This is a genomic window from Rhodopseudomonas sp. NSM (assembly GCF_052445935.1).
Lineage (GTDB): Bacteria > Pseudomonadota > Alphaproteobacteria > Rhizobiales > Xanthobacteraceae > Rhodopseudomonas.
The window spans coordinates 399,545-456,342 of record NZ_JBQTCH010000001.1 but is presented as its reverse complement, the minus strand read 5'-3'; the positions used below and the strand labels follow the sequence as shown (position 1 = coordinate 456,342).

Here is a 56,798-nt window from a genome sequence, read left to right as displayed (position 1 = left end):
TGGCCCCGCGACGATTCTCGATGCGATCGGGATCGCGCAATCGGCTCGCGGGCACGGCGGTGCCCATGGGTTGATGCGGACCCTTCAGGAAAAGGCACGTCGGCGGAATGCGCAGGCGGTGAGGACACAGGTGCTGTGGTCGGATGAGGCGATGACCCAGTTCTTTGCGGGTCTGGGATTCAAGCTCGGGACGCGGCTGGTATTGGACTGCGACTGCGCCAAATGGGCGCGCGAAGGCGAGCCGCAAACCGAACCCTGCGGGGACGGCGACCGGGATCATTCGCCGGATCGGATCGTGGTGCGCTCCATGGTGGCGGAAGACCTTCCCGCCGTGATCAGCCTTGACCGCGGCATTACGGGGCGCGACCGTTCGGCCTACTATCAACGCAGGATGGACGAGGCGCTGCGCAAGAACGGCATCCGGCTGTCGATGCTCGCAGAGATCGACCGGACTCCCGCCGGTTTCGTCATGGCGCGGGTCGACTATGGAGAATTTGGCCAGACCGAAATGGCGGCCGTGCTGGACACGATTGGGGTCCACGCCGAGTTTCGGGCGCAGGGGGTAGGTTCGATCCTGCTGGCCCAATTGATGGCGCATCTGGCGAGCCTGCGTGTCGAACGCGTCCGGACCGTGGTGGAGTGGAATGACGTCACCCTGATCGGCTTTTTCGATCGGCTGGGGTTCAAGCCGACGCAGAGCGTGGTGCTTGCGCTCGCGTTATAGAAGCAGGAACCATGGGTGGCGCGGGAACTGGGAGAATGCGATGAGTGGCACGAACAAGGTCTGCTTGGGTGAGGTGGCTCGCGAAGTGCACATTCGCCCCGCCGCAGCCCGGGACGTGGCATGGATCGTCAAGATCGACGAGGCCGCGACCGGACAAGCCAAGCCGCGCTATTGGCGGGATCTGTATGACAGCTTTTCCAAGAATCGGGCCGGGTGTCGTGCGTTCTTGGTGGCCGAGATCAACGGAGAGGTCGTCGGGTTCATCTCCGGGGAGGTCCGGGATTTCGAGTTCGGCGCGGAAAGTTGCGGATGGGTATTTGCGCTGACCGTCGATCCTGCGATAAGGGTGAACAACATCGGCACCCAACTGTTTGATGAGATTTGCAATATCTTCACGGAGGCGCGCGTGAAGAAGGTTCGGACCATGATCGAGCACGACAATCAACTGGTGATCGCCTTCTTTCGCAGTCAGGGTCTGATGGTCGGCCGATTCATCGGGATGGAGAAGAATCTCGACTAGGCGGTTCGGACCAGCGCTATTGGGGCCCATGCTGTTCGGAACGCCGTCGAGACAAAAAGATTGACGCCGATGAAACTGCAGAAATCGACGATGTGTGGATTGTATGCCGTGCTCGAACTCGCATCGCATGCCGATCAGCAGATTTCCGCCGGCGACATCGCCGAAAAGTACGATATCTCGCTCAATCATTTGGCCAAAGTGCTGCGGACCCTGGTGCGCGCGCGCCTGATTGAATCGGTGCGGGGCCCTGGAGGTGGCTATACTTTCATCGGCAATCCGAAGCGTCTCACCCTGCTCGACATCATCGCGTTGTTCGAGGATACCAACCCCAATCCCGAGCAGGCTGCTGTCGACAATCACGAAGAGAGCCGGGCGCTGCACAAGGTGTTGCGCGACATCGACGATATCGCGATGACGACGCTGCGATCGGTCTCGTTCACGTCGCTCTTGAAGTTGATCGACATTGAGCGCCGCAACAACGAGCAGAACTCACCTCGACAGTCGGTGCGTGTGTCGGCCAGCGGGGCGTAGCCGCAGGTTTTCGAATGCGAGAGCGGCAGCCGCGGGCGAGGTCCGGTGCGGGATCAGCCTCGCCTCCTAGATGTGCAGTTGATCGTACTTCGCCTGCAGATCGTTCGGCGATTCCGGCCACTCGGGATTTGCGACGACGCAATCGGCGGGGCATACGAGACAGCACTGCGGCTCGTCTTCAGCTCCCACGCACTCCGTACAACGCAGGGGATCGATCACGAACACGGGATCGCCCGCCGATATCGCCTCGTTCGGGCACACCGGTCTGCAGGCGTCGCAGGCCGTGCAGTCTTCATTGATCATCAGCGCCATGCCGTTCTCCTTCTCGCTGATCCGCACCTGCCTCAGTTCAGAATGCCTTCGCGAAGCTTGAAGCGTTGAATCTTTCCGGTCGCAGTCTTCGGAAGCTCGTCGACGAAAACCGTGCTGCGCGGATATTTGTAGGGCGCCAGCCGATCCTTGATGAAGCTCTTCAGTTCGGCCTCCGATACGGTCACCCCCGGCCGCTGCACCACAAAGGCCTTCGGCTTGGTCAGGCCGTTCTCGTCGGCGATTCCGACGACCGCGGCTTCCAGCACCGAGGGGTGTTGCACTAGGGTCGCCTCGATCTCGAACGGGCTGACATAGATGCCGCTGACCTTGAGCATGTCGTCGGTACGCCCGGCGTAGGTGTAGGAGCCGTCCTCGTTGCGGATGTATTTGTCGCCGCTCTTGGTCCAGCCGCCCTGAAAGGTCTCCTGGGTCTTAGCGCGATTGCCCCAATACATCGTCGCCGACGAGGGGCCGTGGATGTAGAGATCGCCCGGTTCGCCGTCTGGCACCGGTCCACCGCTATCTCCGCGCAGCTCGATCCCGTAGCCCGGCACTGGCCAGCCGGTGGTGCCGTAGCGAACCTTGTCGGGTCGGTTCGACAGAAAAATATGCAGCATCTCGGTGGAGCCGATGCCGTCGACGATGTCGATGCCGAAATGGCGCTGGAAGCGCTGACCGATCTCCGCCGGCAGTGCTTCTCCCGCGGAGGAGGCCAGTCGCAGGGCAAGCTGCTCGCGCGCCGGCAGGTTGGGCACCACCAACATGCCCGCAAAGCCGGTCGGCGCGCCGAAGAAGACCGTCGGCTTCAAGCCGGCCACGCCGCCGAGCCAGCGCCTGAACACCGCGTCTGGCGTCGGCCGCTCGGGCATCAACAGCGTGGTGGCGCCCACGGTCAGCGGAAACGTCAGCGCGTTGCCGAGACCATAGGCGAAGAACAGCTTTGCGGCGGAGAAGCAGACATCATCCTCGCGAAGCTGCAGCGTGTTGCGGCCATAGAGCTCCGAGCTCCAATACGGATTGGCCTGGGTGTGGACGACGCCTTTGGGGCGTCCCGTTGAGCCTGAGGAATACAGCCAGAACGCAGGATCGTCGGCGTGAGTGGCCGCGGGCTTCTCCAATGGCGCCTGCGCGCCGACGAAGGCGTCGAACTCCACCTCGTCGGGTTCGAGCGGCGCGTCGGGGTGAGACACGATCACCTTGTGCACTTCGTGGTCGCTCTTGGTGAGTGCAGCCTTCAACGTTCCGCGCAACGCGCCGCTGACCAGCACGGCCTGGGCGCGGGAGTGTTCCAGCATGTAGGCGTAGTCGTCGGCGGTCAGCAGCGTATTGACCGCGACCGGGACGATGCCGGCGTAGATCGCGCCGAGGAAAGCGACCGGCCAGTCTGTGCCGTCCAGCATCAGCAGGAAAACGCGCTCCTCGCGCTTCACGCCGAGGGAACGAAGACCAGCCGCCAGGCGCCTCGCTTTGTCGTCGAGTTGAGCGAAAGTGAGCGTGCTCGAGTCGTCGACGAAGGCCAGCTTGTCCGGCCGGCCGGCGTTGGCTTGCAACAGATGCGCCGCGATGTTGAATCTCTCCGGCGGCGGCGTCACCACGGCGGCATTCATGGTTTCTCTCCCTGATCGATGCATTGTGTCCGGAGCGATCTGTGCCGCTTCCTGGTTCATCATGCCGTGGCCGTCGGCTCGGGTCACGACACAGTTGATGGCCCCAGCTCAGGCCGCGCTCGCCATGTCGGTGAGCCTGCGGTGCCGGAACGCCCCCCACAACGCAGCGCCGAAGGCGCCAGCGAAGATCGCGTCCGGATGACTTTCGATCGGCACGGCGATCTTGGCCTTGACTAAGGCATCCTGCATCGCCTCGACGAGGCCCTTGTCCAGCGCCAGGCCGCCGGTCATCTGCACCACGCCGTCGAGCGTGCCGAGGGTCTTCAGCAGCTTGGCGAGCCGGTCGGCCATCGATTCATGGATGCCGCGCAAAATGTTCGGCGCGGTGATGCCGCGCGACACCATGTTGATGACGTCGGTCTCGGCCAGCACCGCACAGATGCCCGACACCTTTTCCGGGTTGTCGGCCTGCTTCGACAGCGAGCCGATCTCGTCCTGGGCGATGCCGAGATAGCGCGCGATGTTCTCCAGGAATTGGCCGGAGCCGGAGGCGCACTGGCTGGTCATTTTGTAGGACAGCACCTTGCCGCGCTCGTCCATCCGGATGGCGCGGCCGTGCAGCGCGCCGGTGTCGAGCGCCGCGCGGGCATCCGGCCGCAGATAGATCGCGCCGCGCGCGTGGGTGGTCATCGAATAGAAATGCCCGGTGTGGAAGTCGAGTGCTTCGCCTTCACCGGTGGTGGCGCAATAGGCGATGTCGCCGCGCGCCAACCCCGCGTCCTTCAGCACGCTGTCGTAAATGTCGCCCGCGAGCTTGAGCGGATCGCGCTGCCGGACCCGCTCGACCAGCTTTCCCAGACAAATCTCTTGCCCATTGGCGACCTCGAACACCGCCACCTTGACGGCGCCGGTACCGACATCGATTCCGGATGTGATCGGCATAGACTCCTCCTTACGAAGCGATGGCGCGGCGGGCGAATTCGGACGCGCCGAGCGCGCCGGTGTAGATCGAATCGGGATTGATATTGATCGTGACCTCGCCGTAGTTTTCCTTGATCAGCTTGCGCAATTCGCGCACCGCCGCCTCGTTCTTGGCGACGCCGCCGGTGAAGGTGAACTGGTCGGTGACGCCGCCCGAGCGCGAGATGATCGAGATCGCGCGCAGAATGATCGCGCGATGCAGGCCGGCCAAAATGTCCTCGCGCTTTTCGCCGAGCGACAGCCGGTCGCGTAGCTCGGCCCCGGCGAACACTGTGCAGGTTGAGTTGATCCGGGCAGGGCGGTTCGACTTCATCGCCAGCGGCCCCAGTTCGTGCAGGCCCACATTCATTTCGTCGGCGATATAGCCGAGATAGCGCCCGCAGCCGGCGGCGCAGCGGTCGTTCATCTGAAAGTTCTCGACGATGCCGTGGCCGTCGACCTGAATGCCCTTGGTGTCCTGACCGCCGATGTCGAGCACGGTACGGGTCGCCGGATACATCATGTGCGCGCCGAGGCCGTGGCAGAGGATTTCAGAGCGGATGTGTTCCTTGGAGAACGGCAGAGTCACCCGGCCGTAGCCGGTGCCGACCAGATAGGTCTCTTCCAGTTCGATGCCGAGCGCGTCCTCGATCATCCGGGTGTAGTCGCCCTCGCCGTCGGCGATGTGCGAGTCGGTATCCAGCATGCGCGCGATGCCGCGGCGGAATTTCTCGCTGAGCTCGCCGCCCGGCGGGCGGTTCTCGACCTCGATGATCGACTTGTCGTAGGCGTTCAGCACGATCTCGAGCGCGACGCCCATCTCGCGCGCGACCGCTTCGGCGTGCACATGGAAGCGTGAGCCCGCGATATCGCGGAAGAAGTCGGACTTGCGCTTGGCCTCCGGCGCGTAAAGCGACGGCGCCTCGGCCCGCAGCCGGGTGAACACTTCCTGCAGCGCCTCCTTCAGCGCGTCGGCGACGGACGCGAAGCGATCGCTCCTCAACTGGCCGTGGCAGGTCTCCTCCAGATCGTCGAGTTGTTCGAGGAACTGGACCAGGCGAAAGTTGCGTTCGAGCGCGGCGAGGAACTCGCGGCTGTGTTCGTGGCCGGACTCGTTGGCGTGCAGCGCGCGGCGGAACAGCGTGAACCTCGCGTCGATCCGCGCTTCCTCCGAGGCGACGCGCGCCGCGGTGGCATAGTTCGAGCGCGAATTGGTGATGCCGCGGCCGATCACTTCCTTGTTGTCGTCGAGCAGCACCGCCTTGGTGGTGGTCGAGCCGAGATCGATACCGACAAAGGTGCGCATCATCCCTCCTCAGGCCGCGCCGCGCAGGCCGGCGCGCTTCTGCTCGATCATCTGGAAATAGCTTTCCAGCCGGTTCTTGACGTTGGCCGCGGAGAAATAGCGCGGGTCGACCAGGTCGGTCTCGATGAAGGCCGCGGGCTTGCCGGTGCGCTTCTCGACCTCGCGCATCATCAGCAGCTGTCCGGCCGAGAACGAATTGCAGCTCTTGATTGAATTGATCAGCAGTCCGTCCGCCTCGTACTCGTTCATGTAGTTTTCCAGCATGTCGACACGCATCGGCAGATTGCGGTTGGTGTAGACGTTGAGGCAATATTCGGCGAGCGACTCCAGCGGTCGATCGGGATCGTGGCGGAAGCCGAAATCATAGGTGCCGCCGACCTTGGTGTAGCTCGAGGCGACCACGACCGCACCCTCGTCGGAGAACATCTTCCAGAACTGGCGAAAATTTGTGTAGTTCGGCGGTCCTTCGACCACGAGGCGATAGCGCTCCTTGCCCATGTCGCCGTCCGGCGTCACCGGCCCCTTGCCGTCGGCGATGCGCTGCTCGACCTCTGCGCGCAGGAATTTGTAGTATTCGATCGCGTCGTCGGTGCCACGGAAGGCGCCGAAGATCGGCCCGATATAATAGATGCCGCCGAAATAGGCGTCGATCGGGGAGGGCTTGTTCTTGGCCGATTGCAGCACCCAGACGTGATCGTCCTCCGCTTTGGCGGATTTGCGCAGATAGTCCCGCAGCCGGTCGATGTCGAACTTGACGCCCGAAATGCGCTCCAGCTTGGGGATCACGTCCTGCTTCAGCTGCTTCACCATGTAGCCGATCATGTCCTTGGTGATCTTGCCGTCGGCGAGATACGGCGTCTGGAACATGATGGTTTCGCAGTTGTACTGCCGGCGCAGCAGTTCGAACCACTTCATGAAGGTGAAGCAGCCGGTGTAGGACAGCAGCAGCACGTCGGGGTCCGGAAGCCGGCGGCCGTTCGGGCCGATATTGCCCTTGGCCATCATGCCGATGTCGGATTTCACGTAAGTACAGACGTCCTCGGAATGGCCGAGCTTCTCCGCCTCCATGACGAAGGCGCCGCTCTGCTTGCGCAGGCCGTTCTGGATGGCGTTGACCTCCGGCAGGTTGTTGACCATGTCGAAGCACATCAACAGCTCGTTGAGATTGCCCGGCACAAAGGTCGCGGCCACCTTCTCGCAGCGCTCCTTGGCGTTGGCGAGGCGGTCGTAATGGGCGTTGACCATCTCCTTCTGCCGCGCCATCGAAGCGTCCTTGGCGGCTTCCGGTGGTTTGGTCTTCGGTCCGACGATGATGGTCATGCCCCGCTCCACAGTTTGATCGAATCGGCGAAGGTGCCGGCCTGCTCGCGGATCGGCTGCATCTGGCCGGAATTTTCCGCGTATTTGAACGCGATCTGCGGAATGTTGTGCTGCTTCAATACCGATTGCAGCATCGGGCGCTCCAGTAGGCCGGGATCGCAGAAGCTGGTCATCGCGAAGATCACGCCCTCGGCGCGGTTCTTGCGGACGCTGTCGACCAGATAGAGCCCCTTCCTGGCCTCGTCGGGCTCGTATTTCGGCGGCGTCGATTTGGAATCGTGCAGATAGGCGTTCGCCAAATTCTTCAGCGGATCGCCGTCGAGCGCGACGTCGGAATTCTCCCAGCGGGTGACCAGGATGAAATCGTCATCGACGATGTAGCAGCCGGACAGCTCGATCGACCTGATCAGATTGAGCGGCGGCTGCTCGCAGAACATGCCGCAGATCACCACGCGGGAATTGTCCTTGATCGGCCGCTGCTGCAGCCGCACTGCTGCGAGATACTCTGCGAGCAGATCATTGTGTCGCTCAACCGGGATCACCATGCCTGCGCGGAGCAGCAGGTACAGCTCGGAGGAGGGGACGTTCCAGGGCTCGCTCGCGCGCAGGGCGTAAAGCTCGCGGATGAGCCGACGGTTCTCGTTGAACAGCGCGATCGAGGCCCGCAGCGCCTCGGTTGTGATCGGTTTGCCGGTCATTCCGGACAGCCATTCACAGGTCTCGCGCAACTCGCTGACATAGAACTCGCCGCCGAGCTCGTCCTCGAAATTGTGCGGCAGATCGATGTAGCGCGCGCCCTTGTCGGGAAACATCAGCTTCCACATTCCCGACAGATTGCGGATCACGTCGCAGATCGATGGAAACATCATGCCGTCGACGAAATCGAGCCGGCCGGAGACGCCGAGCTCGATGGTCGAGCGCGGAATGCGGCAGATATAGCTCTGGTAATAGGCGTCGCCGTGGATGACTTCGAGCTGGTCGCCGCCGCCGAAAATGCCGAGCGGCAGCCCACCGGCTGCGTGCACCAGTTCGCGTGGCGCGTAATAGGGCAGGAAGCCGACCACGATGCGGCCCGGCTCGGCCGCTTTCCATTCGCGGGCGGCGGCAAAACTGAGGTCGGAAAACAGCGCCTCGCAGCGGGCGACGATGTCGCCCGTGGTCTGGCGCGCCCTGTCGAGCATGCCCTGATCCTCCCCTGTGCCCCGCGCCATGTCGCCGGAGCGTTGGTCTGTCGGCGATGAGTCTCGCCGTCTGATAATGTAATCTAGTATCGGAATGCGAGAATTAGAATTGACGCGGATCAAATTCGGACGCGGTCGTTGGCGCCTGCGCGAGTAAACAGTCCGGCAGTTGCGCTGACTCGCGGCGGGTGGATGCGCGGCCTTGACGTCACATGCAGGTGTTTGCATTCAACCCGTCATGCCCGCGCTTGTCGCGGGCAACCACGTCTTTAAAGCCACGCTACTGGCAAAGGCGTGGATGGCCGGGACGAGCCCGGCCATGAGGCGCGGAGGGGCTGGCACCGATTTGAAAGACGATTGGTGAGATATCTCAGAAATCGATCGCGATCTTGCCGAACTGCTCGCCGGCTTCGAGATGCGAGAACGCCTCGCGGACCTGGTCGAGCGGGTAGCGCACATCGATTGGCGGGACGATCCGTCCCGCGGCGCACCATTCAATGAGCTGGCCGAATTCGTCGGGATTGCCGAGCGTCGATCCAAAAATCTGCAGTTGGCGGATGAACACCCGGCGCAGGTCGGCGGAGGGGTTGTCGCCGATGGTCGCGCCGCAGGTGGCGATCCGGCCGCCGCGCACCAGGCACTTCAGCGCCGCGCTCCACATCGCGCCGCCGATGTTCTCGATCACCACGTCGACGCCGCGGCCGGCGGTCAGTTCCATCACCGCGGCGGGGATCTTGTCGGCGGGGGCGTCGATCGCAGCATCCGCGCCGAGCGCGCGAGCGCGATTGGCCTTCTCCGCGCTGCGTGAGGTCACGATCACCCGTGCGCCGGCCGCCTTGGCGATCTGCAGCGCCGCGAAGGAGACGCCGCCGCCGATGCCGAACACCAGCACGGTTTCGCCGGGCTGCAGTTTTGCTTTGCTGAACAGCATCCGCCAGGCGGTGAGATAGTTCACACCCAGCGCGGCACCCTGCGCAAAATCGAGAGCGTCGGGGATTTCGAAAGCGTTTTCCGTCGGGACGCAAACATATTCGGCCATGGTGCCGTCGCAATGCTCGCCGAGCAGTCTCATCCTGGCGCACAGCACAGGCTCGCCGCGGGCACAGAATTCGCAGCTGCCGCAGACCAGGCCGGGATAGATCGTCACCCGGCGGCCGATCAGCGCGCTGTCATCGGCTTGCTCGATCACGCCGGCGCCGTCGACGCCCATGATCTGCGGCAGCGCATGGGTGATGCCGGCGCCGCTATCGCGCATATAGAGGTCGACGCGGTTGACGGTCGCGGCCTTCATCCGCACCAGCACCTGGCCCGGCTGACGTTGCGGCGTCGGCCGCTCGCCGACGACGATGACCTCGTTGCCGCCGTGGCCGGTCATAAAGGCTGCCTTCATCGTTCCCCCCTTTTGCTTTTGTCGTGCTCGATCATGCGCGCCGCGGACGACATCGTAATCGACGTCATTCAGTCTTGAAGGTTCTCGTCAGCCTCGCCGTCCGGTGCGCCGTCGTCGATCCGCTTCATGTTCTCGAGGATCTTGAGCAGATAGTGCAGCGCATGCGTGGTGTCGTTGATCGAGAAATCCGCCAGCACCTGATCGTAATAGGCGCGGATCTTGGGCTGGGCGAGAACCTGCCAAACGTGACGGCCGGTAGCGGTCATCGTCACCAGGCGTGAACGACGGTCGCGCGCATCAGGCAGGATCGCGACATGCCCGTCGCGCTCCATGCGGCCGATCAGGCCGGCGAGATTCTGCCGGCTCACCATCAGATAGCGGGCGAGGTCGCCGATGCTCATCCCATCCTTGGCGGCGGGACGCGACAGCGCGCCGAGCACGGCCCATTGCTGGGTGGTAATCCCTTCAGCCTCGACCGCGCGCGTCCCGGTTTTATGCAACATATTGGCGCATTGATAGAGTCGAAAAAACAAGCGGTTAGCCAGTTCGATCTTGGTCGTAGCAAGATCGGCTGCCTTATTGGTCTTTTGTGCCATCGACTCCCTCTTGCGAATTCCGGCTCATCGAGATAGATATAACAATATATTGTCGTAAAGGCCAGGCCATCGGGGGCAACCGTCGGCCAAGAGCCGGGCAAATGTCAAACGCCGGGAGAGGGAGCGAGCGAGGATGGCGCGTCTGCAGGGCAAGACTGTCGTGATCACGGGCGGCGGCGGCGGCATCGGCGGGGCGACCTGTCGAAAATTCGCGCAGGAGGGCGCCAAGGTCGCGGTGCTGGATCTCAATCCCGAAGCGGCCGGGAAAGTCGCCGCCGAGATCCGCGCGGCCGGCGGCACTGCCGAAGCGTTGACGTGCGACATCGCCGACCGGGCCAGTGTGGACGAAGCGGTGTCGGCGACGCAGGCCAAGCTCGGTCCGATCGACGTGCTGGTGAACAACGCCGGCTGGGACGTCTTCAAGCCGTTCGCCAAATCTGATCCCGGCGAATGGGAGAAGCTGATCGCGATCAACCTGACCGGCGCGCTGCATATGCATCACGCCATCCTGCCGGGCATGGTCGAGCGCCGCTACGGCCGCATCGTCAACATAGCCTCCGATGCCGCGCGCGTCGGCTCGTCCGGCGAGGCGGTGTATGCGGCCTGCAAGGGCGGCCTGGTCGCATTCTCGAAAACGCTTGCGCGCGAACATGCCCGCCACGGCATCACCGTGAACGTCGTTTGCCCGGGCCCGACCGATACTGCGCTCTTGGCCGGCGTCACCTCCGGCGCGCCCAACCCGGAAAAGCTGGTTGAAGCCTTCACCAGGGCGATTCCGCTCGGACGGCTCGGCCAGCCCGACGATCTCGCCGGCGCGATCGTCTTTTTCGGCAGCGACGAGGCATCGTTCGTCACCGGGCAGGTGCTGAGCGTCTCCGGCGGCCTGACGATGAACGGCTGAGCAAAAGCAACAACGGGAGGATTCACATGCAGTTCGAGGACCTGATCTACGACATCCGCAATGGCGTGGCCTGGATCATCATCAACCGGCCCGACAAGATGAACGCGTTTCGCGGCACCACCTGCGATGAGTTGATCAAGGCGCTGTACAAGGCGGGCTACGACAAGGATGTCGGCGCCATCGTGCTGGCCGGCGCCGGCGACCGCGCCTTCTGCACCGGCGGCGATCAGTCGACCCATGACGGCAATTACGACGGCCGCGGCACCGTCGGCCTGCCGATGGAGGAATTGCACACCGCGATCCGCGACGTGCCGAAGCCGGTGATCGCGCGCGTGCAGGGCTACGCCATTGGCGGCGGCAACGTGCTGGCGACGATATGCGACCTGACGATCTGCTCCGAAAAGGCGATCTTCGGCCAGGTCGGCCCGAAGATGGGTTCGGTCGATCCGGGCTACGGCACGGCCTTCCTCGCCCGCGTGGTCGGCGAGAAGAAGGCGCGCGAGATCTGGTACATGTGCCGCCGCTATTCCGGCAAGGAAGCGGTCGAGATGGGCCTCGCCAATCTCTGCGTGCCGCATGAGGAGCTCGACGCCGAAGTGCAGAAATGGGGCGAGGAATTGTGCGAACGCAGCCCGACCGCGCTCGCCATCGCCAAGCGCAGCTTCAACATGGACACCGCGCATCAGGCCGGCATCGCCGGCATGGGGATGTACGCGCTGAAGCTCTATTACGACACCGAAGAATCCCGCGAAGGCGTCAAGGCGCTGCAGGAGAAGCGTAAACCGGAATTCCGCAAATACATCAAGTAACACCTGTCCAGATCGTTGAGTGGCGCGCCGGGGTAAACCCGGGCGTCTAACAGGAGGCGGATAGGTGAACCCATACCTCAACGAAGACCTGGTCGCGCTGGGCGATCAGGCCCGGCGGTTTGCGACCGACCGCATCGCGCCCGGATTTCAGGAGCGCGACACAACGCGCGTGCTCGACCGCGGCGTGATGAAGGCGATGGGCGGGATGGGCTTCATTGCGCCGGAACTGCCGGAGGCATTCGGCGGTCTCGGCCTGGGCTGCCTCGCAGCCGGCGTCATCCATGAAGAGGTGGCGCGCGCCGATCTCAGCATCTCCTACATCAATCTGCTGGCGTCGCTGAACGGACAGATTCTGTCGCAGCACGGCCGTCCGGAAGTCGCGAAACCATGGCTGGCCAAGCTCGTGGCCGGCGATGCGCTGGTCGCGATCGCGCTCACCGAGCCGCGCGGCGGATCGGACGCCGCCCATCTGCGGCTGCGCATCGAGCGCGACGGCGACGACTACATCGTCAATGGCGAGAAGACCTCGATCTCGGCGGCGGACCAGGCCGACGCCGCGGTGGTGTTTGGACGCACCGGGTCGGTGGAGTCCGGCGCGCATGGCGTCACCGCGCTGCTGATCCCGATGGACCTGCCCGGAATCACCCGCAGCCGGTTCGATTGCCACGGCCAGCGCGCCATCGGCCGCGGCTCGCTGTTCTTCGAAAACGTCCGCGTCCCCGGCTCGCATCGCCTCGGCGACGAGAACAAGGGCTTTGTCCAGGTGATGCAGGGGTTCGATTTCTCCCGCGCGCTGATCGGCCTGCAGGTGCTCGCGGTGGCGCGGGTGGCGCTGGAGGAGACCTGGGCCCATGTGGCGGAACGGCAGGCGTTCGGACAGCCGCTGTCGGCGTTCCAGGGCGTGTCGCATCCGCTCGCCGATCTCGACACCCAGGTCGAAGCCGCGCGCCTCCTCTGCCTGCAGGCGCTGTGGCTGAAGGACAACGCCGCGCCGCACAGCAGGGAAGCTGCGATGTGCAAATGGTGGGCGCCGAAACTCGCCTACGACGTCGTGCATCAGTGCCTGCTGCTGCACGGCCATGGCGGCTACGATCGCGGCGTGATGGAGCAGCGCCTGCGCGACGTGCTCGGCTTCCAGCTCGGCGACGGCACCGCCCAGATCATGAAGACAATCATCGCGCGCAGCCGCGCCGGCCGCGCCGCCGTTCCGGCGTGAGCAGGCTGCGAAGAGAGATGCGAACAGAAAGACCTTTCCCCGTCATTGCGAGCGAAGCGAAGCAATCCAGCGCCGGGCACCGTGACTCCTGGATTGCTTCGTCGCTTCGCTCCTCGCAACGACGAACTTAAAGCGCCAGGTTTCCAAACGGCGCACCAAAAGAGGGGGACACGATCATGGAATTCGATGCCATCTTGCTGCCGGAACGCCGTGCTGAGTGCATCGCCCGAGGTTATTGGCACGACCGCACCATCAATGACGACCTCGATGCCTGCGTCGCCGCCTGTCCGGACAAGGCTGCGCTCACGGCCGTGCGTCTCGACGGCGACCAGACACGCCGTTTCACCTATCGCGAACTCGCCACGCTAGCCGATCGCGTAGCGGTCGGGCTGGCGCGGCTTGGCGTCACGCGCAACGACGTCGTCGCGATGCAATTGCCGAATAGCTGGCAGTTCACCGTGTTGTACTTGGCCTGTTCGCGGATCGGCGCGGTGCTCAATCCGCTGATGCCGATCTTCCGCGAGCGCGAATTGTCCTTCATGCTGAAGCACGGCGAAGCCAAGGTGCTGGTCGTGCCGAAGACCTTCCGCAGTTTCGATCACGAAGCGATGGCGCGGGGTCTGCAGCCGGCTTTGCCGACGCTGCAAACAATCATTGTGGTCGGAGGCGGCGGCGCGGACGATTTCGATGCGCTGCTGACGATTCCGGAATGGGAGAAGGCGCCTGATGCGCCGGCGATCCTGACCGGCAACCGTCCGGGCCCCGACGACATCACGCAACTGATCTACACCTCCGGCACCACGGGCGAGCCCAAGGGCGTGATGCACAGCGCCAATACGCTGATGGCCAACATCATTCCCTATGCGCGGCGGTTGAAGCTCAGCCAGGACGACGTCATCCTGATGGCGTCGCCGATGGCGCATCAGACTGGCTTCATGTACGGGCTGATGATGCCGATCATGCTGCAGGCGAGTGCCGTGCTGCAGGACGTCTGGGAGCCGGCGAAGGCGGCCGATCTGATCCGCGCTGAGCGCGTCAGCTTCACCATGGCTTCGACGCCGTTCCTCACCGATCTCACGCGTGTCGTGAAGGAGAGTGCTCAGCCGGTGCCGAGCCTCAAGACGTTTCTCTGCGCCGGCGCGCCGATTCCCGGGCCGCTGGTCGAGCAGGCGCAGGCCGGGCTTGGCGCTAAAATCGTCTCCGCCTGGGGCATGACCGAGAACGGCGCGGTCACGCTGATCAAACTCGACGACGATGACAAGCTGGCCTCGACCACCGATGGTTGTCCGCTGCCCGGCGTCGAGGTCAAGGTGATCGACGGCGACGGCGCGACGCTGCCCGCGGGGCAGATCGGCCGCCTCGTGGTGCGGGCGTGCTCGAATTTCGGCGGCTATCTGCGACGTCCGCAATGGAACGCCACCGACAAGGAGGGCTGGTTCGACACCGGCGACCTCGCTTACATGACTGCCGAGGGCTACATCCGCATCAGCGGCCGCAGCAAGGACGTCATCATCCGCGGCGGCGAGAACATCCCGGTCGTCGAAGTCGAAGCGCTGCTCTACAAACACCCTGCCGTCGCGCAGGTTGCCATCGTCGCCTATCCCGACGAACGCCTCGGCGAGCGCGCCTGCGCGGTCGTCGTGCCGCGGGCGGGTGAGACGATCGATTTCCCGGCGATGGTCGAGTTTCTGAAAACGCAAAAACTCGCGGTGCAATACATCCCCGAACGGCTGATCATGCGCGAGGCGATGCCCGCGACGCCCTCCGGCAAAATCCAGAAATTCCGGCTGCGCGAGATGCTGCAGCAGAACGATCTTTAGGACATTCCATCAGACATTTCCGCGCAACCGCCGCGCGAAGGAGCAAGCCTGTGTCGGACAGTGTGATCATCGTCGAACAACAAGGCCGGGTCGGATTGATCACGCTCGACCGCCCGGAGGTACTCAACGCGCTCAACGACGAACTGATGGATGCGCTGGGTGATGCGCTGCTCGCTTTCGATGCCGACGACGGCGTCGGCGCCATCGTGATCGCCGGCAGCACCCGCGCCTTTGCGGCGGGCGCCGATATCGCCGTCATGGCGGAGTGGAGCTACAGCGACGTCTACAGATCGAACTTCGTCACCCGGAACTGGGAAACCATCAGGCAGGTGCGCAAGCCGGTGCTGGCTTCGGTCGCGGGGCTGGCCTATGGCGGCGGATGCGAATTGGCGCTGGCCTGCGACATCATCATCGCCGCGCGTAGCGCGAAGTTTGCATTGCCTGAGATCAAGCTCGGCCTCTTGCCAGGCGCCGGCGGCACGCAGCGGCTGCCGCGCGCCATCGGCAAGGCCAAGGCGATGGACATGTGCCTGTCCGGCCGCCCGCTCGATGCCGACGAGGCCGATCGCTACGGGCTGGTGTCGCGCGTGGTCGATGACGACAAGCTGCGCGAAGAGACCCTCAAGCTTGCGACGACGATCGCCGCGTTCTCGGCTCCGGCGCTGATGGTGCTGAAGGAAACGCTCAATCGCGCGTTCGAGACGTCGCTGAGCGAAGGCATCTTGTTCGAGCGCCGCGAAATGCACGCCCGGTTCGCGGCACCGGATGCCCGCGAAGGCATCAAGGCGTTTCTCGAGAAGCGAAAGCCGAGCTTCACCCATCGCTGATCCAGGCGGATCGCCCGACGCCTCGTTCAACTGATCTGTTCAGGCTGCGTCCTCGCTCATGTGGGCGAGCGCGCCGCGAGAGCCGGATGGCGGATTTCGCCATCGTAAGTCGGACTCATCGTTGAGACGGGCGGGCTTCCGTCCGTCGCCGCGCAGGCGTTCGCGCCCGGCGCTGTTCCCTGCGGCGAAGGAGGAAAGCCCAAACGCCTCGATTCGCGGCTGATACGTCGATTTGTCTGGACGGACCAGAGTGTTTTGCCCTGTCGTGGGGGGTCTGTCATGACGATGTCATCCAATTCGTCGAGAAGAATGGACGCAATTTCGGACGATGGATCACGCTGGCATGGGGCAAGCAACCCGCGAAAAGGACGCCATAGAAGGCTTTGGGTCTTTGGCGCAGCCGACACGGCTTGCTGCAGTCCGGCTGATGCTCTCGGTGTATCCACGGTCGTTGTCCGCCGGGGACATCGCCCGGCGATGCGACGTGCCGCACAACACGATGTCGACCCATCTGGGCATCCTGCAGCGTGCCGGGTTGATCTGCGTCGAAAAGATTGGTCGCTCGATGAACTATCGAGCCGACCCCGCCGGCTTCCATAGCCTGCTCGATTTTCTGGTCCGCGACTGCTGCAACGGTCGTCCGGACTTCTGCGCCGACATCTTCGACATTACCGTTCCCGCATCCCCGAAGCCGACGGAGACATTCATGACGCCTGCCTTTAACGTGCTGTTTCTTTGCACCCAGAATTCCGCCCGCTCGATCATCGCCGAAGCCCTGCTGGAGAAAATCGGCCAAGGCCGTTTTCGCGGCTACTCAGCAGGCTCCGCGCCGGCGAAGCAGCCGCTGCCGCAAGTGATCGAGCGCCTGCAAGCGCTGGGTCATGATGTGACGCGGCTCCATTCGAAATCCTGGGACGAGTTCAAACGGCCTGATGCGCCGCGGATGGATTTCATCATCGCACTTTGCGATACGCCGAGCGGTCAGATTTGCCCGGATTTCGGCGGACAATACGTCACCGCCGCGTGGCCGCTGCCCGATCCGGCGCAATTTTCCGGATCGGAAGTCGAACGTACAACGCTGCTCAACGAGCTTTATGCCATGATCCGCAGGCGTCTGGAGATCTTCACGAGTCTGCCGTTCGAATCACTCGACCGGATGGCGGTGAAAGCCCGTCTCGACGAGATCGGCGATACCAACCGCGTCACGGCTTGACGGAGAGTGCTATGAAGGTCGGCATCAATGGAATGGGACGGATCGGGAGATTGGTGCTGCGCGCGGCACTCGGCGGGATTCGGCGATCCGAGGACGATCCGCGCGGAGACAACCGACTCGACGTCGTTCATGTCAACGAACTCAAGGGAGGCATTGTCGCCACCGCGCATCTGCTCGAATTCGACAGCGTGCACGGGCGCTGGCATCAGCCGATCGCGGTCGAATCCGATCGGGTGATCGCGCTCGGCAACCAGCAGATCGGCTTCAGCGAGTATGCCGCTCCCGGTGACGTCGCATGGGGTGACCTCGGTTGCGACGTGGTGCTGGAATGCACCGGCAAATTCCTGACGCCGGACCAGCTGCAGGGCTACTTCGACCGCGGCGTGAAGCGGGTGATCGTCGCCGCTCCGGTCAAGGACGAGTCCGCACTCAACATCGTGGTGGGCGTCAACGACGCGCTTTACGACCCGCAGCGGTACCGGCTGCTGACCGCGGCCTCCTGCACAACCAATTGTCTCGCGCCGGTGGTGAAGGTCATCCACGAGTCGATCGGAATCCGGCACGGCCAGATTACGACCATTCACGATCCGACCAATACCAACGTCGTGACCGACGCACCGCACAAGGATCTGCGCCGGGCACGTTCGGCAATGCTGTCGCTGCAACCGACCACGACCGGCAGTGCCACCGCGATCGCGCTGATCTACCCCGAATTGAAGGGAAAGCTGAACGGCCACGCGGTTCGTGCGCCGGTGCTGAATGCGAGTCTGACCGACTGTGTGTTCGAACTGAACCGGCCGACGTCGGTCGATGAGGTCAACGCGCTGTTCAAATCGGCGTCGGAGAGCGTGCTCGCGGGCATTCTGGGCTATGAGACGCGACCGCTGGTGTCGGCCGACTACACCAATGATTCCCGCAGTTCGATCGTCGATGCCCTCAGCACCATGGTGACCGACGAGACGCTGCTGAAGGTCTATGCCTGGTACGACAACGAGGTCGGCTATGCCTGCCGGATGGTCGATCTCGCCAACATCGTCCGGAGTGCGGGCGTCTGACATGGTGCGGAACTACATCATCGTCACCGCCTCCTATTGGGGGTTCACGCTGGTCGACGGCGCGTTGCGGATGCTGGTGCTGTTCCATTTCTTCCGGCTCGGCTACACGCCGTTCACGCTGGCGTTTTTGTTTCTGCTGTATGAGGCCGCCGGCATCGCGGCGAATCTGGCGGGCGGCTATTTCGCGTCGAAGTTCGGCATTCCGCGGATGCTGGCGATCGGGCAGGCGACGCAGATCGCCGGTTTGCTGATGCTGTCGGCGCTCGATCCGGCATGGACAGTGGCGGCATCGGTGGCCTGGGTGGTGGCGGCGCAGGGCATCGCCGGCGTCGCCAAAGACCTGACCAAGACCGCTTCGAAATCCGCCATCAAGGCGACCTCGGCGGAGGGCAGCGGGCAGTTGTTCCGCTGGGTGGCCTGGTTCACCGGATCGAAGAACGCGATGAAGGGCATCGGCTTCTTCCTCGGCGGCCTGTTGCTCGACCTGGTCGGCTTTCGGTCCGCGCTCTGGCTGATGGCTGCGTTGCTCGGGGTCATCTTTGTCGCTGGTCTGGCATTGCTGCCGCGCCAACTCGGCAAGGCCAGCTCGTCGAAAACGATGCGCGAACTGTTCGGCAAGTCGCGCGGCGTGAACCTGCTGGCGGCCGCCCGCATCTTCATGTTCGGCGCGAGGGACGTCTGGTTCGTCGTCGGCCTTCCTGTGTTCCTGTATGCCAACGGCTGGCGCTTTCTCGAGGTCGGCGGATTTCTGGCGGCGTGGACGATCGCTTATGGCGCCGTTCAGGCGCTCGCGCCGAGCCTCGTCACGCGCAGCGACGACGGCCTGAGCCGAGAGATCCCGGCGGCCCGGCTGTGGGCAGGGTTGCTCGCCGCAGTGCCGATCGTCTTGGCGCTGACCATGCAACTGCCGCAGATTTCGCGACCCGACCTGGTTGTGGTGATTGGCCTGGCGTTGTTCGGGCTGCCCTTCGCCGTCAATTCCTCGCTGCATTCCTATCTGATCCTGGCCTATGCCGGATCCGAGAAGGCCGCCGAGGACGTCGGCTTCTACTATGCGGCGAATGCGGCGGGGCGGCTGCTCGGGATCATCCTGTCAGGCATGCTCTACCAGTTTGCGGGCATCACCGGCTGTCTCGCAGGCTCAGTGGTCATGCTGCTGTTGTGCTGGCTGATCACATTGGTGCTGCCACTGACGGCGAGTCCGACTCCGATCCGACAGCAGCCGATCTGAATCCTCGGCGCTGACGTCACGATCGAGAAGGTCGCCGACGACTTCGCCCGCTGCAGTATTGGCTCGATGAAGGGCACCGGGGAGGACGGTTACATCCAGGCGATCGGTGTCGCGGAAAAGACGATCCGCGCGTTCGCGCCGGGCGCACTGGTCGTCGCGCTCGGCCTCGATGCATCCGAGCATGACCCTCTCGCGGGGCTGGCCGTGACGACCAATGGATTCCGTCGCATCGGCGGGGCGATCGCGCGGCTGGGGCTGCCCACCGTGTTCGTTCAGGAAGGTGGATATCTGTCGGAGATTCTCGGGCCGAATCTGACGTCTGCGCTCGCCGGTTTCGAGGAGGCTCGCTAGGTCGCGGGCCGCCCAGGTCGAACTTGGTACGGGCCACGACCAATCTGCCGTCCTCCCCGGGAATCGCTGGCCTGTCTGAACACAGCGCGATCAGCGGTGCGGGCCATCGTAGCAGGCTGCCTGCTCCGAATGCAGGCGGATAGCTTAGATGGATTGTAACTCCGCAAGATTGCAGAGCCGGGCGAAGAACTCTAATCGTGTCCTGATACACCAGCCGAGGGCAATCAATCATTGCTTGTCCCGGCGGCCTGTTCGAAACCGTGGATGCCGCGCCGCGCGGCGCGGCGTGCGCGGGGTTCGCACGTCGTCAGCATATTGTGCCGGCGATGAGATACATGTCGGCGACTGGATTTGGATTGGTTGTCGCGACGAGGATTACCGGGCGTGGCGGCACGGCCGACCCCTGTGATGCAGGAGCGTGGGCCCGCGCATCATGTTTGTGATGATCGACCACGCTTTTGCCGGTGGCGGCTCAAACGAAAGAGGCGTTTCGGAATGAATGTTGTGATGCGGCGGCTCGCCATAGGGGCGATCTTCGTGCTGGTTCATCTGCCGGCCGCGGCGCAGGAGGCGACTCCGGCCGCTGAGACGCCGATACCGCCGGCACCGTCACCTCTCGCCGTTCCCACCAACCTGCCGCACGATCTGTCGCCCTGGGCGATGTTCGTTGCGGCGGATAACATCGTCAAGGCGGTGATCATCGGGCTGGCGCTCGCCTCGCTCGCAACCTGGACAGTATGGCTGGCCAAGGTCATCGAACTGACGAGCGCGCTGCGCAAGGCGCGTAGCGCGCTACGCAAGCTGCAGCGCGCCGACAATCTGGCCGACGCCACCCGTGAGATCGAGGCCGAGTGGACCAAGGACGGTCCCGTGGCCGAACTGGTTCAGGCCGCGATGCGCGAAACCGAGCGGTCGGTCGATCTGTCGGCCGACGGCGTGAAGGAGCGGCTCGCCATAGCACTGTCCCGGATCGAAGCCAGGGCCGGCCGCCACATGGCACGGTCGACCGGACTGCTCGCAACCATCGGGGCGACCGCGCCGTTCATCGGCCTGTTCGGCACGGTGTGGGGCATCATGAACTCGTTCATCGGCATCGCGCAGTCGAAGACCACCAATCTGGCTGTCGTGGCGCCTGGCATCGCCGAAGCACTGCTCGCCACCGCGATCGGTCTGGTCGCGGCGATTCCGGCGGTGATCATCTACAACGTGTTCGCCCGTGCCATCGCCGGCTATCGTGCGCTGCTGTCGGATGCATCCGGCGAGGTGCTGCAGCATCTGTCGCGCGATCTGGAGCGGCACCAGAAGCCGGTAGCCAGCCGCGCCGCGTCGTCGGCGCGCTCGCGCTGGATGGCGGAGTAACCTGCCATGGCGGTGACGCTGAAGGACCCGCACGACGGCGACCTCGCCGAACTGTCCGAAATCAACGTGACGCCGTTCATCGACGTGATGCTGGTGCTGCTGATCATCTTCATGGTGGCGGCGCCGCTGTCGACGGTGGATGTCGGGGTCGATCTGCCGACCTCCAATGCGCAGCCGCAGCCGCGGCCCGACAAGCCGCTCTATCTCACCGTGAAGCCGGACCTGTCGCTGGCGCTCGGCAATGAGGACATCGCACGCGAGGCCTTGCAGGCTGCGCTCGACGGACAGACCTCCGGCGATCGCGAGCAACGGGTGTTCCTGCGCGCCGACGGCGTGGTGCCGTATCGCGACCTGATGGCGGTGATGAACCTGCTGCGCGGGGCGGGCTATCTCAAAGTGGCGTTGGTCGGCCTCGAAGACACCGGGCAGGGCGGTGCCATCGCCGCGACGCCGCAGCCATGAGGTTCGGCTGGGACGATCCGGACGCGCGGCCTGCCGGCTTGCCGAAAGGCGCCAGCGCGCGCTGGCTGCTTGCGGCGGCGACGGTCACCGGACTGCATGCGGCCGCGATCGTGATCGGGCTGAACCGGAAGCCCGCCGAGGCAGCGGGCGAGCCGCCGGCGGCGCTGATGCTGGAGCTTGCGCCGCTCGCCGTCGCGCCCGACGTACCGCAGCAGGACCTGCCGCCGGGGCCGCTCCTCTCCGAGGCGCAGCCGGAAACCGATCCGGAGCCCGAAACCCCGGTCGAGGAGAAGGTGCAGGAGATCGAGCCGAAGCCGGACGAGACCGCGATCGAACCGCCGCCCGCGCCCGAGATGCCATCCGCCGCCGTGCTGCCACCGCCGCCGAAACCGAAGCCCGAGAAGAAGCCGCAACCGAAAAAGAAACGCGCCGCCGACCGGAGCAAGCCGATCAACCCGGATCGGCCGAAAATGACGCAGACCTCGGCGCCGCCAAGCGCACAGGTGGAAAGATCCGATCAGATGGCTGCGCCGCGGTCGGGCGCCTCGGTCCCGTCGGCCGCCTCGGTCGCCTCGTGGCGCGGCAGCCTGATGGCGCATCTCAACCGTCACAAGCGGTTTCCGCCCGGCGGCGGCATGGGCACCGCGTCGGTCGCGTTCACCATCGATCGCTCCGGGCAGGTGCGCTCGGCGCGGCTGGTCGGATCGTCCGGCGATGCCGCGCTCGACGCCGAGGCCGTCGCCCTGGTTCGTCGCGCCAGCCCCGTTCCGCCGCCGCCTGCCAATGTCGGCGGCTCGTCGATTTCTCTGTCGGTCCCGATCCGGTTCAGCCGCTGAGGTCGCCCTCGCGGGTTCTGGATCCGTCTGATGGCGCGGGCAGGCCTCGCAGCCGTGGAAGCTGAAGCCGTCATGTCCCAGCACATGCTCGCCAAGTTCTTCGCCTACTACCGGCCCTGGAAGACCCTGTTCATTCTGGATTTCTCCTGCGCCGTGGTGTCGGCCCTGCTCGAACTCGGCTTTCCGATGGCGATCAGGGCGTTCGTCGACGATCTGCTGCCGACCCAGCAATGGGGCCTGATCCTGATGGCCTCGGCGGGTCTGCTCGCGATCTACCTGACCAACACCGCGTTGATGGCGGTGGTGGTGTATTGGGGCCACACGCTCGGCATCAATATCGAGACCGAGATGCGCCGCAAGGCGTTCGATCATCTGCAGAAGCAGTCGTTCCGGTTCTTCGACGACAACAATAGCGGCCATCTGGTGGCGCGGGTCACCAAGGATCTCGAGGAGATCGGCGAGGTGGCGCATCATGGTCCCGAAGACATGTTCATCGCGGTGATGACGTTCATCGGCGCCTTCGCGCTGATGTTCGCCGTCAACCCGAAGCTGGCGCTGATCACCGCGGCGATCGTGCCGCTGATCGCCTTTATCACGTCACGCTATGGCGCGCGGATGACCGCTAACTGGCAGCAGATCTACGGCCGGGTCGGCGACTTCAACGTCCGCATCGTCGAGAATGTCGGCGGCATCCGCGTCGTCCAGGCGTTCGCCAACGAGGACCACGAACGCCGGCTGTTCGCGCGCGACAACGCCAATTATCGCCGCACCAAGCTCGAAGCCTATCGCATCATCGCTGCGAGCAGCGCGCTCAGCTACATGGGCACCCGGCTGATCCAGCTGGTGGTGATGGTGGCCGGCAGCTACTTCGTGTTGGGCGGAGAGCTGTCGAATGGCGGTTTCATCGGGTTTCTGCTGCTGGTCAACGTGTTCTTCCGGCCGATCGACAAGATGCTGTCGGTGATCGAGACCTATCCGAAGGGCATCGCCGGCTTCCGGCGCTATCTCGCATTGCTGGAATCCGAGCCCGAGATCGTCGATCGTCCGGGAGCGATCAGCGTCACCGGGCTGCGCGGCGAGGTGCGCTATCGCGGCGTCGGCTTCAGCTACGCCAAGGGGCGTCCTTTGTTCCAGAACATCGACCTCGATATCCGGGCCGGCGAGACCGTCGCGGTGGTCGGCCCGTCCGGCACCGGCAAGACCACGCTGTGCTCATTGTTACCGCGGTTCTACGAAATCGATGCCGGATGTATCACGGTCGACGGAATCGACATTCGCGACATCACGCTGGCCTCGCTGCGCAGCCAGATCGGCATCGTGCAGCAGGACGTGTTCCTGTTCGGCGGCTCGATCCGCGACAATATCGGCTACGGCCGGCTCGGCGCCGACGAGGCCGACATCATGGAGGCGGCGCGCCGCGCCCGGCTCGACGACATGATCGCGGCGATGCCCGACGGGCTCGATACCGTGATCGGCGAGCGCGGCGTCAAACTGTCGGGCGGCCAGAAGCAGCGGCTGGCGATCGCGCGGATGTTCCTGAAGAACCCGCCGATCCTGATTCTCGACGAGGCCACGTCGGCGCTCGACATCCGCACCGAGCGGGAGATTCAGCGCTCGCTGGAAGAACTCTCCCAGGGCCGGACCACCCTGGTGATCGCGCATCGCCTGGCGACCATCCGCAACGCCGACCGCATCGTGGTGGTCGATCACAGCGGCATTGCCGAGCAGGGCACCCACGACGAACTGCTGCGACGAGGCGGGGCGTATAGCAGCCTGCACGTGCTGCAATAGTGCGGTGAGTAATAGTGCGATGAGTTTCGCGACTGCGCGAGCGTCGATTACTCCCAGTCGAAGCGGAGCGTCTCGCGAAACGCAAATCGCTCGATATGGCTGGCCACGACTTCCTCGAGGGTCGCAAGACCGGCCGCGTCTTCCGCGGACAGATCGATCACCAGACTCGCCGGTTCGGCCGTCAGCCGGGCTTCCCCAAGTGGAAGCGCGATCCGGCCCTTGGCCGCATCGAACTCGGTCTCGAATTTATGCGACCAGTGCTTGCAGAGCTGCTGCAAGTAGCGGCTCGCATGCGCCGTGTTCACGGTTGCGCGGCTGGTTTGCATGGCGGTGTCCGACTGAAAATCCATCGGCGACCTCTGCGTGCGAAATGTGTTTCCACCGTGACGTCCACGGCGATCCACGGCTGCATCGGGCGCTTCCCGGCCTGGCAGTGTGCCCGACGGAATATCTGTTCGGAGACAGCGGTCGTGCGAGGGCGCGCGATGAAGCGTCGCTCGCGGATCATCGCAATCGCGCCATGCAATGGGCGTCGACGAACACGCCCTCTCTGAAGGTCGCCGCCTTGTGGGTCCCTTCGATCTCGAAACCGAACTTGTCGTACAGCGCCAGCGCGCTGACATTGTCGGTGAACACGGTCATCTCGATCCGCTTGATGTTCAGCCAGTTGTCGGCGGTGTCGATCATCGCGGCGAGCAGTCGCGAGCCGATACCGCGTCGGGCGTATTCTTCATGGACGCCGATCCAGAATTCGGCCGCGTGGGCGCGGCGCCCGTAGAACGGGCGCAACGCGGACGCGCCGACGACGCGGCCGTCCAGCTCCGCCGAGAAATGCAGATCCCGTGGTGATTGTGGCTCCAGCCATTTCTTGATCGTGTCGAACGATTCATAGGGGAGGGAGAGAGTCCAGTAGCGAAATGCGCGCTGATTGACGATCTCGAAGATGTCGGCAGCGTCCTCGCTGCGCATCGCGCGGATGGTAGCCTCCATTGCGATCTCCAGACTGCGTCAGGCATCATGCGATACGCGCCTCGCCGGCCCCAAGCCGCACCCCGACATGGGATGCGGCCCCGGACTCGGCGTCATTGCGGTCGGCTTGCTGGGGCGTCTTTCACTCGTCAGAAGTCGAGCTTGGCGCTGACGAGGAAGGAACGGCCGGGCTCGTAGAGCGGCCGCACCACGCCGGTGCCGTATTCCAGCCCGTAGGTGCCGCGGGCCGCGTAGTTCCTGTTGAACAGGTTTCTGACCTCACCCCGCAGCAACAGCGTCGGCAGCGCGAACGGGCGATGCTCGACGAAGGCATTGAGGACTTCGTAGCCTTCGAGCTTGCCGATTCCCGTCACCGGATTCAGCAGCTTGTCGTAGTCGAACACGACCTCGACATCGCCGCCGAAAGTCAGGTTCCACGGCACGACGGTATGGGCGAGTTGAAACGTCAGCACGTCGCCGATCGGCGCCGTGAGGTACTGGCCGAGATAGGTGTCCGCCGGCTTGCCGTCGACCTCTGCGTCGGTGCGCGCGAATCGCACCCGCGCGAAACCGTCGCCCCAGTTGTAGGTGCCGCCGACGTGGAAGCCCTCCGTCTGCACGTCGAAGCCGCGCAGCGCCTGGTTGGCGGCCCAAAGAGGCACGCGTGCATCGTTGATCTGGGTCCGGAACACACCTCCCTCGAAGCGGAAATCTCCGTAGTGAGCGACGAGGCCGGCCGTGTAGTTGTCGGACGTGACCGATTTCGGGCCGACGCCGTAGACCCAGGCGGGGTTCTGGACATAATTCTCGGCCAGCGGCACGCCGGCCCAGACGTGCGAATAGCCGGCCTTGGCGCTGAGGAAGCTGGTCAGTTCGTATTCGCCGGAGACGTTGCCGCTGAGGCCCTGGTCGCTCGAGCGGAAGCCGTTGACGCCCTTGAAGCTCTGGTGGTCTCCGCGCATGCCGAACGAGAGCTTGGTGCGTTCCCAGGGTCGCAGCCGCGCTTGGGCATAGGCGCCGACATTGTCGGCCTTTTCCGCTGTCCGATAGCTCTGGTCGATGTATGCCGCGCTGTCCCGATAGAAGTCGATGCCGGTGACGATGTCGCCGATGGAGAAGGCGAACTTGTTCTCCAGCTTGCCGTTGAGGCTGTCGCTGATTCCTTCGCTGGTGTAGCTGTAGGTGTTGAGCGTGGCGCCGGTGTATTGGTCCACCGCGACTTTCGAGCGATTGTAGCCCAGCACGAATTTGGGGTCCCACCAGCCGTCGGGGGAGACGTTGGTGTAGGTGAAGACGGTGTTCTGCCGGTCGAGCGTGTAGGGGCGCACCAGCGGCGTCGGCCTGCCACCGATGATCTGCACGGCATTGGCCCTGAACGGGCGCATCGCGTCGTCACGCATCTGTTCGTGGCTGAGCGAGATGCGGTGGCCTTCGAGGCTCTGATAGGCGAACTTGCCGAGCCCGCTCAGAAAATTGGTCGCGGTGCCGAGCACCTCCTGGCCGTTGCCGGCCTTGAACTCGCTGCCCTTGGCATAGGTGAAGGAGCCGAGCGCCTCGAAGCCGCCCTGGCGCGTGTAGCTGGTGAGATTGTTGGTCGAGGTGTTGCCGTTGAAGTTGAACGTCGACTTGATCGAACCGCCGAAGCCGTCGTTGGGCAGGAAGTCGCTCGCGTCCTTGGTCACATAGGCGATCGCGCCGCCGAGCGCGCCGGGGCCGGCATCGGCCGGCGCCACGCCCGCATCGACCCGCACCGCCTTGAGCAGGCTCGGATCGATCATCGTCGTCGCATTGTGGTGGAAGACCTTGTTGTTCTGGCGCGAGCCGTCGATCGAGACCGCGAGATTGGTTTCCTCGATGCCCTGCACATAGACCTTCTGGGACATCGGCAGCGAGGAGCCGACGATGACGCTCGGTTCGCCTCGAAACACGCCCTTGAGGTCGGTCGCATTGCGGCGTTCGATATCCACGCTGGTGATGTTGATCTCGCTGACGCCGTCGCGGCCGATCCCCTGACCGGCGCCCGTGACGCTGATCGTATCCAGCGCGATGCCGCCGCCCGCCACCGCCGCGCCGCCGCCGCCTGGCGCCTCGATCGCGACCGTGCGCGGTCCCGTGAAGCGATAGCTCAGGCCGGAGCCGGCCAGAATCGTCCGCAGCGCCGTGTCGGCAGGATATCGGCCGCTCACCACCTGGGACGTGCCGCCGATCGCGCCCGCGCCCTGATGCACCACCTGGATTCCGGTCGCAGCCGTGAAGTCCGCCAGCGCGGCGAGGCGCGACTTGGCCGGAATATTGAAACTGTAAGCGTTGTTTGCCTGCGCCCGCGCTTCGGGCACAGCGGCAACGGCAAGCGCCACTGCAATCATCGATACGCCGCAGTTCAACACGGCAGCACTTGCGAATTTCCGCATGGTCTAGAGGTCCCCCACTACGCTCGGGGCGCGCGACTGACGGCCCCTCCCGTTGTTCAACGGGCAGGTGGGGCAAACCCCGCAAAAATACTGGAGACCCTCAGCGATAGATCAGCGTCGCGAAGCCCGGCACCGACACGGTGCGGAGCCCGAGGGCGCTGCGCAGGGCTTCCAGCACCGCGCCGGGTTCGTCGGTGCGGAAAGCGCCGGAGAGCGTCAGGCGCTTCAGCTCCGGATCGGCGATCAGCACGCGGCCGGGCGCCATTTTGTCGAGCTCTTCCACAACCTGCGAGAGCGGGGCGCGATCGAGGATGATCAGCCCCCGCCGCCATGCGAACATCTGCTCCGGATCGACGGGCACCGGTGCACCGAGCATTCCGTCCTGAAGCGCAACGCGCTGCGACGCTGTCAGCTTGACCGGACCGCGTCTGGATTCGACGGCGGACACCGCGACTTCGCCACGTTCGACAGTGACCGCGGCTGCCTCGCGATTGACCTCGAAGGCGGTGCCGAGCACCCGGGCATCGACACCCCCGGCATGCACCGTGAAGGGCCGCGCCGGATCTCTGGCCACATCGAACCAGACCCGGCCGCGCAGCATGGTGACTTCGCGACGCTCGCCGTTCATGCGACTCTTGAGTGCGGTGTCGCCATCGAGAAAAGCGAGGGTGCCGTCAGCGAGACTTACTTCGATCCGCTCGCCGGGCAGCGTCGCGACATCGGCGAACGCCCGGTCGATCAGGCCGGGATCGCGCCACACCGCCAGTCCGCCCGCCAGCGCCACGAGAACGACGGCGGCAGTTGCGAGCCTGGATCCCGTCGCGAACCATCTGCGCGGCCGCGGCGCCGCAGCGTCGGCGGCGCGATGCCAGCCGGTGGTCGCGAGCTGCGCGGCGGGAAAGTCGAGCGCGCGCCACAATTCCGATACGTCGCGCATCGCATCGCGATGGGCGGGGTCCGCCATCAGCCAGTCGCGGTAAGCCCGCCGCGTGTCGTCGGAGACGAGGGGATTCTGGAGCCGCACGAACCACTCGGTCGCCTCCCGCGACGTCCGCTCCCGGTCCTTGCTGTCATCGGATGCGAAATTCATCGCCACGCATTCTCTCGCAAAAGCGTCTGCCGTCTTGGCAGGCGCTGCTCTTCTATGCCGCACCGCGGATGACCCCAGGGTTCAGGCGGGTGTGACTGAGAGCGGTCGGGCGGGGTCCGCGATTTCGTCGCCGATCCGGTGCGATATCGGCCCTGCTGATAACGCGCAATCTAGAATGCCCCTAAACATCTTTCCACTACAGGTGATTCAGCACAATCGGTTTCCCGCAATAGGTCTCGACCGGCATGTCATAGCCGAAGATCCGCCGAAGGCTTGCGGTATTCGCGATCTCGTCGGGAGGGCCATTCGCGATCACGGTGCCCCCTTTCATCGCCACGATGTGGTCCGCATAGGTCACGGCCTGATTGATGTCGTGGAGCACGATCACGATCGCGCGGCGCTCGCTGTCGGCGACGTCCCGCAAGGAGCGCATCAGTTCGCGGGCATAGAACATGTCGAGATTGTTGAGGGGTTCGTCGAGCAGCAGCCATCGCGTGCCCTGGCAGAACGTCATCGCCACCAGCACCAGCTGTCGCTGCCCGCCCGACAGTGTGTCGATGAAGCGGTCGGCGAAGGCGGTCAGGTCGAAGCGCTCGAGCGCGGCCTGCGTCAGCGCCCGGTCCTCGTCCGTGGCGCGGCCGTTGTTGTGCGGAAAGCGGCCGAACGCCACCAGCTCGCGCACCCGGAGCCGGCTGGCGATCGCCGGATCCTGCCGCAGGATCGCCAGCGTGCGCGCCAGCACGCGGCTCGGCGTGTGCCCGATCGGCTGCCCGTCGACGCTGATCGAGCCGGTCTGGATCGGCTGAAGCCGCGCGATCAGCGACAGCAGGCTGGATTTTCCGGCACCGTTCGGGCCGATCAGTGCGGTGACGCCGGTTTCGGGAATCTCCAGATTGATGTCCCGCAGGATCGTCGCGCCCTGATAGGCGAGCGAGATGTTCTTCACGACGATCATCGCCGCACTCCCTGGAGAAGCATTGCGAGGAAGACGAGCCCTCCGATGAATTCGATGACGACGCCGAGCGTGGAGACGCCGCCCAGTCCATGCTGCAGGATGGTCTGTCCGCCGACAAGCACGATGATCGCCACCAGCGCCGCGGCGGGCAGCAGGATCGCATGGCGGCGGGTGTCGATCAGCCGCTCGCCCAATGCGACCACGAGCAGGCCGAAGAACGCGACCGGCCCGACCAGCGCGGTGGAGACGGCGACCAGCGCCGCCACCAGCATGATCATCCCGGCGACGACGCGGGTCCATTCGAGCCCGAGGCCCGTCGCGGTGTCGCGCCCGAGTGCGAGAACATCCAGCACGTGGCGCATTCGCCAGGCGATCGCGATTCCGATCGCGGACAACACGCCGGCCGCGACCAGAAGCTCGCCGTGAATCTTGCCGAACCCGGCATAGCTCGCGCCTTGCAGCAGCGCGAAGTCGTTGGGGTCGATCAGCCGGACGAGCAGTGACGACAGGCTCCGGAACAGCACGCCGATGGTGACGCCCGCCAGCAGCATCAGGATCAGATCGACCCGCGACCTCAGCAAGGGCAGGAACAGCAGCGCAGCAAGCGCGACCATCACCAGGGCCTCGCCGGCGAATTTGAGCCGTGGATCGAGTGACGCGAAGCCGAGCCCGCCGACCGCAAACACCAGCAGCGATTGGCTGAAGATGTAGAGCGCGTCCAACCCCATGATCGATGGCGTCAGGATCCGGTTTGCGGTCACGGTCTGAAACACCACCGTCGAGACGGCGATGGAAATTGCGACGAGTATCAGGGCCAGCAGGCGTGTGCTGCGCAGTTCGAGCGCGAAGGCGAGGTTACCGCGGAGTCCGATCGTCATGAAGGCGCCGATGCAGGCGAGCGCGGTCAGGCCGAGGGCCGCCAGCACGATCGTGGAGCGATCACGCATGGGCCGGCCTGCGAAACAGAAGCCAGAGAAACGCCGCGGCGCCGACCACGCCGAGCACGGTGCCGACGGGGATCTCGTAGGGAAAACGCAGCAGCCGGCCGATGATGTCGCAGACCAGAACCAGCGCTGCGCCGCTGCCCGCCACCCAGGGGATCGCCGACCGCATGTTGTCGCCCATCAGCCGCGAGACCATGTTGGGGACGACGAGGCCGACGAACGGGATCAGCCCGACGATCACGACCGTAAGCGCGGTGACGACCGAAATGATGACGAGGCCGATCTGCATCATCCGGGCATAGTCGAGGCCCAGTCCGACGCTGACGTCGCGCCCGAGCGACATCAGGGTGAAGCGGTCGGCGAAGATCCATGTCGCCGCCAGCATCGCGGCCGAGACCCAGAGCAGTTCGTAGCGCCCGCGCAGCACGCCCGAGAACTCGCCACTGGTCCAGATCTCGACGAATTGCAGCAGATCGGCGTGCCAGGCCACGAAGGTGACGGCGGCGCCGACGACACCGCCATAGACCAGCCCGAAAAGCGGCACCAGGAAGGGTTGCGTCGGCGGCAGCCGATGCGCGATCGACAGGAACAGCGATGTGCCGGCGAGCGCGGTCAGGCTCGCGACGAGAGTTTTCAGGGCGATCGAGGCCGACGGCATCAAAAGGGTGACGAGCAGGATGCCGAGCGCGGCGCTCTGGCCGGTGCCCGCGGTCGTCGGTTCGACGAAGCGGTTGCGCGCCAGCGTCTGCATCACGAGGCCTGCGATCGCGAGGCCGGCCCCCGTCAGCACGGCGGCGAGCGTTCGCGGCAGGCGACTGGCCGCGATGAGATAAAGCGCATCGGGATCGGTGAAGGCGTCGTGGATCGAAACATCCCCGACGCCCACGAACAGACTCGTGACGAAGAGCCCCGAGAGGACCAGAAGCGCGGCGGCGCCGATAGGGCGCCCCACCGCCTGTTCGACGGGCATCATTGCGTGGCCGAAAATCCGCGGGTGATCGCCGCGAGCACGCGGGTCATGGCCTGGATGCCGCCTCCCGCAATGTACAGATCGGCAGCGGGAAGATAGATCACGCGGCCCTGCTTCCAGGCCTTGGTGCTCCGCACCAGTTCATTGTCGAGCGTCGCCTGCGCCTGGCTGTCGCCGGCGCCGATCGCGAGCGCGCGATCGACCACAATCAGCCAGTCGGGATCAGCCTTGCGGACGAATTCGAACGACACCGCCTCGCCGTGTATTCCGGGACCCATCGTGGTCACTGCGGGTTCGATGCCGAGCGTCGCGTGCAGCCAGCCGAACCGCGACCCGACGCCGAAGGCGGAGATCTTCGGCCCGTTCGTCATCAGGATCAGCGCCCGGCCCTTGTCCTTCGCCGCCTCGCGCGCGGCGGCGACTGCGGCAATGAACGTCCGCTGCGCCTCGCGCGCCGCCTCTTCGCGGCCGAACAGCCGGCCATAGGTTTCGAGGCGCGCTTCAGCGTCCTTGATGAGATCCTGTCCGTCGATCGACATGTCGATGGTCGGTGCGACGCGCGCGGTCTGCTTCAGTTTCGGCGAGGAGCGTCCGCCGAGAATGATCAGATCGGGGCCGAGTGCGCTGAGGGCTTCGAGGTCCGGTTCGAACAGGGTGCCGACGACTTTCGCGCCGGCGGCGGCCTTCTTCAGCTCGGGCAGATAGACCCGATCCGGCACGCCCGCGGCTTTCACCCCGAGCAGATCGAGCGTGTCGAGCGCCGCCATGTCGAACACCGCGACGCGTTGAGGCTTGGCCTGCAGCGCCACCACCCCGCGCGCCGTGCTGATATCGACCGACTCGGCGAAGGCCGCTGCCGGAAGAACGAAGGCGGCCAGAATGGCGATCAAACGGATCATGAACATGGATTGCCTTTGAACAGAACGTGGCCGCAAGCGTGGCGCGGGGCGATGATCACAGCGTGGCGGAGACTGCATACCGGGAGCCTCATCCTGCTGCCAGTCGGTCATTGGACGAGGGTACAAGCGTGAAGCCCTGGTCGGCGCACCAGTCGAGAAACACCGCGTGTAGTCGTGCCTTGATGGCGGCTTCGAGCGCGTCGAGACGGTCGAGCGTCCCGAAGATTTGCGCGGCGTGGGAATGGTCGCGGGTCTGCGCCAGTCGCAGGATCGCGAAGTGCAGGCCCGTCAAGCCGAGCGCGAGCTCTTCGATTTCGTCGCACCAGTGCAGAAACTCGCCGTTCGGCAGGCGCAGGGCTCGCCAGAAGTAAGCGAAGCCGTGCTCATAGGCCCATTTGCGGATCGAGATCACCGGCAGCTCGCGCAGAGCGGTGTTCAGCTCCTCGACGCAGAGACCATTGCGACCCTCGACATGGGCCGCAACGATATCCCGCACACGGCGGATCAAGGGATTGTCGTCGGCAATGAAACTCGCGAGGAAGAAGTCGCGGATGTCCGCGGCCGCAGGCTGTCTCACCGCGCTTCGGTCGAACACGTAGCCGCCCGCGACGCTCGGCTGGGCAATGGCGTTGAGCAGGCGCTCGCGCGCGATCGGGCCTTCCCAGCGGAAATCCGGATCTCGCACCTGCCAGATCTCGGCATCCTCGGTCGGCTCGACCATGAGATAATGCGGGAAGGGGTTCTGGTTGAACTTGTTCTCCCGCTCCGGCAGGTGAAACATGTCCAGCATCACCATGACGTTTTCAGTCGGCCGGCGTCCCGCCATCAGGCCGAGCAGCTTGTCCAGATTGGCCGGCTTCGATGCCGAATGATCGTACCACTCGGTGATCCGCACGCCGTAGAGCCGCTGAAACCAGCGGCGGAAGAATTCGTGGCTGATCTGCGGGGTGTGATACAGCAGTTGGTAGCGCTCGGAGACGGCGAAGTCCGCATCCCAGATGCTGAAATACATCGGTCGGTGATCGAGTCCGGCCGCCTTCACCGCGTCGCACAGGCACGAGACGAAGCAGTGGACCTTGATGTCCTGATACACCTCGCCGTGCACGTCGGGCTCGGTGGTGTCCGCCGCGGTCGTCGCGTCCTTGGGGGCAGGCATCTCGTCGGCCAGCAGCGCCGCGAGATCGCCGACCGTCTCGATCTCCGCCGCGGCGACGATCTGCTCGGGCGCGGGAAGGCCGTGGTCCAGCTCCAGATGCAGAAACAGGTTCAGCATCAGCACGGAGTCCAGATACAGATCGGCGTTCAGCCGCGATTGCGGGCCGAAGCCGTCGAGGTGTTTGTTGTCCATCCGCTCGGCGAGCACGGTGCGGATCGCGGCGACGATCTCCTCGCGGGTCATGCCATGGCCTCCGCGGCGACCCGCGCGAGCCGGCCCTCGGCATACAAGGTCGCGATTGCGCGCCGGCTGATCTTGCCGTTCGCCTGCCGCGGCACATGGGCGACGCGCATCGTTTCCATCGGCACCTGATGCGCGGCGAGATTCTGCGCGCACCATTCGCGCAGGCTCGCGGGCGCGATAGCATGCTCGGCACTGAAGGCGAGGGCCACACGCTCGCCCGCGAACGGGTCGAGCTTGCGGAAAGCCACCGCATCGGTCACGCCCGGCATCGCCATCACCACGTCCTCGACCTCTCGCGGATAGACGTTGAGGCCGGAGACGTTGATCGTGTCGTCGAGCCTGGCGACGAACACGAGAGTGCCATCGGCTTTCGAGTAACCGAGATCGGCAGTGTGAATCTCGCGCTCGCCCACGCGCACCACGATCTCCCGCGGCGCATCCGCCGTGCCGGTGTCGACGCCGAGATGCGGCAGGGGATGTCCCATCTCATCGGCGGCGGCGAGGTCGGGATTGATCGCGATACATCCGGATTCCGAGCAGCCATATTGCTGGAACAGATGTCCGGTCCGGCCGCGGATCGCGGCGAACCAGCTTTCCGGCAGCAGCGTGCCGGAGGTCATGGCGGCGAAGATCGTCTCGCCGGCCGGCAGCAGCCGGGCGATCGTGTGCAGCATTGCGGGCGATGAATACAGCAGCGGCTGTCGGGTCTCGCGCAGGCGCGCAATCAGGAATTTCGGATTTCCGGTGTTGAGAATATGCGGGACCTGTCCGCGCCTGAGCGCCACGAGCACGCCGCAGATCAGGCCATAGGAATGCGTGACCGGGCAGGCGACCACCGGAGTCATGTCCTCCGGCTCACGGAAGAACGCGACGTAGTTTTCGATCTCGCGGTCGATCTCGGCCCAGCTCCGGGCGATCCGCTTCGGCTGGCCGGTGGTGCCGGACGTCGTCTGCAGCAATCGTCCCGGGCCGGCAGCGCCGCCTTCGAGAATTTCGGTCGCGTAGCCGTCGAGGATCAGTCGGTGGCAGCCCGCGTCGACCGCCATTCGGCGCGCCGCCGCGCGCGGCGTCGATGGGTGGATCGGCAGGATGCCGGCCCCGGCCTCGCGGATCGCGAACAGCAGCGCCAGAAATTCGGCGATGTCGCTGAGGCACACCGCATAGCAACGGCCTGCGTGATCCGCGAGTGCCGTCGCAATGGCCGCGCGCTCGCTCATGTCCTGCATCAGGGCGCGATCGTAGTGCTTGTCGTCGATACGGATCATGCTGTTTCTCGGGTCATCAGGGAAAGCCCCGCGAGCGCATTCGGGACTCTGTGCTGGAGATCGGGCCCGCTGAGCCCGAGCTTTCGCGCGAGCAGGCTTTCAGTCTCGATCTCGCGCATGCCGAAGCCGAGCCGGGCGGCGCGATCACCGAGGCGATGCTCGGCGAGATCGGCGAGGAGGCGCTGCGTCACGCGATACCAGAATGCCCCCTCGTTCAGGCCGTAGAAGCTCTGCACCAGATGCGAGATTTCGGAGAGGTTGAAGACGAACAGGCAGTCGACGAACAGGTCGCGCAAATCCTCGGGGCGCTGCATCCAATAGTATTGATCGGGGCGGGCATCGCGGTAGTCGGAATGCAGCGTCTCGAAGTCCGGCGCCAGCGCCGGGCTGGCCAGAAATCCCGGCACGAATTCCAGGCTGTCGTGGAAGTCGCGCAGGATCAGCCGCTCCGGCCAGCCGTCGCGGTGAACCAGCACCATGTTCTGTCCATGCGCTTCGGTGGCGATGCCGTGCACCACGAGGAGTCGCCAGACCGGCAACACGGCGACGTCGATGAATCGGTCGATCCATTCCCTGATGCCGTAGCGGATCAGCCACGGATCGATGAACGGCCGCCCGTCCGCCTCGACCGCCATCAACGCGTTGAACGGCGCCGCGGCCTCACCGTCGGCAAGCTTGCTTTCGACACTCTCGCGCCAGATCGCCGCGATCTGTCCGCCGAGCGCTCCGTCCCGGTCGACGATCGCGCCGGCATATTCGCGCAGGATGTCGAGCCGGTAGCGGCTCCTGAACAACGGGTCGCCGTCGAGCACTTCGCCGAGCCAGTGAGACAGAACCGGAGCGGTGCCGACCGAATGCGGTTCGAGCGTGCGGCGCGTCGACGTGTTGACGATGTTCATCGCGAGCTTCACGCCGCTCGCGCGCGGATCCCGCGCATTGCTGAGCGAGCGCACCGACTGGCTGGCGCGGTAGCGATCTCCCGCCGTCCCAAGATCGTGCACGCGCCCCGATCGGATCAGCGGCTTCATTCGATCTTCAGAAAGACTGCGCCACTGCCAGGGATGAACCGGCATCAGGCCGAATTCCCGAGCGTCGAGTCCCAGCGTAGCGGCCCGCGCGCGCAGCGCCATCTTGGCCTCGGCCCCGATTTCGCGCTCCCAGAACCTGTCCTCGCTGTCAGGGAGCGACAGATGCAGCAGGTCGCGCGCGACAGCGAGCCAGACGAGCTGGAACGTGTGGCCTGCCTCCGGCCCGTAGGTGCTGTGATCGTGCTCGTCGAAGCCGGTGCGGGACTTGAAGCAGGGGTGGTAGGGATGTCCCTCGTCGATCGCCGCGTCGAGTTCGGAGAACGGCAAATCCCGCCGGTCGCGACGTGGCAGGTGATCGACGTTCCAGCGCATCAACGCGGCGGTCTGCGCCAGTTCGCGGCCGAGCCGCTCGCGCTCGCGCTCTGCGCCGGGCAGGACCGAGACCACGTCCGCGATCGACGCCTGCCGCCATCCGGCAGTCGCGCGCCATGCGACTGTTCCGGCTTCCAGCCGCGGACGGCCGAAGGCGCCGATGCGGCCGCGCGCCCGCCAGGCGCGGCCGTCGATGCACCATTCGAAGCTGCGAGGACCGCATCGGACAAAATCCTGCGATCCGAACAGATTCTCGTAGAGTGCCGCCGCGGTGAGCTGGCGTACCACGCGCTCTTCCGGCCGCTCGACAATGTCAAACGGCAGCGGCACAGGCGTCTCCCTGGCGTGCGGTGCGGCTTGCCGAAAACAGCGGATTGCGCAGCTGCACATAGATCGCCCGGCCGTCGTCGGCCTCCAGTTCGTCGATGTCGAGCAGGCGGGTGAGGAGATTGGCCTTGGCGGCGACGGTCGGCCGGCTCAGAAATCCCGCCGCGAACTCGCCGCCGACGCCGGTGAGTTCGTGTGCGAGCCGCTCCAGTCGCTCGCGCAGCATCGCGAGCAGCGCCTCTTCCGCGATCAGCCCGTCCTGCCCCATGCGCGCGATGACCGAGCACACCTGATTGACGATCAGGTAGTAGCCGAAGCGTTCCTGGATCACGTAATCGTCGAAATACAGCCCGGCGATGCCGGCAGTCTCCGGCACCAGCGCCGTCAGCCGCTCGCGGTGCGCGTTCGACAGATAGAACCCCTGATTGTCGCGATAGTAGAACGCGGTCGGAAACCCGGACGAGACGTCGAGCAGGCCGTTCTGCTGATGTGCCTCGAATGCCACGCCGAGTTCGTCGTAGAGCCGGATCATCGAATCGAGCGCGCAGTCGAGATAGGCCGCGAACCAGCGCCTGCAGACGTCGTCCACCGGCTCGCCGCTGCGCGCGGCGAGGTCGCGGATGATCCTCTCCAGCCTGGACCGGGCGCCCGGCGGTGGATCGGCCGTCAGCGCCGCGATCGTGACGCCGGTGTTCTCGAGGCCTCTCGTGAACGGGTTCTCGCGGAAGATCACCTCGAATCCACTCTCCCTGCATCCCGGCAGCTGGAGCGTGAGATAGGCCGGATCACGGATCAGGCGAAAGCGCGGATGGCGGGCGAGAAAATCCGTGCGTGCGAACAGCCGCGACATGGCGACGCCTGCTTCGAGCTCGGACATCTGGTTGGCGCGCAGCGAGTTGGTGATCCTGACCGGGAGTGAGAATTTAAGCATCCACGGGACGTCCGCGCTGTAGACCGTCCGCACCGAGGAGGTCGGCGAGAAACAGGCGCCGATATGACCGAGGGAACGTAGCCGTCCCTCGGCTGCCAGCCTTGCAACCGCAGGATCCAGCATCAGCGCTTCGGCCTGCAGCGGATGCATCGGAATAAGCCCTTCGCCCGACTGTAGCCGGGGATGCTCACTTGGCGGTATCATCGTTTTGATGATGTCGGGCAGGGAAACGCCCGGCGCCGCATCCTGTCGCAACAGTGCCGAGTCGGCGGCGAAAAAGGCGAGCCGGAACTGCTCGCGGTGTTCGGGTGCGTAAGTGGGCCGCTGCCAGCTGGTCATGCCCTGACGGCTCTTCGGGGTAGGATGCAGCCAGTGTCCGAATACCAGGCTCTGTTCGCCATCGAGGAAATTCGTCCCCTCGCTTTCCGCTGCCCGTTCCAGGCCATCGGCTATGCAATCGTAGCTGTCGAGCACGCGGCCCAGCAGTTCGGCTTCTTCATGGCGCAACGCATCCGCCCGCTCCGCGCCCATGCTGGCGTAGCATTCCTGCACCATGAGATAGAGCGCGCGCAGCGGAGCGATCTCGCGCCAGGCGTTTTCCGGCGACCGGCAGACGAAGACCCGTCCAAATCGAATTGGCCCGCACAATGAATGCCGCTCGATTTCGGCGCGCAGCGCCGCCGCAGCCATCGGGCAGGCCCATTCGATGTAGTCCGCAGGGTCGCCGTGCTTCGCCCAGCGCGCGCACGGCGCGCCGGGGTCGACCTCGCGCAGATAGCAGTTGGCGAAGCTCTGGAATGCTGCGCGCTCGGCAACCTGGCGCATGGATACGTGCATCGGCATGTCTTCTTCCGCGAACCGCCCCGGGGCTGATGGGCCTCATGGGTTAAACGGTCCGCGGCCGTGAAAGCCGTAATGCAAGTCCGATCCGTAGTTTAGAATTCAACCAGCAAACAATCGTTGAGATGTCGTTGGCGTTGACATCTCCGAGAGGAATGCGGTTAGAAGAATGGTCAGTAATAATCGCTGAAACACGCTTTTGAACTGTTTAAGAATGGTGTTGCGGCAGCCTTGAGATTATCTCCGGACGCTCGCCGTCCGGACCGGGCTGATGCCTGACGATGAGGATACCATGTCGTCTGCGACAGAACTGCTCAATATCTTCGGGGCAGAGCAGGGCCATCTCCAGCGGCTGGTCCGGCGCATCACGGGCAGTACCCACACTGCGGAGGATGTCGTCCACGAAACGTTCATCAAGCTGATGAATCGCGACGTGGGCAAGCGCGATGTCGGTCTCGTCGTCACCACCGCGCGCAACCTCGCCCGTGATGCGATGCGCGCCGAGCGCGTGCGGCTGTCCTATGCCGAAAGCATTTCGCGCGACCAGTTGCAGCCTTCCGTTGTGTGCCCCGAGGACGAGGTTGCGAGCCGGATGGATCTCCATTCGCTGCTGCGCGCGCTGGAGACGCTGCCACGGCGAACCAAGCGGATTTTCCTGCTGAGCAAGATCGACGGCATGACGTATCCGCAGATTGCACGTAGTCTGAATATTTCGGTCTCGACGGTCGAAAAGGAAATGATCTCCGCCCTCGAATTCTGCCGCAATTGGCGACGTCGCCGCGAGAATATCTGAGTTCTTTCCGCGAGGAATGGTCCTGCGACCCGCGTTGCCGCACGCGGTGAGATCGTGCGCACGGATTCGTCGCGCCGGTCTCGCGCCTGCCATCCGCGATGCGACCGAACCGGCCGCTCTGCAGACGACACGACCAGTCGAAGCGGAGCCCGCGAGCTCCGCTTCGATGACCGTTGTGATTGGTGAGGCGTCCGCCTTACTCTTTCACGAAAGCCAGAAGGTCTGCGTTGAGCACATCGGCATGCGTGGTCAGCATCCCGTGCGGGTAGCCGGGATAGGTCTTCAGCTTGCCCTGCTTCACCAGTTTCACCGACATCCGTCCCGCATTGTCGATCGGCACGATCTGATCGTCTTCGCCGTGCAGCACGAGGGTCGGAACGGTCATCGCCTTCAGGTCGTCGGTCTGGTCGGTCTCCGAGAACGCCTTGATGCCGTCGTAGTGCGCCTGGGCGCTCCCCATCATGCCCTGCCGCCACCAGTTGTTGACGACGCCGGGCAGGGTCGTCGCGTCCGGGCGGTTGAAGCCGTAGAACGGGCCGCCGGGCACGTCGAGATAGAACTGCGCGCGGTTGGCGGCGAGCGCCTTGCGAAAGCCGTCGAAGACTTCGATCGGCAGGCCGCCCGGGTTGGTCTCGGTCTTGAGCATCAGCGGCGGCACGGCGCTGACGAGGACGGCTTTCGCCACCCGACCGCTGGGCTCGCCGAACTTGGCGACGTAGCGCGCGACCTCGCCACCGCCGGTCGAATGGCCGATGTGAATCGCCTTCTTCAGGTCCAGGTGCTCGACAACCGCAAAGGCATCTGCTGCGTAGTGATCCATGTCGTGGCCGACGTCGACCTGCGACGAGCGGCCGTGGCCGCGCCGATCATGGGCGACGACCCGATAGCCCTGCGCGAGGAAGAACAGCAACTGCGCGTCCCAGTCGTCGGACGACAGCGGCCAGCCGTGGTGGAAGACGATCGGCTGGGCCTGCTTGGGACCCCAATCCTTGTAGAAGATCTCGACGCCGTCCTTTGTCTTGACGAATCCGCTGCTCATCTCGTGTCTCCTTCTTGGTAGGTGGGGTGGGCGGGCACGCCAGAGCGCTGCCCGACAAATGCATGACGCCGACTCAGCCGCCATCACGTCTCCTTCGTCGATGCGTGACGCATGGCGCCCGCGGCGCTGCAATGCTGCCAGTATCGGCACCATGTTGGATCACGCTTTCATGTCCGCAGGATGCCATGGGTTGCAGGATACGATAAGTTGCAGGATGCCATGGGTTGAAGCCCGCGCGTTCAGGCGGCAGCGTATGAATTCCTGTTGGCACCGGCCGGGTACAGCAGTTCAGCTAAGGCAAATGCCGGTTCGGCGCTTGTCGGTTCGGATGGCGACTTGGACGTTCGCGACTTGAAAGCATGCTACGCAGACAGGCGCGGGAGCGAAAAGTGAAACGAAGCGCCGCGCGGCTTGACCGAGGTGGCCCACAGCCGACCGCCATGGGCTTCCACGATCGATTTGCTGATCGACAGCCCCATGCCCATGCCATGCGGCTTGGTCGTCACCAGCGCCTCGAACAGTTGATCGATCCGGTCTTCGTCGAAGCCGAAACCATTGTCTGTGACGCTGATCACGATGGTGTCGGCGTCGCCGGTGCGCGTCGCGACGCTCATTGTGCGTCTGCCCTCGATCGCCGCCACCGACTCGATGGCGTTCATCATCAGATTGAGGAGGACCTGCTGAAGTTGCACCCTGTTCGCCATCACCGTGCTTGCGCCCTCGGTCAGGGTCGTATCGAGGTGGACGTTGTGCTGACGCAACTCGCTCTGGATGATGGACAGCATCTCGCGCGCCACCACGTTGACGTCGACGGCCGACATCTTCGGGATGGATTTGACGGCCAATCCACGGATGGTCTGGACCACGTCGGCGGCGCGCCGCCCGTTTTCGATGACCCGGCGGGCGGCGTTCTTGGCTTCTTCCGTCGACGGCTTCTCGTTGTTCAGCCATCGCAGACAGACGTCGGCATTGGTGATGATCGCGGTCAGCGGCTGGTTGATCTCGTGGGCGATCGAAATCACCAGTTCGCCGATCGCCGTCAGCCGCGACATCCGCATCAATTCGGATTGCGACTTCTGCAGCGCTTCGACCAGGGCGTCCTTTTCCTCGAGCAGCGCGTTGGTCAGCGACATCGCCGCCTGCGAAGCCAGTAGTTTGAGGACGGACAGCTTCGCCGGGGTGAAGACGCCCGCCGCCAGATTGTTCTCGAGAAAGATGATGCCGATCAGCTTGGTTCGCTTGACGAGGGGAAGGCACAGGATGGAGCGGCATTGCGCCGCCGAGACGTAGGGATCGTCGACGAAGGGGCCACTGGCACGTGCGTCGTCCAGGGTGATGGGTTCCGCGGTACGAGCAACGAGATTGACGATCGTTGTCGGTAGCTCCGGCGCCGCCGCATCGTCGTCCCGCAGCGAAACCTGCACGCCGTCGATGCTGGTCCTCGCCTCCGCCCGCACCGCCAATTCGTCACCCTGCGGGATGATCAGCAAGCCGCGCTGCGCGCCGGCGTGTTCGAGCACCAGCGTCATCAGCGTTTCCATCAGCCGGGAGACCCCGGACTCGTTGGACACCGCCTCGGAGGTCCTGACGACGGCCGCCAGATCGAAGCTGTCGGCAAATTCGGGTGGGACATGCGGCGTCGAGAGAATCCCGCTCAGGCCGGGGTGAAGGCGCTCGATCTGGCTCGCTTTTCCAGCTGCCCCCCAGCGGTGATAGCAATCGCGCGCCTTCACCAGATGCGCTTCGTATCCGGTCTGGAAACCCTGATGCTGATGGAACTGCGCGGCCCTTTCATGCGCAACCGCCTCGTTCTGCACGAAGCCATACCGACGCGATGAACCGATCGCCTCTTCGTAAAGCCGGATGGCGTCGAACGGACGATTTTCGATCCGCGCGATTTCGGCCGCCAGCACGGCCGCCCGGCCTTCGAAATTCTCGCGGCAATGGGTCTCCCATTCGGCCATGTGGCGATGTGCGGCGATCAGGCCGCTCAGCAGAGTTTCACGCAGGCCCGCGGGGGCGGAGTCGTGATATGCGGCTCTGACGAGGCCGCCATAGAAGTGGAAGACGACCAGCTCGAAGTGACCGAAGGTCGTCCACAGCAGGGGTTCGGCCTTCTGCAGCGCCTCGTAGGCCGCAGCGTAGTTCCCGGAGAAGAATCGCGCCTGCATCTTGCGGATCCAGAACCAGCACGCCGCGATATCGAGGCTGCGATTGGCCGAGAGCTGGCGTTCGAACGAGGCCTCGTCGAAGCCTTCGCTGTTCAGCGAGGTGAAGGTGTCGGTGCTGCCGCGAAGCAATTTGATCAGCTGAAGCTGGGTGGTGATGATGTGAACGATCAGTCCGAATTTGGCGCGCTGCACGAATTGCAGCCGCGCGACGGCTTCCGGCTCGATCTCGTCCAGAGGATCGCCCGCCTCGAGCCTGTTGGTGATCAGCGTGCAGGACGAAAAGCCGGCATAGGTCAGATCCCCGGTTTCGTTGGATTCCTCGAATGCGCGCCTGAGATAGCTCTGCGAGCGATCCAGCGCGCGCGCCCAGGGGAGAACATGGGCTCCGTAGGTGAGATGGACGCGAGCCTTGTATTGATCGAGGCCGCGTGTCTCGACCAATTGAAGACCCAGTTCGCCGAGACCGAGAGCGGCGCGATAATCGCCGAAATTGGGCCCGACGACCATTCCGAGATAGGCATAGGCCAGTGCGGACGCATCGCTGTTGCCGCGCTGGATGCTGAGATTGGCCATCCTGCACAGGATGAGACAGACGAGGTTGAGGTCGGTGAAGAACGCAGGCGCCAGCGCCGCGGTCATCACGCCGAGCGCCGCGCAATGTTTGCGATCGGTCGCGATCGGAAAATCCAGCAGCGCACCGATTGAAATTCCGTCAAGACGCCGCGCCAGGCGCTGGTATTCCGCCCGCGCTTCCTGACGCGTGGGATGACAGGACCAGACGATGCCGACGTCGTTCAGATAGGCGAGACAGGCTTTGATGGCGTCGTCGCTGCGGTCCATGGCCGTATAGAGCGTGATCTGCAGCGAGATCACGGCGGCCTTGTCGACCTCGTCCGGGGCATGCGGCCGCAGAAGTGCCAATCGCGCCTCGGCCGCCGGCAGGCGGCCGGTCAGGAATTCGCTTTCGGCAAGGTGGTACTCGATCGCGAATGCGAGTTCGCTATGGGATCGCCATTCGTCTTGCGTCAGCTGCGATTTGGCGGCTGTCAGATAGATCAAGGCCGATTGATGAGCGATCGCCTTTCGGGCGGCGCGGCCGGCATCGAAATTGTATCTGGCGACAGTCAACCGCTCCGCCGCCGATGAAATCATCGCCACACCGGCATTGTAGTGGTTCACGATCTGGAAGATCTCGTCGGACGACGGTGCCGGGCCGGCCGTCGCTGCGAGGTATCTTGCGATCAGGAGGTGCTCGGACGGCAGATCCGTCGGCGCGATCAGCCTGTAGGCGGCCTCCCGGACCCGGTCGTGGATGAAGCGATATTCGGCGCCGGTCCGCACCACGAGTTCGCTTGCGACCAGGTCCTGCAGTCCGGCGTGGACAGCCTCCTCCGGCAGGCCGCAAATGCCGCTCAGGGTGAACGCATGGGTCCCCATTCCGAGGCACGAGAAGGTCTTCACGATCCTCAATGTCGCCGGCGGCAGGCGGTCGAGTTTCCGCGCCATCAGGTCGACGACGTTGTCGGTGTAGCCTTTGGCCTCGATCAGCTGGATGTTCCAGGTCCATTCCTGTCCGAGCGCGTGGAAAACCAGCAGTTGCTCCTGAATGAGCGACGAGAAGAACTGAATAGCGAAGAACGGATTGCCGCCGGTCTTGCATTGGATCAGTGCGGCCAGCGGCGCGACCCGGTCCGGCGCAGTCCGCAGCACGTCGGAGACCAGGGCGGCGATATCTTCGAAGGCCAGCGGGCGCAGCCGGAGTTCTTCGATATGCGCTGCGCTGCGCCGGATGTCGTCGAGTGCCCGCGTCAGCGGATGGGAGTCGTCGACTTCGTTGTCCCGGTAGGCGCAGATCATCAGGAGATGACCGATGTCCGCGTCGGCTGCGAGCCGCACAAGAAAATCCGACGTGGCGGTGTCGAACCATTGCAGATCGTCCAGGAACAGCACGAGCGGATGTTCCGGCCGCGCGAGAGCGCCCAGAAAGCGGCCGAGAACCGCCTGAAACCGACTCTTGCTCTCCTGCGGAGACAGGTCCGCGACGGCGGGCTGGCTTCCGATCAGCAGAGCGAGCTCCGGGACGAGGTTGATCATCAACTCGCCATAGGGCCCGACGGCGTCGCCCAGCAGGCCGCGCCATCGCGCCAGTTCGTCACGGTCCTGTCCGAGAATCTGCCGCAGCCGGGACTGGAAGGCCTGCGCCAGCGTGGCGAAGGGGATGTCGCGTTTGTACTGGTCGAATTTGCCCGAGATGAACCAGCCGTTGGTCGGAGCGAGCGTCTTCCGCAATTCGTTCACGGTCGCGGATTTTCCCGCGCCCGAATATCCCGATATGAAGACCCATTCGGTGGCGCCGGTCGATGCGACGCGATGATAGGCCGACAGCAACTGATTGATCTCGGCGTCGCGTCCGTACAGCTTCTCGGTCATCCGGATGACGCCCGAAGCATCTTGCGACGTCAGTTCGACGCCTGCCGTGGTCCCGTGCGTCTCCCATGCCGCCAGACACGACCGCAGGTCTCGCTCAACCATCGCCGCCGTCTGATAGCGGTCGTCGGCGGATTTCGACAGCAGCTTGAAGACCAGACGCTCGATCGCGCCGGTTTCCGGGCGGCTGTTCGGCAACGGATTCGGCTGGCGCGCGATATGATAGTGGATCCACTGCAGCGGGCTGGACGCGAGGAACGGCAGCGATCCCGCGGCGATCATCTGATAGAGAACGATGCCCATCACGTAGAGGTCGCTTCGCGAATCGATCGATCGATTGACCCGTCCGGTCTGCTCCGGCGACATGTAGATCGGCGAGCCGACCAGGGATTCGTGGACGGCGAGATCGGGGCGCTCGCGGCGGAATCGGGACGCCCCCTCCAGTCCGGTCAGCCGAACGTGGTCCGCCCCGTCGATCCAGATGGTGTCCGGGCGCAGATTGCGGTGGACGAGGCCGCGTTCGTGGATGTGGCCGAGCGCACGCGCCAGGCTGATCGCTCTGCGCAGGAATTTGAAGACGTCGAGCGGTTCGTCCAGCAGTTCGGAGAGCGGGCGCGCATCGACGTCGTCCAGCATCAGAGCGGCCTGTCCCTCGGCGCATACCAGATCGCGGGGACGGACGACGACATCGGGATCCAGCTCCCGCGTAATGGCGAATTCCCGGGTGAGCCTCTGCACCGCCGCCGGATCGTTCGGATCCGCCATCAGAAGCAGGGAGGCGATCTCCGGGCACCCTGCCTGAATCCGGAAGACGCTGAATTGGCCATTGCGGCGCAGAAAGTCCAGCGGGCCGGTGACGTGCTTCAGCGGTCCTGATCCGACGGTTCCGCGCGGGGCCTCGATCATCCGGAGCCTCCGCTCGCCCTGGCGAGCGCATCGTGAATGCACTGCACCAGGGTCTGGGCGTCGAACGGCTTGCTCAGAAATCCGATCGCATTGAGCGCGCGTGCCCGCGCCTCGATCCGTTCGTCCGGAAAGGCCGTGATGAAGATCACCGGGGGAGCCCTACCTTCGCTGATCAGAAGGGAGTGCAGATCGAGGCCGTTCAGGCCGGCCATCTGCACATCGGTGATCAGGCAGGCGGTCGAGGAACTGACGTTGGAATCGAGGAACTGCTGCGCCGACGCGAACCCGCGCGCCTGCAGACCGAGCGACTGAATCAGCCCCTCGATCGCGATCCGAACGTTCTCGTCGTCGTCTATCACCGATATGATCTTGCCGATGGTCATTTCTGCCATCCTCAAGGGCGATGCAGCACGATCCGACGTGTCCAAACACTGGGGCAGCCGCCGCGGCGTTATAAGTCATACGATGGTTTTACGTCGGCGGCGGGCGAGCGGGGGGTCGATTCCGCCATCCTGACGAGGTCCGCGAGCGATCGCGCGCCCATCTTCTTCATGACGCGACCACGATGGATCTTGACGGTGATCTCGCTCAGTCCGAGGTCGGCGGCGATATTCTTGTTCATGGAGCCGGCAGCGACCATCTCGAAGATCTGTTTCTCCCGCGGGGTCAGCGCGCGGTAGCGATGCACAATCTCATCCCGCTTCCGATCGGCCTCCCGCCGTCTGCCGTCGAGTTCGGTCGCGGCTGCGACGGCGTCGAGCATTTCCTGATCCCGAAACGGCTTGGTCAGGAAGTCGACGGCTCCGGCCTTCATGCCGCGCACCGTCATCGGAACATCGCCGTAGCCCGTCATGAAGATGATGGGAATCCGAACGTCCAGCCGGGACAGCATGTCCTGCAGTTCGAGGCCGCTGGTGCCGGGCAGGCGTACGTCGAGGATCAGGCAACTGGCGTCGGCGGGGATGCCCGCCTTCAACAGTTGCTGGGCGGACCCGAACAACGCGACGCGATTGCCCACCGACAGGAAGAGCCCGGCCAGCGCCTCTCTGATGTCTGTATCGTCGTCGACAACGACGACGAGGGGGCCGGCGGCTGAATCCATGAAACTCGTGGCTGTTGCGTCGCTTTAGGCATTGTACCGGAGATGATGGAGACGAGCTAGATTGCAACGAAAGGTTGCCCATTCCGCGGCGGAATGGCCGGCCGGGCGTCCGCCGGACAATTCACATACCTTGGTTTGCTGTCGCCGAAACCAACGCAGGCTGCGACGCGCACGATGGTCCGACTATTCGACCGCGCTGATGCGCTGTTCCATCGACGAAACGAGCGCTCAGTGCAGCAACTTCATCGACCAACACGAAAGCCGCACCTCCCATGGGCGACACGATAGAGGCGGTGGATCGGAAGGATACGGTTGAAGCGATCGTTTGCCTCGCGAAAATGCTGAGCGAAGCTTCAGCAGCGGTCGACGACGATCCGGCGACGGCGAAATCGTGTATCGCCCGGGCGGCGATGCTGCTCTGCGAGGTCCAGGCGCGACATGCAACGCAGACCGCTCCACGGGCGGCTCTGTTGAACGGTGTTGGCCTGGCGCGATGGCAACTGAACCGGGTGATGATCCACATCGAAGCGCATCTCGAGGCAGGCGTCAGGATACGGGACCTCGCGTCCCTCACGAACCTCAGTGCCGGACATTTCGCACGCGCGTTTCGGCAGAGCGTCGGCGTCCCGCCGCGCAACTTCCTGATCGAGCGCCGGGTCGAGCGCGCCAAGAAGCTGATGCTCTCGACCGACTGGCCGCTGTCCGAGATTGCGCTCGCCTGCGGGCTGAGCGATCAGGCTCATCTCTCGCGCATCTTCCGTCGCTACGTGGGTATCACGCCCAACGCATGGCGGCGCGAATGGCTCGAAATCGAGCGGATAGGTTCGCGCAAGAGATGCGCGTAGAGCTGCAAATGGAACTACGCGCTTGCGAGACCGCGCGCGGCGCGCACCAGCGCGCCGTCCGGTCGGCGCAGCTCGGCCAGAATCGAGAAGTGATTGTGCCCGGCGATCGGCAGCAGCAGCCCCGGTGCGCCGGCAGCGCTGCGACGCTCGTGCAGGTTGATGGAATCCAGCACCAGGGTCGGTAGTTCGTCGTCGCCATAAGCGAGGTCGAGCCGCTTGTCGATCACCGGCAGCCGCAGTGGCGACAGCGTTTCGATCTCGGCGTCGGTCAGTTGCAGGGCCGTGTTCAGGCCGGTGTCGCGAAGCGGCGCCAGATCGAACACGCCCGAGATCGACAGGCCGGCCGCGACCAGCGGATGGTCGAGCGTCATCGCCACGAGATGGCCGCCGGCCGACCAGCCCGAGGTGATCACCGGACCGGCGACGCCGTGGTCCGGCGCATGCGCGGCAAGCCAGTCCAGCGCCTGGCGCACCTCGTCGACGATTTCGGTGAGCGACACTTCGGGCGCAAGCGAATAGCCGGGAATCGCCATCGACCAGCCGTGCGCCGCGACGCCTTCGACCATCATGGCGAACAGCTCGCGCGAATTCTTCTGCCAGTAGCCGCCGTGCAGGAACACCAGGCAGGGCGCATCCGGGTCGGCCGCGGGATAGAGGTCGATCTTGTTGTTTTTCCTCGGGCCGTAGGGCAGGTCGAGCACCGATCGCAGCGTCGCACGCGCCCGCGCGGAGGTCGCGTTGCGTTCGGCGATCAGCTCCGGGCTGTTCGCGACCGCGGTGTTGTTGTCGTAGGCGGCGTCGCGCTCGCTCTGTGAAAGCTGCGCCCAGGCGTCTCTCGGATCGGCAGGGCGGCTCGCCCCGGACTTGTGTTCGTCAGGCATCGCTATTTCAATCGTTCGAGCAGGCTGAGGAACAGCGCGCGCTCTTCCTTCGCGAGCGGGGACAGCGTCGCTTTGGTGATCTCTTGCGCCAGCGGAATCGATCGCTCCGCCAGCGACGTGCCGTCCGGCGTGAGCGCCACCAGCAGGCGGCGGCCGTCCTCCGGATCGGCGCTGGTTTCCAGCAGGCCGCGCTTCACCAGGCGCTCGACCACGCCCTTGATGGTGGCGGCGTCCATCGCCGTGTGCCGGCCCAGCAAGTTCTGCGAACACGGCCCCTGCTCCAGCAGCTTCGCGAGCGCGGCCCATTGGGTCATCGTCAGATCCTCGCCCATGCGGCCGACGAAGATCGTCGCATGACGCTGCAGCACCTGACGCAGAACGAAACCGACCTGGGCGTCGAGCACATAAGCCGATCCGCTCCTGCTCTTCGTGCGCCGCTTGTCCGACAGGCTCTTCTTACTCAACTAGCCGCCCCGCTGCCCCGTCCTGCTCACACCGCAAGGTAAGCGTCCCGAATTTCGGGGTGCGCCTCGAGCTCGTCGATGGTGCCGGAGAATCGAATTCGTCCTTTCTCGATAATATAGGCGCGATCGCAGATCAGCTTGGCAAAATGCAGGTTCTGCTCCGAAATCACGATGCTGAGCCCTTCGCGTTTCATCGCCAGAATGGCGTCGGCCATCTGCTCGACGATTTTGGGCGCGAGCCCTTCCGAGGGTTCGTCGAGCAGCACGAGCGAGGGGTTGCCCATCAGCGTGCGGCCGATGCTGAGCATCTGCTGTTCGCCGCCGCTCATGTCGCCGCCCAGCCGCTTGCGCATTTCGCCGAGATTGGGGAACAGCTTGTAGATCCGGTCCGGCGTCCAGGCCGCGACGCCCGGGCGGGCCTTCTGGCGGCCGACCTCGAAATTCTCCTCGACGCTCAGCTCGGTGAAGATCCGCCGGTCCTCCGGCACGTAGCCGAGGCCGCGACGCACGATCTCGTAGGACGGCATCCGCGAAACGTCCTCGCCTTCGAACGTCACCTTGCCCGCGCGCCGCGATACCAGCCCGACCACCGATCGGAAGGTCGTGCTCTTGCCCGCGCCGTTGCGCCCCAGCATCGCGACGACCTCGCCTTCGCCGACCGCGAATCCGACGTCGAACAGGATGTGGGCCGGCCCGTAGAAACTGTTGAGGTCGGAGACTTCGAGCTTCATTGCACGGCCTCCTTGCGGTGCTTGGGATCGTAGAGCAGGCCGTCGCCGAGATAGATCGCCTGCACATGCGGATCGCTGCGCACCTGCTGCGGGGTGCCGCGGGCGACCAGTTGGCCGCGGTTCAGCACCATCACCTCGTCCGCGTGCTCGAACACGACGTCCATGTCGTGCTCGGTGAACAGCACGCCGATGTTCTTCCGGCGGGCGATGCCGGCGGTGAGGCGCATCAGTTCGACGCGTTCCTTGGGCGCCATGCCGGCGGTGGGCTCGTCCATCAGCAGCAGCCGCGGCTGGTTGGCCAGCGCCACCGCGAGTTCGAGGCGCTTGAGGTCGCCGTAAGCCAGCTCGCCGCAGGGCCGCCCGGCCTGCTCTTCCATACCGACGAGGACGAGAAGTTCGTTCGCCTCGGCGAGATGGCTCGCGCCCGCATAGCCGAACATCGACCACAGCCGGCGATGAAACGACAGCAGCGCGACCTGAACGTTCTCGCGCACCGTCATCGACGAGAACGTCGCGGTGATCTGGAAGGTGCGCCCGACGCCGCGCCGCCACACCGTGCGCGGCGGCAGGCCGACGATCTCCTCCTCGGCCAGTTTGATCGAGCCGGCGTCGGGCCGGATCTGGCCGTTGAGCATGTTGAAGCAGGTGCTCTTGCCGGCGCCGTTGGGGCCGATCAGCGCCAGGATTTCGCCCGGCCTCACCGAGAAGCTGACGTCGCGTACCGCATGGACGCCGGCGTAGGATTTCACCAGGCCCTTCACATCGAGCAGCGCGGTCATTCGGCGGCCTCCATCTTGGCGATCCCGAGCGCGTCGGATTTGCCGGCCGGCTTCGGCCCGGCGCCGTTCGGCGCAGGCGGCCGGCGGTGCCGCCAATCCTCGATGAAGCCGACGATGCCCTTGGGCGCCGCCACCACCAGCAGCACGATGATCGCGCCGAGCACGAGCTTGGAGAGGTCGGTCTGGCTCATCAGCCAGATCGCCAGCGCCTTGTAGACGATCGCGCCGACCACGGCGCCGGACACGGTCTCGATGCCGCCGAGCAGCACCATCACCAGGCCGTCGACCGAGATCGGGATCGCCAGCGATTCGGGAAACACCGAGCCCTTGAGGAAGGCGAACAGCGCGCCGGCGACGCCGGCGAAGGTGCCGGCGACGATCAGCGCGGCCCATTGCACCGATTTGCGGTCGATGCCGATCGCGTCCGCGCGCAGCGTGTTGTCGCGCGTCGCCCGCAGGCCGAAGCCGTAGGGCGAGAACACCAGCATCCGCAGCAGCGCCACGCCGGCAACGACCACGCCGAGGGTCAGCCAGAAGAAGCCCTGCGGGGTCGATGCCCAGGCCGACGGCCAGATCCCGAGGATGCCGTTGTCGCCGCCGGTCACCTCGACCCACTGGAACGCGATCGACCAGATGATCTGCGCGAAGGCCAGCGTCAGCATGGCGAAATACACGCCCGAGAGGCGCACGCAGAACCAGCCGGCGACGACGGCCCCGATCAGGCCGAACACCGGGCCGACCAGCAGCGCCAGCTCCATCGGGGCGCCGAGAAACTTGACGGCGAACGCCGCGCCATAGGCGCCGAGGCCGAAATAGGCGGCGTGGCCGAACGAGGCGAGGCCACCCACCGTCATCATGAAGTGCAGGCTGGCGGCGAACAGCACGAACACCAGAATCTCCGCGCCGACGCTCAACAGATAGTTGCCGGCGAACAGCGGCAGGCCGGCCGCCACCACGACCAGCACCGCGGCGCCGATGCGCTCCCATTGCGACAGCGGCTTCCACGGCCGGAACGAGATCCCGGCACTGGCGCGAACGCCGCGCTCCGCCTTGCCGAGCAATCCATAGGGCCGCACCACCAGCACCACCGCCATCACCAGGAACACGGCGACCAGCGAGATCTTCGGCAGCACCAGAATGCCCAGCGCGTTCAGTTCCGACACCAGCACTGCGGCGATGAAGGCGCCGGTGACCGAGCCGAGCCCGCCGATCACCACCACCACGAACACCTCGACGATGATCGACAGATCCATGTAGTGGGTCACGGTGGTGCGCGGGATCTGCAGCGCGCCGCCGAGCGCGGCCAGGAACACGCCGAGCGCGAACACGCTGGTGAACAGCCATTTCTGATTGACGCCGAGGCAGGCGACCATGTCGCGGTCCTGCGTCGCGGCGCGCACCAGCACGCCCCAGCGGGTGCGGTGAAACAGCAGCCACAACGCGCCGAGCACGACCGGGCCGAGCACGATCAGCAGCAGGTCATAGGTCGGCACCAGCCGGCCGAACAGGCTGAACGCCCCTGTGAAGTAGGGCGCGCGCGGCCCCATCAGATCGTCGGCGCCCCAGATCAGCACCACGATGTCCTGCACCATCAGCGTGACGCCGAAGGTGGCGAGCAACTGGAACAGCTCGGGCGCATGATAGATCCGGCGCAGCAGCACCATCTCCATCAGCGCGCCGAGCACCGCCACGATCAGGCTCGCGGCGATCAGCCCGCCCCAGAAGCCGAGCGGGCCCGAGAAGCGATCGGTCAGCGTGAACGCCACATAGGCGCCGAGCATGTAGAACGCGCCGTGCGCGAAATTCACGATGCGCGTGACGCCGAAGATGATCGAGAGCCCCGACGCCACCAGGAACAGCGACGCGGCGCTGGCGAGACCGCTGAGGGCCTGGACCAAGATCAGTTCCACGGCGACGCCTTTCGTGCTGGAGGAGGAGCGAGTTTGGTCTGGGGTCCGCCGCTGAGCTCAGCGGCGGACGGTCGCGGAGGAGAAAGCGGCCTCATGCCGCCCCGGGCCTCAGTTCGCCGGGCGAAGCTTGGCGGCCTCGGCCTCGGGTGGCAGATAGTCGGCGCCCTTCTTGAACTTGATGTCGGTCATGATGCCCTTGCCGTCCTTCTGCGTGGTCTTGCCGACATAGGCGCCCATCGTCGACTGGTGATCGCCGGCGCGGTAGACGACCGCGCCGAAAGGCGTGTCGACCTTCAGGTTCTTCATCGCCTTGACCAGGCCGTCGGTGGAATGATCGTCGGTGGCGGTCAGCACGGCGGCGATGGTCTTCACCGTGGCGTAGCCGACCACGGAGCCGAGTCGCGGATAGTCCTTATTGAGTTGCTGATAGGCGTCCAGGAACGCTTTGTGCTCCGGCGTGTCGATCGCGTACCAGGGATAGCCGGTGACGATCCAGCCTTCCGGCGTCTCGGTCTTCAGTGGGTCGAGATATTCCGGCTCGCCAGTGAGATAGCTCACCACCGCGCGGTCCTTGAACACGCCGCGGGTATTACCCTCGCGCACCAGCTTCACCAGGTCGCCGGCGAAGGTGGCGTTGAGGATGGCGTCGGGCTTGGCGGCGTCGATCGCCTGCAGCACCGGGCCGGCGTCGATCTTATTCAGCGGCGGCCACTGCTCGGCCACGAACTCGACGTCGGGGCGCTTCTTCTTCAAGATGTCCTTGAACGCGGCCACGAACGACTGGCCGAATTCGTAGTTGGGCGCGATCGTCGCCCACTTCTTGGCCGGCAGCTTGGCGGCTTCCTCCGCCAGCATCGAGGCCTGCATGTAGTTCGAGGTGCGCAGCCGGAAGGTGTAGTCGTTGCCCTTCGACCAGACGATGGCGTCGGTCAGCGGCTCCGCCGCGACGTAGAGGATCTTCTTCTGCTTGGCGAAGTCGGACAGCGCCAGGCCGATATTGGACAGGAAGCCGCCGGCGATCATCACCACGCCGTCGCGCGACACCAGTTCGTTGGCGGCGGTCAGCGCGTCGCCGGGCTTGCCGCCGTCGTCCTTGGTGATGACGACGAGCTTCTTGCCCTTGATGCCGCCGGCATCGTTGATCTGCTTCAGCGCCAGTTCCATGCCCTTGCGGTATGGCTCGGTGAAGCCGGGCAGCGCCGAGTAGGAGTTGATCTCTCCTACCTTGATCTCGCCTTGCTGCGCATGTGCCGCGCCGGAAGCGAAAAGCAGTGCCGTCAAAGCCAGTCGTGCGATTTGTTTCATACGCTCATGCCCTCTGTTTGAACGAACCTCAGCCACTCGTCGTCTTGACGCGTTCTTCACGCGAACTGATTTCCCAGTTCGTGCGCACCGCGATCTCTTCAGCGCAACCCGTCTTCGCCTTTGATCTCGGCGCTCGTCAGTCCGCCAACGCGCGGAAGCGGTCGGCCGGAATCCGTGATGGCCACCGCCACCACGATCTCGTTGGCGCGCGGCGCATCCGATACGCTCACCTGCATGCCGTCGAAATGGCTGCGGACGAAGGCCGCGTCCTTGTGCCCGAGCGGAATGTCCAGCTCGGCGCCGAGGCCGCCGCGCCGCTTCGACGACGGAATCAGCGCTGCGCCCTTGCCCAGCACCTTGCGCACCGGCGCGCCCATTTTCGGGTGCAGCAAGGCTGCGGCGTGTTCCAACTCGCCGTTCTCGCCGACCAGCGCGGCCTTGCCGTAGCTTTCGGCCTTGCCGCCCTCGATCCCGAGCGCGTCCACCGCCTTCTGCGCGAGCAACTCACCGAGTTCTTCCCCGATCGCGATCAGCTCCGAGAGGTCCTCGACATAGCGGCCGGCGAACGGATTTTCGATCACCGCCACCGCGGCGGCGCGCCGGGTCGGCGGCGTCACCGCATGGCCCATCTCGGTCAGCGTCTCTTCGACGACGACGACGATCTTGCGGATTTTCGCGCTCATCGCAGCCCGTCCTCGCCCTTGATATCCGCCGCTTTGAGCCCGCCGACGCGCGCGTGAATCCGCGGGCCGGAGCTCATCACTAGCACCAGCACGATCTCGTCGGCCTTGGGGCCGTCCGGCACGCCGACTTCCATCGCGTCGAAATGGCTGCGCACATAGGACGCGTTGACATGGGTCACCGGCACGTCGAGCCGCGTGCCCGGGCCGCCGACCTTCTTGGTCGAGGGCACGATCGCTTTGGCGTCGCCGAGGATCTCGCGCATCGCATAGCCGCCCGGGACGTGCCACAGCGCGCCGTGCTCCAGTTCACCGGCGGCGCCGACGATGGCGCCCTTGCCGTAGCCGTCGATGGATTTGGCGTCGCCGCCGAGCGCCTGCAGCAGCTCGCCTGCGAGCGCCACGCCGAGCGGGGTCAGATCGTCCATGAACCCGGCGATGTCCTGCACATAGCGGCCGGCGAACGGGTTCTCGATCACCGCGATGATCGCGCCGCGCTTGCGCGGGGTGGCCGCCACCGGGCCGCCCTCGTGGAAGATCTCCTCGGTGATCAGGAGCTTCTTGCGGATTTTGACCTCAGGCATCGGGCTGCTCTTGTTGGGGTGGCAAGGAAACGAAATTCGTTGTGCCTGCGCTGGCGGTCTCGCCTTGCAAATGCAGGGCCGCGGCGCAGATCAGTCCGCGCGCCAGCAGCGCGCGCGCCACCGTCACGCCTGCGGCCAGCGCCGCGTCGCGCTCGGCCGGGCCGAGTCGCGGCACATGCCGGGTGACCTGCAGTGTACCCAGATCGCTGTCCGGTTGAAGCTCGTTGGCGGCTTCCCGAACAATACCGCGATGGCCGGGCAGGTCGACCGCATTGGCGATCAGGGTTGCGGCCGCATCCGCCATTGCGGCGGTAGGAGCCAGAATGGTCACCGCGTCGGCGATGCCGAGCGAGAAGCTGCGCCCGCGCCAGCCGCTGGTCGCGACGCCGCGCACCGCGCTGTCCGCATCGATCTCGGCACGGCCGACCAGGCGCGGCTGGTCCGGACGATCCACCAGCCCGACCGTGAAGCTTGCCCCCTGCGTCAGATGCAGCGAGATGTCGCCGCCATTGTTCACGTAGGCGCGAGTGATGCCGGGGCAGATCAGAGCTTTCAGGATGTCGTCGGCGACAGCGCCCGCCACCGCCGCCATCGGCGTGATGAAAACCTCGTCGGCGAATGGCGCTACTGCGTCGGCCATGCGCTGCGCGACCGGGTGGGCCGGCGGCGGCATGTCGCGTCCAGCAGGCGTTCGCAGCGCGGGCAGTTCGGCGCATAGCGCATCGAGCAGGCCGGCGAAGCGCTGCGTCGCCGCTGCATAAGCGTGCCGGACGGCGCGCGGATCGCCGGTCGCCTCGATGATCAGGTCGATCGGGCCATCCTGTAAGTGCAAGCGCCGGCCGTCCGCCAGCATCGCCGCCTGCGCTGCGCGTCCCTGGTTTGATGTGAGGAACTGCGGCGCGGCCATCGGATCAGCCGAAGAAGCGCTTGGCCGCATTCGGTGCGAGCGGCCACGGGTTGTCGGAATGCGGCCCTACGGTCTGCAGGCCTTCGTTGAGAGCGATCGAGGAGGCCGGCCGAACCTCGGCCATGTGACCGCCGAGCTCCTGATAGTCCGACAGCCGCAGGGTGAATTCGATCGGCGCTACCAGCGCGGGCGTGGGCACATAGCCGAACGCGTTCTCCGGCATCTTGGTGACGTCGACCATCAGGGTGATGCCGCCGCCCGGATAGACATAGACCGGCGCGCCGCCGCAGGTGACGTAGGTCAGCGCATCCTTCACCGAGTGGGTGAGGCGCACCGGATTTTCCGTGACGCCCGCGCGCAGCGAGCCGCCGGCGCCGGCCATGAACAGCACGGTGGACAGCGCCGGCTCGCAATTGTCCTTCACCCGCTGCGACAGGGCCGCGAGCTCCGCAGGCATCTCCTTCTCGCGGGGAGAGAGCGTTTCGTCGAGTTCGTAGTAGGCGGCGTGTTCGCCGGTGGTCGAGATGAAGTACAGCCGCAGCCCCGGCCAGGCGAC

51 protein-coding genes and 1 pseudogene (2 of these 52 running past the window's edge) are annotated in these 56,798 nt (G+C 65.0%); 18 read left to right on the top strand and 34 right to left on the bottom strand.

The window, feature by feature from the left end; genetic code table 11:
* From ACTZWT_RS02015 to ACTZWT_RS02005, 3 genes are all read left to right on the top strand, one after another.
* On the top strand, positions 1–724 hold the 3' portion of the coding sequence (locus tag ACTZWT_RS02015; RefSeq protein WP_444768047.1) for a GNAT family N-acetyltransferase. 245 nt of this gene lie to the left of the window's left edge; 724 of the gene's 969 nt are visible here — the last part of the coding sequence; the start codon falls outside the window, past its left edge; its stop codon occupies positions 722–724.
* A gap of 40 nt (positions 725–764) precedes the next feature.
* Positions 765–1,244 carry a GNAT family N-acetyltransferase gene (locus tag ACTZWT_RS02010; protein WP_444768046.1) on the top strand — a complete coding sequence of 160 codons (480 nt, stop codon included), beginning with the start codon at positions 765–767 and terminating at the stop codon, positions 1,242–1,244.
* Between the two features lie 69 nt (positions 1,245–1,313).
* Positions 1,314–1,775 (top strand): Rrf2 family transcriptional regulator, encoded by a 462-nt coding sequence (locus tag ACTZWT_RS02005; protein ID WP_444768045.1) that lies wholly within the window; start codon positions 1,314–1,316, stop codon positions 1,773–1,775.
* A gap of 66 nt (positions 1,776–1,841) precedes the next feature.
* Here ACTZWT_RS02005 and ACTZWT_RS02000 read toward each other — a convergent pair whose 3' ends face one another.
* The 8 genes from ACTZWT_RS02000 to ACTZWT_RS01965 all read right to left on the bottom strand — a co-directional run bounded on the left by ACTZWT_RS02000 (position 1,842) and on the right by ACTZWT_RS01965 (position 10,447).
* Positions 1,842–2,087, bottom strand: a complete 246-nt coding sequence (locus ACTZWT_RS02000) for a YfhL family 4Fe-4S dicluster ferredoxin (RefSeq protein WP_444768044.1) — start codon at positions 2,085–2,087, stop codon at positions 1,842–1,844.
* 32 nt (positions 2,088–2,119) lie between these two features.
* Positions 2,120–3,694 (bottom strand): benzoate-CoA ligase family protein, encoded by a 1,575-nt coding sequence (locus ACTZWT_RS01995; protein ID WP_444768043.1) that lies wholly within the window; start codon positions 3,692–3,694, stop codon positions 2,120–2,122.
* Between the two features lie 108 nt (positions 3,695–3,802).
* Positions 3,803–4,636: a benzoyl-CoA reductase subunit D gene (gene bcrD, locus ACTZWT_RS01990; RefSeq protein WP_444768042.1), complete on the bottom strand. Its 834-nt coding sequence runs from the start codon at positions 4,634–4,636 to the stop codon at positions 3,803–3,805.
* A gap of 10 nt (positions 4,637–4,646) precedes the next feature.
* The gene (gene bcrA, locus ACTZWT_RS01985; protein WP_444768041.1) at positions 4,647–5,960 is read right to left on the bottom strand and encodes a benzoyl-CoA reductase subunit A; all 1,314 of its coding nucleotides are present in this window, start codon (positions 5,958–5,960) and stop codon (positions 4,647–4,649) included.
* Positions 5,961–5,969: 9 nt separating this feature from the next.
* Complete coding sequence (gene bcrB, locus ACTZWT_RS01980; RefSeq protein ID WP_444768040.1) at positions 5,970–7,280, bottom strand: benzoyl-CoA reductase subunit B; 1,311 nt, start codon at positions 7,278–7,280, stop codon at positions 5,970–5,972.
* A complete protein-coding gene (gene bcrC, locus ACTZWT_RS01975) occupies positions 7,277–8,461 on the bottom strand; it encodes a benzoyl-CoA reductase subunit C (RefSeq protein WP_444768039.1) in 1,185 nt (394 codons plus the stop codon). Before bcrC ends, bcrB begins: the two co-directional genes overlap by 4 nt.
* A gap of 370 nt (positions 8,462–8,831) precedes the next feature.
* On the bottom strand, positions 8,832–9,851 hold the full coding sequence (locus tag ACTZWT_RS01970) for a zinc-binding dehydrogenase (RefSeq protein ID WP_444768038.1): 1,020 nt from the start codon (positions 9,849–9,851) through the stop codon (positions 8,832–8,834).
* 68 nt (positions 9,852–9,919) lie between these two features.
* A complete protein-coding gene (locus ACTZWT_RS01965; protein ID WP_444768037.1) occupies positions 9,920–10,447 on the bottom strand; it encodes a MarR family transcriptional regulator in 528 nt (175 codons plus the stop codon).
* A 133-nt stretch (positions 10,448–10,580) separates the two neighbouring features.
* On the opposite strand from ACTZWT_RS01965, the gene badH reads away from it, so the two are divergent.
* From badH to ACTZWT_RS01900, 13 genes and pseudogenes are all read left to right on the top strand, one after another.
* A complete protein-coding gene (gene badH, locus ACTZWT_RS01960; RefSeq protein WP_444768036.1) occupies positions 10,581–11,348 on the top strand; it encodes a 2-hydroxycyclohexanecarboxyl-CoA dehydrogenase in 768 nt (255 codons plus the stop codon).
* Positions 11,349–11,374: 26 nt separating this feature from the next.
* Entirely contained in the window at positions 11,375–12,157 is a 783-nt protein-coding gene (gene badI, locus ACTZWT_RS01955) for a 2-ketocyclohexanecarboxyl-CoA hydrolase (protein ID WP_444768035.1), read from the top strand.
* A gap of 64 nt (positions 12,158–12,221) precedes the next feature.
* Positions 12,222–13,373, top strand: a complete 1,152-nt coding sequence (gene aliB / locus ACTZWT_RS01950; protein ID WP_444768034.1) for a cyclohexanecarboxyl-CoA dehydrogenase — start codon at positions 12,222–12,224, stop codon at positions 13,371–13,373.
* 176 nt (positions 13,374–13,549) lie between these two features.
* A complete protein-coding gene (gene aliA / locus ACTZWT_RS01945; RefSeq protein ID WP_444768033.1) occupies positions 13,550–15,193 on the top strand; it encodes a cyclohexanecarboxylate-CoA ligase in 1,644 nt (547 codons plus the stop codon).
* A 50-nt stretch (positions 15,194–15,243) separates the two neighbouring features.
* Positions 15,244–16,020: an enoyl-CoA hydratase gene (locus ACTZWT_RS01940; protein ID WP_444768032.1), complete on the top strand. Its 777-nt coding sequence runs from the start codon at positions 15,244–15,246 to the stop codon at positions 16,018–16,020.
* 343 nt (positions 16,021–16,363) lie between these two features.
* Entirely contained in the window at positions 16,364–17,233 is an 870-nt protein-coding gene (locus tag ACTZWT_RS01935; protein ID WP_444768031.1) for an arsenate reductase/protein-tyrosine-phosphatase family protein, read from the top strand.
* Between the two features lie 11 nt (positions 17,234–17,244).
* Positions 17,245–18,288 (top strand): ArsJ-associated glyceraldehyde-3-phosphate dehydrogenase, encoded by a 1,044-nt coding sequence (locus ACTZWT_RS01930; protein ID WP_444768030.1) that lies wholly within the window; start codon positions 17,245–17,247, stop codon positions 18,286–18,288.
* Position 18,289: 1 nt separating this feature from the next.
* Positions 18,290–19,519, top strand: coding sequence for an organoarsenical effux MFS transporter ArsJ (gene arsJ, locus ACTZWT_RS01925; RefSeq protein ID WP_444768029.1), 1,230 nt, complete (start codon positions 18,290–18,292; stop codon positions 19,517–19,519).
* Positions 19,520–19,582: 63 nt separating this feature from the next.
* Positions 19,583–19,870: pseudogene (locus tag ACTZWT_RS01920) on the top strand (histone deacetylase family protein); the annotation flags it as partial.
* A gap of 495 nt (positions 19,871–20,365) precedes the next feature.
* Positions 20,366–21,229, top strand: coding sequence for a tonB-system energizer ExbB (gene exbB / locus ACTZWT_RS01915; protein ID WP_444768028.1), 864 nt, complete (start codon positions 20,366–20,368; stop codon positions 21,227–21,229).
* 6 nt (positions 21,230–21,235) lie between these two features.
* Positions 21,236–21,691, top strand: coding sequence for a TonB system transport protein ExbD (gene exbD, locus ACTZWT_RS01910; protein WP_444768027.1), 456 nt, complete (start codon positions 21,236–21,238; stop codon positions 21,689–21,691).
* On the top strand, positions 21,688–22,527 hold the full coding sequence (locus ACTZWT_RS01905; protein ID WP_444768026.1) for a TonB family protein: 840 nt from the start codon (positions 21,688–21,690) through the stop codon (positions 22,525–22,527). The genes exbD and ACTZWT_RS01905 overlap by 4 nt, the downstream gene beginning before the upstream one ends.
* An 84-nt stretch (positions 22,528–22,611) precedes the next feature.
* Positions 22,612–24,318: an ABC transporter ATP-binding protein gene (locus ACTZWT_RS01900; protein ID WP_444768450.1), complete on the top strand. Its 1,707-nt coding sequence runs from the start codon at positions 22,612–22,614 to the stop codon at positions 24,316–24,318.
* Positions 24,319–24,365: 47 nt separating this feature from the next.
* Here the strand turns inward: ACTZWT_RS01900 and ACTZWT_RS01895 are convergent, their stop codons facing one another.
* The 12 genes from ACTZWT_RS01895 to ACTZWT_RS01840 all read right to left on the bottom strand — a co-directional run bounded on the left by ACTZWT_RS01895 (position 24,366) and on the right by ACTZWT_RS01840 (position 38,715).
* Positions 24,366–24,644, bottom strand: a complete 279-nt coding sequence (locus tag ACTZWT_RS01895) for a DUF2218 domain-containing protein (RefSeq protein WP_444768025.1) — start codon at positions 24,642–24,644, stop codon at positions 24,366–24,368.
* A 178-nt stretch (positions 24,645–24,822) separates the two neighbouring features.
* Positions 24,823–25,308 carry a GNAT family N-acetyltransferase gene (locus tag ACTZWT_RS01890; protein ID WP_444768024.1) on the bottom strand — a complete coding sequence of 162 codons (486 nt, stop codon included), beginning with the start codon at positions 25,306–25,308 and terminating at the stop codon, positions 24,823–24,825.
* A gap of 128 nt (positions 25,309–25,436) precedes the next feature.
* A complete protein-coding gene (locus ACTZWT_RS01885) occupies positions 25,437–27,698 on the bottom strand; it encodes a TonB-dependent receptor domain-containing protein (protein WP_444768023.1) in 2,262 nt (753 codons plus the stop codon).
* A gap of 100 nt (positions 27,699–27,798) precedes the next feature.
* A complete protein-coding gene (locus ACTZWT_RS01880; RefSeq protein ID WP_444768022.1) occupies positions 27,799–28,788 on the bottom strand; it encodes a FecR family protein in 990 nt (329 codons plus the stop codon).
* Between the two features lie 196 nt (positions 28,789–28,984).
* Positions 28,985–29,743 (bottom strand): iron ABC transporter ATP-binding protein, encoded by a 759-nt coding sequence (locus ACTZWT_RS01875; RefSeq protein WP_444768021.1) that lies wholly within the window; start codon positions 29,741–29,743, stop codon positions 28,985–28,987.
* Positions 29,740–30,690 (bottom strand): iron chelate uptake ABC transporter family permease subunit, encoded by a 951-nt coding sequence (locus ACTZWT_RS01870; RefSeq protein ID WP_444768020.1) that lies wholly within the window; start codon positions 30,688–30,690, stop codon positions 29,740–29,742. Before ACTZWT_RS01870 ends, ACTZWT_RS01875 begins: the two co-directional genes overlap by 4 nt.
* Positions 30,683–31,660, bottom strand: a complete 978-nt coding sequence (locus ACTZWT_RS01865; RefSeq protein WP_444768019.1) for an ABC transporter permease — start codon at positions 31,658–31,660, stop codon at positions 30,683–30,685. The genes ACTZWT_RS01870 and ACTZWT_RS01865 overlap by 8 nt, the downstream gene beginning before the upstream one ends.
* The gene (locus tag ACTZWT_RS01860; protein ID WP_444768018.1) at positions 31,657–32,562 is read right to left on the bottom strand and encodes a siderophore ABC transporter substrate-binding protein; all 906 of its coding nucleotides are present in this window, start codon (positions 32,560–32,562) and stop codon (positions 31,657–31,659) included. The genes ACTZWT_RS01865 and ACTZWT_RS01860 overlap by 4 nt, the downstream gene beginning before the upstream one ends.
* Before the next feature lie 82 nt (positions 32,563–32,644).
* Positions 32,645–33,955: a DUF6005 family protein gene (locus tag ACTZWT_RS01855; protein ID WP_444768017.1), complete on the bottom strand. Its 1,311-nt coding sequence runs from the start codon at positions 33,953–33,955 to the stop codon at positions 32,645–32,647.
* Positions 33,952–35,220: an AMP-binding protein gene (locus tag ACTZWT_RS01850; RefSeq protein WP_444768016.1), complete on the bottom strand. Its 1,269-nt coding sequence runs from the start codon at positions 35,218–35,220 to the stop codon at positions 33,952–33,954. Before ACTZWT_RS01850 ends, ACTZWT_RS01855 begins: the two co-directional genes overlap by 4 nt.
* A complete protein-coding gene (locus tag ACTZWT_RS01845; RefSeq protein ID WP_444768015.1) occupies positions 35,217–36,950 on the bottom strand; it encodes an IucA/IucC family protein in 1,734 nt (577 codons plus the stop codon). Before ACTZWT_RS01845 ends, ACTZWT_RS01850 begins: the two co-directional genes overlap by 4 nt.
* Complete coding sequence (locus ACTZWT_RS01840; RefSeq protein ID WP_444768449.1) at positions 36,934–38,715, bottom strand: IucA/IucC family protein; 1,782 nt, start codon at positions 38,713–38,715, stop codon at positions 36,934–36,936. Before ACTZWT_RS01840 ends, ACTZWT_RS01845 begins: the two co-directional genes overlap by 17 nt.
* 274 nt (positions 38,716–38,989) lie before the next feature.
* Between ACTZWT_RS01840 and ACTZWT_RS01835 the strand changes: the two genes are divergently transcribed.
* Complete coding sequence (locus tag ACTZWT_RS01835; protein ID WP_444768014.1) at positions 38,990–39,511, top strand: RNA polymerase sigma factor; 522 nt, start codon at positions 38,990–38,992, stop codon at positions 39,509–39,511.
* Positions 39,512–39,707: 196 nt separating this feature from the next.
* Here ACTZWT_RS01835 and ACTZWT_RS01830 read toward each other — a convergent pair whose 3' ends face one another.
* The 4 genes from ACTZWT_RS01830 to ACTZWT_RS01815 form a co-directional block, all read right to left on the bottom strand.
* Positions 39,708–40,550, bottom strand: a complete 843-nt coding sequence (locus ACTZWT_RS01830; protein ID WP_444768013.1) for an alpha/beta fold hydrolase — start codon at positions 40,548–40,550, stop codon at positions 39,708–39,710.
* A gap of 362 nt (positions 40,551–40,912) precedes the next feature.
* On the bottom strand, positions 40,913–46,054 hold the full coding sequence (locus tag ACTZWT_RS01825) for a trifunctional serine/threonine-protein kinase/ATP-binding protein/sensor histidine kinase (RefSeq protein ID WP_444768012.1): 5,142 nt from the start codon (positions 46,052–46,054) through the stop codon (positions 40,913–40,915).
* A complete protein-coding gene (locus tag ACTZWT_RS01820; RefSeq protein WP_444768011.1) occupies positions 46,051–46,437 on the bottom strand; it encodes a response regulator transcription factor in 387 nt (128 codons plus the stop codon). Before ACTZWT_RS01820 ends, ACTZWT_RS01825 begins: the two co-directional genes overlap by 4 nt.
* Before the next feature lie 68 nt (positions 46,438–46,505).
* Positions 46,506–47,156, bottom strand: coding sequence for a response regulator transcription factor (locus ACTZWT_RS01815; RefSeq protein WP_444768010.1), 651 nt, complete (start codon positions 47,154–47,156; stop codon positions 46,506–46,508).
* A gap of 272 nt (positions 47,157–47,428) precedes the next feature.
* Here ACTZWT_RS01815 and ACTZWT_RS01810 point away from each other — a divergent pair, with 272 nt between their 5' ends.
* Positions 47,429–48,001 (top strand): helix-turn-helix domain-containing protein, encoded by a 573-nt coding sequence (locus tag ACTZWT_RS01810; RefSeq protein WP_444768009.1) that lies wholly within the window; start codon positions 47,429–47,431, stop codon positions 47,999–48,001.
* A gap of 14 nt (positions 48,002–48,015) precedes the next feature.
* On the opposite strand, the gene ACTZWT_RS01805 is transcribed toward ACTZWT_RS01810, so the two are convergent.
* From ACTZWT_RS01805 to ACTZWT_RS01760, 10 genes are all read right to left on the bottom strand, one after another.
* Positions 48,016–48,882, bottom strand: a complete 867-nt coding sequence (locus ACTZWT_RS01805; protein ID WP_444768008.1) for an alpha/beta hydrolase — start codon at positions 48,880–48,882, stop codon at positions 48,016–48,018.
* Between the two features lie 2 nt (positions 48,883–48,884).
* Entirely contained in the window at positions 48,885–49,346 is a 462-nt protein-coding gene (locus tag ACTZWT_RS01800; protein ID WP_444768007.1) for a MarR family winged helix-turn-helix transcriptional regulator, read from the bottom strand.
* Positions 49,347–49,372: 26 nt separating this feature from the next.
* Positions 49,373–50,077 (bottom strand): ABC transporter ATP-binding protein, encoded by a 705-nt coding sequence (locus ACTZWT_RS01795; RefSeq protein ID WP_444768006.1) that lies wholly within the window; start codon positions 50,075–50,077, stop codon positions 49,373–49,375.
* Positions 50,074–50,856: an ABC transporter ATP-binding protein gene (locus ACTZWT_RS01790; protein WP_444768005.1), complete on the bottom strand. Its 783-nt coding sequence runs from the start codon at positions 50,854–50,856 to the stop codon at positions 50,074–50,076. Before ACTZWT_RS01790 ends, ACTZWT_RS01795 begins: the two co-directional genes overlap by 4 nt.
* A complete protein-coding gene (locus ACTZWT_RS01785; RefSeq protein ID WP_444768004.1) occupies positions 50,853–52,766 on the bottom strand; it encodes an ABC transporter permease in 1,914 nt (637 codons plus the stop codon). Before ACTZWT_RS01785 ends, ACTZWT_RS01790 begins: the two co-directional genes overlap by 4 nt.
* A 108-nt stretch (positions 52,767–52,874) precedes the next feature.
* Positions 52,875–54,071 carry an ABC transporter substrate-binding protein gene (locus ACTZWT_RS01780; protein WP_444768003.1) on the bottom strand — a complete coding sequence of 399 codons (1,197 nt, stop codon included), beginning with the start codon at positions 54,069–54,071 and terminating at the stop codon, positions 52,875–52,877.
* Positions 54,072–54,169: 98 nt separating this feature from the next.
* Positions 54,170–54,754 (bottom strand): amino acid synthesis family protein, encoded by a 585-nt coding sequence (locus ACTZWT_RS01775; RefSeq protein ID WP_444768002.1) that lies wholly within the window; start codon positions 54,752–54,754, stop codon positions 54,170–54,172.
* Positions 54,751–55,335 carry an amino acid synthesis family protein gene (locus ACTZWT_RS01770; RefSeq protein ID WP_444768001.1) on the bottom strand — a complete coding sequence of 195 codons (585 nt, stop codon included), beginning with the start codon at positions 55,333–55,335 and terminating at the stop codon, positions 54,751–54,753. Before ACTZWT_RS01770 ends, ACTZWT_RS01775 begins: the two co-directional genes overlap by 4 nt.
* Positions 55,328–56,242: a UPF0280 family protein gene (locus tag ACTZWT_RS01765; protein WP_444768000.1), complete on the bottom strand. Its 915-nt coding sequence runs from the start codon at positions 56,240–56,242 to the stop codon at positions 55,328–55,330. The genes ACTZWT_RS01770 and ACTZWT_RS01765 overlap by 8 nt, the downstream gene beginning before the upstream one ends.
* 4 nt (positions 56,243–56,246) lie before the next feature.
* Positions 56,247–56,798: the final stretch of a 6-hydroxynicotinate reductase gene (locus ACTZWT_RS01760; RefSeq protein ID WP_444767999.1), read on the bottom strand. Its footprint extends 945 nt past the window's final position; only the last 552 of its 1,497 coding nucleotides appear in the window; the start codon falls outside the window, past its right edge; it ends in the stop codon at positions 56,247–56,249.

Excerpts from the sequence above, each read along its gene's own strand:
- ACTZWT_RS01860 (WP_444768018.1), bottom strand. The coding sequence starts at position 32,562 with ATGTTCATGATCCGTTTGATCGCCATTCTGGCCGCCTTCGTTCTTCCG.
- ACTZWT_RS01765 (WP_444768000.1), bottom strand. The coding sequence starts at position 56,242 with ATGGCCGCGCCGCAGTTCCTCACATCAAACCAGGGACGCGCAGCGCAG.
- ACTZWT_RS01905 (WP_444768026.1), top strand. The coding sequence starts at position 21,688 with ATGAGGTTCGGCTGGGACGATCCGGACGCGCGGCCTGCCGGCTTGCCG.
- bcrC (WP_444768039.1), bottom strand. The coding sequence starts at position 8,461 with ATGCTCGACAGGGCGCGCCAGACCACGGGCGACATCGTCGCCCGCTGC.
- ACTZWT_RS02010 (WP_444768046.1), top strand. The coding sequence starts at position 765 with ATGAGTGGCACGAACAAGGTCTGCTTGGGTGAGGTGGCTCGCGAAGTG.
- ACTZWT_RS01855 (WP_444768017.1), bottom strand. The coding sequence starts at position 33,955 with ATGACCCGCGAGGAGATCGTCGCCGCGATCCGCACCGTGCTCGCCGAG.
- ACTZWT_RS01770 (WP_444768001.1), bottom strand. The coding sequence starts at position 55,335 with ATGCCTGAGGTCAAAATCCGCAAGAAGCTCCTGATCACCGAGGAGATC.
- ACTZWT_RS01970 (WP_444768038.1), bottom strand. The coding sequence starts at position 9,851 with ATGAAGGCAGCCTTTATGACCGGCCACGGCGGCAACGAGGTCATCGTC.
- ACTZWT_RS01865 (WP_444768019.1), bottom strand. The coding sequence starts at position 31,660 with ATGATGCCCGTCGAACAGGCGGTGGGGCGCCCTATCGGCGCCGCCGCG.
- ACTZWT_RS01810 (WP_444768009.1), top strand. The coding sequence starts at position 47,429 with ATGGGCGACACGATAGAGGCGGTGGATCGGAAGGATACGGTTGAAGCG.
- ACTZWT_RS01790 (WP_444768005.1), bottom strand. The coding sequence starts at position 50,856 with ATGACCGCGCTGCTCGATGTGAAGGGCCTGGTGAAATCCTACGCCGGC.
- ACTZWT_RS02005 (WP_444768045.1), top strand. The coding sequence starts at position 1,314 with ATGAAACTGCAGAAATCGACGATGTGTGGATTGTATGCCGTGCTCGAA.
- badI (WP_444768035.1), top strand. The coding sequence starts at position 11,375 with ATGCAGTTCGAGGACCTGATCTACGACATCCGCAATGGCGTGGCCTGG.
- ACTZWT_RS01815 (WP_444768010.1), bottom strand. The coding sequence starts at position 47,156 with ATGGATTCAGCCGCCGGCCCCCTCGTCGTCGTTGTCGACGACGATACA.
- ACTZWT_RS01805 (WP_444768008.1), bottom strand. The coding sequence starts at position 48,882 with ATGCCTGACGAACACAAGTCCGGGGCGAGCCGCCCTGCCGATCCGAGA.
- ACTZWT_RS01890 (WP_444768024.1), bottom strand. The coding sequence starts at position 25,308 with ATGGAGGCTACCATCCGCGCGATGCGCAGCGAGGACGCTGCCGACATC.
- ACTZWT_RS01885 (WP_444768023.1), bottom strand. The coding sequence starts at position 27,698 with ATGCGGAAATTCGCAAGTGCTGCCGTGTTGAACTGCGGCGTATCGATG.
- ACTZWT_RS01835 (WP_444768014.1), top strand. The coding sequence starts at position 38,990 with ATGCCTGACGATGAGGATACCATGTCGTCTGCGACAGAACTGCTCAAT.
- ACTZWT_RS01900 (WP_444768450.1), top strand. The coding sequence starts at position 22,612 with ATGCTCGCCAAGTTCTTCGCCTACTACCGGCCCTGGAAGACCCTGTTC.
- bcrD (WP_444768042.1), bottom strand. The coding sequence starts at position 4,636 with ATGCCGATCACATCCGGAATCGATGTCGGTACCGGCGCCGTCAAGGTG.
- ACTZWT_RS01870 (WP_444768020.1), bottom strand. The coding sequence starts at position 30,690 with ATGCGTGATCGCTCCACGATCGTGCTGGCGGCCCTCGGCCTGACCGCG.
- exbD (WP_444768027.1), top strand. The coding sequence starts at position 21,236 with ATGGCGGTGACGCTGAAGGACCCGCACGACGGCGACCTCGCCGAACTG.
- arsJ (WP_444768029.1), top strand. The coding sequence starts at position 18,290 with ATGGTGCGGAACTACATCATCGTCACCGCCTCCTATTGGGGGTTCACG.
- ACTZWT_RS01995 (WP_444768043.1), bottom strand. The coding sequence starts at position 3,694 with ATGAATGCCGCCGTGGTGACGCCGCCGCCGGAGAGATTCAACATCGCG.
- ACTZWT_RS01830 (WP_444768013.1), bottom strand. The coding sequence starts at position 40,550 with ATGAGCAGCGGATTCGTCAAGACAAAGGACGGCGTCGAGATCTTCTAC.
- badH (WP_444768036.1), top strand. The coding sequence starts at position 10,581 with ATGGCGCGTCTGCAGGGCAAGACTGTCGTGATCACGGGCGGCGGCGGC.
- ACTZWT_RS01930 (WP_444768030.1), top strand. The coding sequence starts at position 17,245 with ATGAAGGTCGGCATCAATGGAATGGGACGGATCGGGAGATTGGTGCTG.
- ACTZWT_RS01875 (WP_444768021.1), bottom strand. The coding sequence starts at position 29,743 with ATGATCGTCGTGAAGAACATCTCGCTCGCCTATCAGGGCGCGACGATC.
- aliA (WP_444768033.1), top strand. The coding sequence starts at position 13,550 with ATGGAATTCGATGCCATCTTGCTGCCGGAACGCCGTGCTGAGTGCATC.
- bcrA (WP_444768041.1), bottom strand. The coding sequence starts at position 5,960 with ATGCGCACCTTTGTCGGTATCGATCTCGGCTCGACCACCACCAAGGCG.
- ACTZWT_RS01780 (WP_444768003.1), bottom strand. The coding sequence starts at position 54,071 with ATGAAACAAATCGCACGACTGGCTTTGACGGCACTGCTTTTCGCTTCC.
- exbB (WP_444768028.1), top strand. The coding sequence starts at position 20,366 with ATGAATGTTGTGATGCGGCGGCTCGCCATAGGGGCGATCTTCGTGCTG.
- ACTZWT_RS01935 (WP_444768031.1), top strand. The coding sequence starts at position 16,364 with ATGGGGCAAGCAACCCGCGAAAAGGACGCCATAGAAGGCTTTGGGTCT.
- ACTZWT_RS01820 (WP_444768011.1), bottom strand. The coding sequence starts at position 46,437 with ATGACCATCGGCAAGATCATATCGGTGATAGACGACGACGAGAACGTT.
- ACTZWT_RS02000 (WP_444768044.1), bottom strand. The coding sequence starts at position 2,087 with ATGGCGCTGATGATCAATGAAGACTGCACGGCCTGCGACGCCTGCAGA.
- bcrB (WP_444768040.1), bottom strand. The coding sequence starts at position 7,280 with ATGACCATCATCGTCGGACCGAAGACCAAACCACCGGAAGCCGCCAAG.
- ACTZWT_RS01895 (WP_444768025.1), bottom strand. The coding sequence starts at position 24,644 with ATGCAAACCAGCCGCGCAACCGTGAACACGGCGCATGCGAGCCGCTAC.
- ACTZWT_RS01850 (WP_444768016.1), bottom strand. The coding sequence starts at position 35,220 with ATGATCCGTATCGACGACAAGCACTACGATCGCGCCCTGATGCAGGAC.
- ACTZWT_RS01795 (WP_444768006.1), bottom strand. The coding sequence starts at position 50,077 with ATGAAGCTCGAAGTCTCCGACCTCAACAGTTTCTACGGGCCGGCCCAC.
- ACTZWT_RS01775 (WP_444768002.1), bottom strand. The coding sequence starts at position 54,754 with ATGAGCGCGAAAATCCGCAAGATCGTCGTCGTCGTCGAAGAGACGCTG.
- ACTZWT_RS01825 (WP_444768012.1), bottom strand. The coding sequence starts at position 46,054 with ATGATCGAGGCCCCGCGCGGAACCGTCGGATCAGGACCGCTGAAGCAC.
- ACTZWT_RS01840 (WP_444768449.1), bottom strand. The coding sequence starts at position 38,715 with ATGCACGTATCCATGCGCCAGGTTGCCGAGCGCGCAGCATTCCAGAGC.
- ACTZWT_RS01965 (WP_444768037.1), bottom strand. The coding sequence starts at position 10,447 with ATGGCACAAAAGACCAATAAGGCAGCCGATCTTGCTACGACCAAGATC.
- ACTZWT_RS01880 (WP_444768022.1), bottom strand. The coding sequence starts at position 28,788 with ATGAATTTCGCATCCGATGACAGCAAGGACCGGGAGCGGACGTCGCGG.